The organism is Aeromonas sp. MTB (assembly GCF_056632455.1).
The window spans coordinates 731,804-788,412 of record NZ_CP147026.1 but is presented as its reverse complement, the minus strand read 5'-3'; the positions used below and the strand labels follow the sequence as shown (position 1 = coordinate 788,412).

Genomic DNA, 56,609 nt, shown 5'->3' with positions numbered 1-56,609 from the left:
CCGGTTCAAATCACATTGCAGATCGGCGGCCAGCACGGCGCACATGGCGTCGATATGGGGCGCCATTTTGGGGGCCTGGGCGATGATGGTCACATCCAGGTTGCCGATGGCATACCCCGCCTTCTGTACCCGGGCAAAGACATCCCGCAGCAGGATGCGACTGTCGATCCCCTTGAACTCGGCAGCGGTATCGGGGAAGTGGCGACCGATGTCACCGGCACCGATGGCCCCCAGCAGGGCATCGCTCACCGCGTGCAGCACCACATCGCCATCGGAGTGGGCGATTAGTCCCTGCTCGTAGGGAACCGGCACGCCACCCAGCATGCAGGGGCCAACACCACCAAATTTATGGACATCAAAACCATGACCAATGCGCATCATCAGCGGCAACCTCCCAACATGCTGAAACCAACCCCATCAATTTTGTGTACGTCCACACCATGTCCAATCCGGATCATGCTAACTCCTTGTTCGGGCCTGTTTGTTCGAGACGCTCTGCTCTGAACGGTCTGTTCTGACTGAGGGGCTTATGCCTGCTGGCTTAAAAACAGCCCCGCCAGCGACAAGTCTTCCGGCCGGGTCACTTTGATATTGTCGGCGCGCCCCTCCACCATCCGCACCGTGAATCCGGCCCGCTCCATGGCGGAGGCCTCGTCGGTGATGGTGGCGCCCAGCAGCAGCCCCTCTTCCAGCGCCCGTTTCAGGGTAGGGGTCGGGAACATCTGCGGCGTCAGGGCATGCCAGAGCTGCTCGCGCTCGACGGTGGCGATGATATTGCCCTCGCCATCGGAGCGCTTCATGGTATCGCGCACCCGACTGCCGAGAATGGCACCGCCGCAGTTCATGGCTGCGGCAATCAGCGCATCGAGATCGCCGTGAGTCAGGCAGGGGCGGGCCGCATCGTGCACCAGCACCCACTCCCCTTGCGCCACATGGAGGCCATTGAGGACGGAAAAGGCGCGCTCGGCGCCTCCCTCTACCCGCACAATGCGCGGGTCGGCCGCCACGGGCAGGGCCTCGAACCAGCGATCATGGGGCGCCAGCGCCACGATCACCTGGGCGATGGCCGGGTGGGAGAGCAGCCGCTCCAGGGTATGTTCGAGAATGGTTTTACCCGCCAGTTGCAGGTACTGCTTGGGGCAATCGGCCCCCATTCGGCTGCCGATACCGGCGGCAGGGACGATCGCCGTCAGGCCGGATACCCGGCTGGCATCAGTCATCGTAGGGCTCATCGTCAGGCGCTGTCTCTTTGTCTTTCTCTTTGGGGATGATCCGGTAGAAGGTCTCCCCCTGCTTGATGTAACCCAGATCGTTGCGCGACAACTCCTCGATGGCCTCAAGGCCAGAGGTGAGATCATCTATCTCGCGGTAAATGAGGTCGTTACGATCCTTGAGAGTCTGGTTGTCCCGCTGTTGCTGCGAGATGGCCTCCGACAGGTTCTGATAATCGGATAGCCCGTTCTTCCCCAGCCAGAGGTCATATTGCAGTCCCCCCAGCAGGAGGATCAGGATCAGGGTGAATAGCCGCATGCACTAGGTCTCCTTCAGGCGGCCTAGTGTCCCATATTCGGTGCCAAGACAAAAGAAAGCGAGCACCCGGGAGCCACCGGCCGAACATAAAAAAGTGCCCAAGAGTGAATCAGATAGCACAAAGCCCCGCCAAACCGGTGCAAGGATGGCCAACCAGGGCGCTCCTTGTCCGGGGGCGGGGCTCTCAATCAGAAAGCGGTAAGGGGGATCAGTTCACCGCGACCGGCTCTCCCGCGCTCTCGGCCGGGGTGTTGTACTCCTCCTCGGCATCGCGGAAACGCTCCAGCATCGCTTTTGAGGGCGCTTCGCCCAGCAGACTGCCCACCACGATGGCCAGCAGCGCAAACAGGAAGCCCGGGATGATCTCATACAGCCCCAGCCAGCCGAACTGCTTCCAGACGATGACGGTGATGGCACCGACCAGCATGCCGGCCAGCGCGCCGTTGCGGGTCATCCGCGGCCACAGCACGGAGAGCAGCACCACGGGGCCAAAGGCGGCACCGAAACCGGCCCAGGCGTAGCTCACCAGCCCCAGCACCCGGTTTTCCGGATTCATGGCGACGGCGATGGCAATCACCGCGATCAGCAGCACCATCAGGCGACCCACCCACACCAGCTCACGCTGAGAGGCGTTCTTGCGCAGGAAGGGCTTGTAGAGATCCTCCGTGATGGCGCTGGAGCAGACCAGTAATTGACAACTTAGAGTGCTCATCACCGCCGCCAGAATGGCGGAGAGCAGTACACCGGCGATCCAGGGGTTGAACAGGATCTTGGAGAGCTCGATAAAGACCCGCTCCGGGTTGCCGGTCACCCCAGCCGCCACTTCCGGGAAGCGGGCGAAGTAGGCCAGCCCGAAGAAGCCGATGGCCACCGCGCCTGCGAGGCAGAACACCATCCAGGTCATGCTGATGCGACGGGCATTGGCCATGGAGTGGTGGGAATCCGCCGCCATGAAGCGGGCCAGAATGTGGGGCTGGCCGAAGTAACCAAGGCCCCAGGCCATCAGCGAGACAATGGCGATCACATCCAGATTCTTGAACATGTCGAGGTTGGTGGCGCTCTTGGCGGCCACCTCGATCATGGCGCTGTCCACCCCGCCGACGGCGATGATGACGAAGACCGGGGTCAGGATCAGGGCGAAGATCATCAGGGTCGCCTGCACCGTGTCGGTCCAGCTCACCGCGAGGAAGCCGCCGAAGAAGGTGTAGGTGATGGTGGCGGCGGCACCGACCCAGAGGGCGGTGTTGTAATCCATGCCGAAGGTGCTCTCAAACAGACGAGCACCGGCCACCACGCCGGAGGCGCAATAGATGGTGAAGAAGAGCAGGATCACCAGCGCCGAGAGAATGCGCAGCACCTTGCTGTGATCTTCAAAGCGGTAGGTGAAATAGTCCGGCAGGGTCAGGGCGTTGCGGTTCTTCTCGGTATGTACCCGCAGGCGGCCCGCTACCCAGCGCCAGTTGAGGTAGGCACCGATGACCAGACCGATAGCGATCCAGCTCTCGGAGATGCCGCTGACAAAGACGGCGCCGGGCAGGCCCATCAGCAACCAGCCGCTCATGTCGGAGGCGCCGGCAGAGAGAGCGGTCACCCAGCTCCCCATCCGGCGACCGCCCAGAATGTAGTCATCAAAGTTGCGGGTGGCGCGATAGGCGACGAAGCCGATCAACACCATTCCGAGGATATACACCAGGAAGGTGATTAACATGGGTGTGCTAGCTGTCATGCAAAACTCCGTTTTGTGTCATTTTCTGCCCGCTCTGGTGACGGGCTCATCCCTAAAAAACCGGCCTAGCTTAATCAGCCGTTCGCGCCAGCTCAACCACTTTTAACAAACACAAAACACAATAAAAACCTTTGCGCATCAAATCATCTGCCGCATCAAGAGGATGGCGCCAGATTTCCTGCCGTGGCCGTGACGGTCACCTCGCAGCGCCCGCCGCTACTGAGCGTTATGTTTTCACATTTTGTTACTATCCATTTTTTTACAAGCCGGCGCCCCGCTCCTACACTCCCCGCCCTGTCTCATCACACCAGTCAGAGGTCGGCACCATGTCATCTCATCTGTCACACCTGCGCACCCTCGCCCGCCGCCTTCATCCGGTGGAGGAGTCGGGTCATCTCATCCGACGGGCCAAGTATGTGGGGCGTCTCTGGCTCAATCCCGGCGCCCGCGCCCTCTATCGCCAGCAGCAGGAGCAGCCGCTGCTGGCGCAGGCGATCAGCCGCTTCCCCGATATTCTGGAAAAGCCAATCCACCCCTATCGCCACAAGGGGCTCCGCAAGCGCCTGCGAGCCGGGCTTATCAGCGGCCACTACCAGCAGCTGGCACGTCAGCTGCCCAAAGCGCAACAACTGGCAATCTACAGCGGGCGCGGCCTGCTGCTGGCACAGTGGCAGAGCGACAAGCTGACGGCCCCCCTCACCCTGCAACTGGATTACCAAACCCACATGGGCAAAGAGGGGGAGATGAGCCTGACCCTCAAGCTTGGTGACGCGGCGCTCTATTACATGGCCCTCAATCTGCGCCCCGCGCCGAACCCGACCCTCGAAATCTGCTCGCTGCAGGGCGGCAAGGGGCAGAGCGAGGAGATCAAGCTGGTCACCAAGGCGTGCGGCGGGCTGCGCCCCATGTCCCTGCTGGTCTATATGGCCGCCGAGCTGGCCCGGGGGCTGGCGTGCAAGAGCCTGCTCGGGATCCGTACCCAAAGCCACGTCTATCAGAGCAGCAAGCGCACCGCCGATCGGGTCAAGTTCGATCTCGACGGCTTGTGGCAGGAGCATCAGGGCTGCGTGCAAGATGAACTCTGGATGAGCCTGCCGCTGGAAGTGCCCCGCAAGACGCTGGAGGAGATCCCCTCCCGCAAGCGGGCCAGCTACAAGGCGCGCTATCAGCTGCTCGATCAGCTCGGCAGCGAGCTGCAGACAAATCTGCTGCGAAGCTGAGTCAGCGCAGCAGAAACGAAAAGGGCGAACAGCATGCTGTTCGCCCTTTGTCGTGACGGGGATTTGCCGTTAGCGGTTGATCGCCATCGGCATGCCGTTGCGCTGCTCCAGCGCCTGCTTCACCAGTTGGGAGTCGCTGTCGGCGTGGGCAATGAAGCGGGTCACCGCCGGAGTCATCGGCAGCGGTGCCGGCAGCTTGGAGTTGAACTCCTCTTCGCTGCGCGACAGCGGCTGATGCACTTCCAGATAGCGGACACCGTTGGGCTCGAGAGAGACCTTGATCGGCTGGTTGACGAACTGGACGCGAGTACCGACCGGTACCTGCTTGAACAGATAGGCGATGTCATCGTTGCGCAGGCGCACACAGCCGTGGCTCACCCGCAGGCCGATGCCGAAGTTGGCGTTGGTACCGTGGATGGCGTACATCTTGCCGATGTAGAGGGCAAACAGACCCATGGGGTTGTCCGGGCCGGCTGGCCATACCGCAGGCAGGCTCTCGCCACGGGCGGCATATTCGGCATGCATCTTGGCGGTTGGGGTCCAGGTCGGGCCCGCTTTCTTGCGCTGCACGCTGGTCACCCAGTTTTCCGGGGTGTCGGTGCCGAGCTGGCCGATGCCGATGGGCAGCACTTCCACCACTTTTTTACCCTTGGGGTAGTAGTAGAGGCGCATCTCGGCCACGTTCAGCACGATCCCTTCACGGGGTGCATCCGGCAGGATCAGCTGCTGGGGGATCACCAGCTTCTCGCCGGTCTGTACCAGCAGGGGATCCGCATCCGGGTTGGCTTCGGTCATGTTGGTGAGCCCCAGCTGGAATTTGGCCGCAATGGCCTCCAGCGGCTGGCCGTTCTCTTCGGCCGGAACCACATATTCCAGATTTTCCCCTACCAGACGGCTGTTGGCCGCAGGCAGAGCATATTCAACAGCGAAAACCGGCGCAGCGGTCAGCAGCAGGCTGTAGCAGAGTGTTGCCACACTATTGCGAAGGAGCTTCATAACTTTCCCATGATGATGACTTGAAGTGACGTCTCTGGGCTGGCAGCTGATCAAGAGGGGATCAGGGGCGCGAAGAGAAGGCCGCCATTTTTCTCCTCTGCACGGCAAATTTCAACTGACAAGTGGCGACGGGTCGATGATTAATATGCGGTTTTTTCCGCGTCCTCGACCCGCCCCATTTCCCTGTTTATCCCCGTTGCCAGGCACGCATATCGTAACCTGTGGGAGATTGATGCAACCGCAGATGAAATTGCTCAATGATGGCGAATATATGGTCGAAAATATCGGCCTGGATCCCTTCGTAATCGGCCCATGCGGTGGTCGCGGTAAAGCAGTAAATTTCCAGCGGCAGACCGTCTGACGTGGGTGCCAGCTGGCGCACCATCAGGGTCATGTCCTTGCGAATGCCGGGGTGGGCGCGCAGGTAGGCATCCAGATAGGCGCGCAGGGTGCCGAGGTTGGTGAGGTGACGACCATTGATGGGGCAGCTCAGGGCATCGCTCAGCTGCTGGTTGTAAGCGCTCAGCTCCTGCTCCTTGCGACTGAGATAGGGTGCCAGCAGCTGCGCCTGCTTGAGCTGCAACTGCTCATCGGCCGTCAGAAAGCGCACACTGGTCATGTCGATATTGACGCTGCGCTTGATGCGGCGGCCGCCCGACTCGGTCATCCCCTGCCAGTTCTTGAAAGAGTCGGAGATCAGGGCATAGGTGGGAATGGTGGTGATGGTCTTGTCCCAGTTCGACACCTTGACCGTGGTGAGGCCGATGTCGGTCACCTCGCCATCGGCGCCGTACTTGTCCATCTGCAGCCAGTCACCGACGCTCAGCATCCGGTTGGCGGAGAGCTGGATCCCCGCCACCAGCCCGAGGATAGGGTCCTTGAATACCAGCATCAGCACTGCGGTCATGGCACCCAGACCGCTGAACAGGAACAGCGGCGACTTGCCGAGCAGCAGGGCGATCATCAGGATGCCCACCAGAATGCTGCCTACCAGCTTGGCCCCCTGGAAGATGCCGCGCAGGGGCAAATCCCGACCAAGGCGGGTGTAACGGCTCACCGACAAAACGCAGTCGAGCAGGGCGAAGAAAGCCAGCAGCAGGAACAGCAAGATCCAGAGCTGGGCCACCATCTCGATAAGTTTGAGACTATCCGATTGACGGGGCAGCCAGATCTCCGCCTGACCAAGCAGCACGGCCCCTTGCAGCACAAAGGCGAGCCGGTTGAAGAGGCGCTGTTGCAGCTGGGGCGGCAGCCATACCTGCTTGGCCTTGCCGAGGATCCCCACCAGCCGGACCAGCAGCACCCGGTGCAGCGCCATATGCAGCAGCAACGAGGTGATGACGATAAAGCCCAGCGCGATCACCAGCGCCATCAGGCTGGTCACTTCCACCCCAAGGCCCGACAACCAGTTAAAAAACGCCTCTTTCATTGCTCTCTCCCGAACCGGGCAGCCCGCAGGCTGCAAAAACAGTGGTGGTCAGGGTACCGCTCCCCTCCCCCATGTCAAATCGGCGTACGCCAGAAATGACAACGCCCGGCACAGGCCGGGCGTTGTTTCAAAGCGAGGCTGACTTAGCAGACCAGGCTCAGGGCATCGCGAGCGATGACCAGCTCTTCGTTGGTCGGGATCACCATGGCGCAACGGCTGTCGGCGGTGGTGATGCGACCTTCGCCACCCAGTACCGCGGCGTTGTTGGCCTCTTTGTCCACCTTGAAGCCGAACAGAGCCAGACGGTTCAGCACCATCTCGCGCACCATCGCGGCGTTCTCACCGATACCACCGGTGAAGACCACGGCGTCCAGACGACCGTCCATCGCAGCGGCATAGGCGCCGACATACTTGGCCACACGGTAGGTGAAGACATCCAGCGCACGCTTGGCACCGGCGTCGGTGGCGTAGTTGGTGGTGACATAGCGGCAGTCGCTGCTCGCTTCTGTCATCCCCAGCAGACCGGACTCACGGGTCAGAGTGTGGTTGATCTGCTCCACGCTGTAACCGAGCTGGTCGTGCATGAAGAAGACCACGGCCGGATCGATATCACCGGAGCGGGTACCCATCGCCAGACCTTCCAGCGGAGTCAGCCCCATGGAGGTGTCAACGGATTCGCCGTTCTTGATGGCGCAGACAGAGGCACCGTTACCCAGGTGGCAGTTGATGATGTTCAGTTCATTCAACGGCTTGCCCAGCTCTTTCGCGGCTTCTTCCGCGATGTAGCGGTGAGAAGTACCGTGGGCACCGTAACGACGGATACCGTGTTCGCGGTAGAGCTTGTGCGGCAGCGCATAGAGGTAGGCCTCTTGCGGCAGAGTCTGGTGGAAAGCGGTGTCGAAGACGGCCACGTTCTTCTCGGACAGCTGCGGGAACACTTTCAGCGCGGCGCGAATACCGATGAGGTGCGCCGGGTTGTGCAGCGGGGCGAACGGAATGGCGGCTTCGATACCGGCGATCACGCCATCATCAATACGCACGGAACGGGAGAACTGCTCGCCACCGTGTACGATTCGGTGACCGATGGCCACCAGTTGCTCGGCAAGAGTCGGATCCTGCGGCAGGATGTGACCCACGATATGGTCGAGGGCCTCCTGGTGAGCGGCACCCGCTCCCAGCATGGCTTCGCCCTTGACCCCGTGGAGTTTCCATTTGATACGTGCATCATCCAGATTGAAGCATTCGGCCAGGCCGGACAGCATGTCCTCACCTGTTTCGGCGTCCATTACGGCAAATTTCAGGGAAGAGCTACCGCAGTTAAGGATCAATACCAACTTGCTCATTTTCTACATCTTCCTGTGCTTCGGCTTTATGCCGACAGTGTCGTGTCATCCAAAAGAGGATGGGATTCCCCTGCCGGGGGCTTATGGTCGCAGGAGGGTGCGTCCAATTTTTCAATTCTTGCTCTTGAAAGAGTCATCGCAACCTGTGGTGCGTATCACTGGTTTCAATTCTTGCTCTTGAAAGAGTGATCGCAACTTGTGGTGCGTATCACTGGTTTCAATGCTTGCGAGCCTCAACGCATCAGCAGCATAGGGCTCGCCTCATGGGAGTGCTCAGGCGATAGCCAGCAGATCCTTGTGTACCTTGACCACCAGCTTCTTCACCTTGGCGGGCTGGTTGAAGGTACAGAGCGGGCGGTGCAGCTCGCCCGGCCAGAAGATGGCGAAATCGCCCGGTTGCAGCGCCAGGTAGCTGGTCTGCTCGTCATCGACAAACCAGAGGTCGGGATGGGGATGGTCGGCGCCGTCGCTCACGTAGTCGTGGGGGCCCACACCTATCCACTCTTCACCGCGCAGTAGCAACTGGATATCGAGATACTGCTGATGGAATTCGCCACGGCGATCCGCGGCTGGCTCGGTCAGATCCTCGCTCACCAGACAGAACAGATTGAGGCCATCGATCTCGGTCTTGCCGAGCGGAGCGTTACCCCAGTGCGCCACGCTCTTCACCACCTCGGCCATAATGCGGGCCAGCGGGGCGGGCAGCGGCGTTCGCTGCAGGGTGTTCAGGCTACCGGTGATCATGGCGTCTGTTTCCTGTTAGGTATATCTGGGCGGCATCTTTGCCAGCCAATGAAAAAGGACCTGTGACAGGTCCTTCAATAATGCCGTCTGCAATCCGTGCAAACCGGTTTAGAGCTTTTGCTCATGTTCAGCTATATGGGCACTGTTACACACTCGTCAGCACCTTGCCAAGAGACATAATCCCATTTTCATAGTGATCGTACCAGCTGAAACCATATTATTCACCACCCTTTCCCCCTCGACTTTGACCAGACGCAAAAACGGGCGCATCAGCGCCCGTTTTTTTCGCAAAACCGTTTAACAACCGGTTTCATTCAAGCCTTTTGGGCATTTTCCACCGGTTTGGCGTACATGGCTCGCCAGATCGCCTTGTGCTCTTCCGGCACCTCTGACTGACGGGTCAGGAAGGCCGCCTGTTCGATGGTGTTGGCCTTGCCGGAGACATCGGCCGCCAGATAGTTGCTGGGGAAGAGGTGGTAGCTGCTCCAGATCGCCTTGTCGATCAGCGCGGCCAGTTCGTCCGGATCGCTGAATCCCTCGGTGATCGGCGCGCCGAAGGAGACGTGTACCCGCCCCTTCATGCCGACGATACCGGCGACGATACTCTCGATATCCTCGAACTCGCCCTTCTCGTAGCTGCCGTTGACCGACTTCTCGTAGAGCTCGCGCGCCTTCGCCTTGTCGGTCGGGTCCAGCTCGTAGCTGATGCTGACCGGCACGATATTGAGGCTGCGCATATAGTCGACGAAGTCGATCTTCTGCTTCTTGCCATCGACATAGAACATCTTGAGGATGGCCGGATCTGTCTTGTCATCGCCGTTCTTGGCGCGCCCTTCCTTCTGGGCAATCCAGATGGAGTGACCTTCGTGAACCGAATTGCCAATATAGGCAGACAGCTCGCCGAGCGCCTTCATCATCTCCCGCGGCCCCTTGGCGGAGCGTTTGACGATAAAGCTCTTGTTGAGCTTCATCAGCTCGGTGGCACAGGGTTTTCGCAGCAGGTTGTCACCGATGGCGATGCGCACGGTATCGAAACCGTGGGTGTGCAGCCCCCAGTTGACGAACGCCGGGTCCATTGCGATGTCTCTGTGGTTGGAGACAAACAGATAGCCCTGCTCTTTCTTCAGATGCTCGATCCCGGAGAAGGTCACCCCCTTGGTAGAGGTGGCGATCATGCGGGACATGTACCGGGTGACCCCCATCTGGACCTGATGCACTGTGGTCACTTTTGACCATTTGCGGCGCAGGAACAGGCGGATCAGCGGGCGGATGGCCCAACCCAGCCAGCTCATCAGGGAACCGAAACGATACTTGGCGATGGCGCCGATAAATTCATCATCCTGGATCAGCCGTTCGATGGCTGCCGGCACTTCTTCATCGCGGTAGGGGCGAATATCCGCGAATCTATCTACTTCAGTCACAATGTCAGCCTTGCATGCTAGGAAACCGCAGCCAACCCGCGTTGGCCGGGGAAAATTCAGGGCGCAATTTTACACGCTTTTATGGCAAGGGGTATGAGACAAGCATGAATAGTGAGATCTGACCAGTTTATTAATCGGATGCCAGTGCCAGCGCGACCGCCGCTTCGGCATGGATGGCAGTGGTATCGTAGAGCGGCACTGCCGCCCGGGCATCCCCCACCAGCAGGGCAATCTCGGTACAGCCGAGGATCACCGCCTCGGCACCCGCGGCCGCCAGCCCCTCGATAATGGCCAGATACTCGGCCCGCGATGATTCGCGGATCTCCCCCAGACAGAGCTCGTCATAGATGATCCTGTGTACCCGCTCCCGCCCAGCCTCATCGGGTACCAGCACCGCCAACCCGAAGCGCTCCTGCAAGCGCCCCTTGTAAAAATCCTGCTCCATGGTGAAGCGGGTGCCGAGCAGGCCGACCCGGGTTATCCCGTCAGCCCGCAATTTGGCCGCGGTGGCATCGGCGATATGGAGCAGCGGGATATCGATAGCCGCCTCAATCTCGGGCGCCACCTTGTGCATGGTGTTGGTGCCGATCAGCAAGAAATCGGCGCCGCCATCCTGCAACTTGCGCGCCTCCGCCGCCAGCAGGCGGGCGGTAGCGGGCCAGTCACCGGCATGCTGCAACCGCTCGATACCGGCAAAATCGACGCTATTGAGCAGCACCCGCGCCGAGTGCAAACCGCCGAGCTGTGCGCGCACCCCGCGGTTGAGCGCCTGATAGTAACTGACGGTGGACTCCCAGCTCATGCCACCCAGCAGACCGATACATTTCATATGAACTCCTTTCATCCCAAGGGAGGGCAGAACCACGCCACCTTGCAGGCAAGGCCACGCGGACGAGATAAAAAAGGCCCCGCAGGGCCAACAAGACAGCCGGTAAAGGCCCGGGTTAACCCCGGGCTAAATCCAGATCATCCCGACACAGGCGGCCGTCGCCAGCCCCATGCCGAGATTGAAACGCCGCCAGCCTCGGGCGGTGCGAATGATTTGCCGCACCTGGGCACCAAAAAGCACCCAGAACGCCCCGGTATAGAGGCCGGTAATAAAGAAGATCACCAGCACCCAGAGCGCGGAGGGCCAGTAAGCCTCCCCCGCTAGGGTGAAACCGCTGATGGCGGAGAGCGCCATCATCCATGCCTTGGGATTGAGCAGTTGCAGCATGGCCCCCTGATGAGCGGGAATAAGCGGCCGGTTGCCCTCGGCCGGGCCGCTGGCGGTCGCCACCTTCCACGCCAGCCAGAGCAGATACGCCGAGCCGATAATCTTGAGGCCATCGTGCAGCAGCGGCACCTTCTCGAACACCACGCCAAGCCCCAGCGCGGTGGCGAGGATCATCAGATTGATCCCCCCCACCACCCCCACCAGCAGAGGAATCGTGCGGCGAAACCCCTGCGCCGCCCCGGCGCTGGTGAGCAACATATTGTTGGGCCCCGGCGTGCCGCAGGTAACCAGGGCAAACCCCGCCAGGGGCAGTAACCAGTTCAGATCCATCTCAACCTCTTGTCGATGCCACGCCCCCGTTATGGGGAAAGCCTTCTAATATGCAGAGCCAACCCCGTGGCGACAAGTCAGAAATGCCTCTTTCTCGGCCACCTCCCCTATCAGCGCAACACGACTCAATACCAGAGCATCACCACGCAGAGCGCCGTCAGCAGACCGAGGGAGCCGTTGAGTCGCCGCCAGCCCCGATCCGAGCTGATCCAGTTGCTCAGCTGATGGCCGAACAGTACCCAGACAAAGCAGACCGGCAGGGCCACCAGCACAAACATGACCATCACCGCCAGCTGACTCGACCAGTAACTGGCGCCGGGCAGGCTGAACAGACTGATGGCGGAGATCCCCATCATCCACGCCTTGGGATTGAGGAACTGAAAGCCCAGCCCCTCCAGCATGGTCAGCGGACGTGCCCTCCGGGCCGGATCCCCCGGCGCCCCGGCCACCGCGATACGCCACGCCAGCCACAGCAGATAGAGGCTGCCGAAGATCTGCAAACCGAGGCGTAATAAAGGCCAGCGCTCGAACAGCGGATAAAGCCCCAGCGCCAGCACCAGTTGCAGCACCGGCTGCCCCAATCCGACCCCAAGCAGATGTGGCAGGGTGCGACGCACCCCGAAGTTGGCACCGGAGGCCGTCAACATCAGGTTGTTGGGCCCCGGCGTACCGCAGGTGAGTACGGCAAAACCGAACAGGGTGACATACCACTCCATCGTCATATTGTGACTCCTTGCTTGCCACATTGTATCGATACAATGTGTGCTATTTGGTTGTTATCAGGTTGAAATTCACGCTATATTGACAGCAAATTTTGATCAATGGATTTATTGTCACCATGACAATCTGGACGCCCGACCTTACGGCCTTCGATGGCCCCCTCTACCTCAAGCTGGTCAAAGCGATCGAACAGGGGATCGTGAATGGCGAGCTGCCACCGCAGACCCGATTGCCTACCCACCGATCCCTGGCGGATCGTCTGGGTGTCACCGTCGGCACCGTCACCCGCGCCTACAGCGAGGCGGAGCGGCGTGGCCTGCTGGCCGCCCGGGTGGGACACGGCACCTGGGTCAAGGGAGCGAACACGGATCCCGCCAATGAGTGGGTGATCCGCCAGGAGGAGGGGCACCGCATCGAGCTGTGGCAGAACCTGCCGGTGCAGCTGGATCGGGCGGCCATCATTCGCCCCATGCTGGGGGAAGTGGCGGACGGGGATCTCAACGCCCTGCTCGGCTACGACAAGGAGGCGGGACGACCGGATCAGCGCCAGCAGTTCGTCAACTGGCTGGCGGAGCAAGGGGTGGCCTGCAGTGAGGATCGCCTGCTGTTCAGCCACGGCGCCCAGCACGGCATCATGCTGGCGCTGCTGGCGACCAATTGCGTGGGGGAGACCATCCTGTGCGAGGGGCTGAGCTACCCTGGCATGCTGGGCAACGCTCGCCAACTGAAGAATCAGGTGGTGGGACTGGCGATGGACGAGGAGGGGCTGCTGCCCGAGGCGCTGGACGCCGCCTGCCGCACCCGCCGGGCCAAGCTGCTCTACCTCACCCCGACCCTGCAAAACCCCACCACCGCCATCATGAGTCTGGCGCGGCGGGAGGCCATCGTCGCCATCGCCCGTAGCCACGATCTGCTGATCATCGAGGATGACGTCAACGGCCTGCTGCCCCAGCAACCTGTGATCCCTCTGGTCAATCTGGCGCCGGAGCGGGTCATCTATCTGGGCAGTCTGGCCAAGATCGCTTGCGGCGGCCTGCGGGTCGGCTTCGTGCTCACGCCTCCAGCCCTGCGCAGCGCCTTCGCCCAGACCATGCGGCTGTCGAGCTGGATGGTGAGCCCGCTGCTGATCGAGCTCGCCTGCAAAATGGTCAGTCAGCGCCAGATCATGCCGCTGGTCGAGCAGCAGCGGGAGATCCTCAAACGCCGTGGCGAACTGCTGCGCCACCTGCTGCCTGCCGCCCGCTGGCAGCCGGGCAGCATGCACGCCTGGCTGCCGCTGCCTGAGCCCTGGCGCAGCCAGCAGTTTGCCGCCGCCGCCGACGCCCTTGACGTTGGCGTGGCGAGCGGGGAACACTTCGCCGCCGGTCAGTTTGCCGCTCCGCAAGGGGTGCGCCTGAGCCTGAGCCAACCCGCCACCGACGCCCGGGTCGGCGAAGGGCTGGCCCGTCTGGCCCAACTGCTGCAGGGGACGCCCCCCAGCAATCCCCTGCTATAGTCAGGGCCAGCCGACCTGACCTTCACGCTTCATCGTCATTGCCAAGGAGATGCCGTGCCCCCCATCAGAGCCGCCCTGCTGCTTGCCACCCTGTTGCTGGGTGGCTGCGCCTCGTCAACGACCCACCAACAGCTGGGGGCCGCGCTCAATGGACTGGAAGGGGAGTTGCAACGACTGGAAGAGGAGCTGGCGGCGATGAACGGCCTGCACTATCAAAAGGCGATCGATGCCCCGCTCAGTTTGCGCCGCGCACTCGGGGCGCCGCAGCCCACCCCAGAGGGGCTGGTGCCGGTGACCAGCAAGCTGGAAGATGGGCCACTCCTTCGCTATCAATACCGACTGCCAGCGGGGATGGCGAGCCTGCCCCAGGACAACCTCTGCCAGCGCTACGAGTTCGAGCTGCGCCATCTGGGCCGCCTCGGCAAACTGGAATTAAGCTGGCTGGGGGAACAGGGCAAGGGGTCGCGGCTGATCCGCCAGAGCGACTGCCCCTTCGGGACGGAGGTCCGCCCTCGGCAATAACAGGTTGCCGCCCTGAGAGGTGGCATAACCGATTGAAATAACAGCCCATAGTGCGTCCTCCAGCACCCTGCTGGCTACTGTCAGCTTTTCACTCAGCGAGTGCTGTGCCTATGTTCCTCTTGGGTCTACCATAATCAACCTAATGGTTTGCTCACAGGAAGTACCTGCATGACGATACTGCTGCTCGAAGAGGATCCCCTGCTCCGTAGCGCCATCACCCGGGAACTGACCGAACAGGGGGTGCCCGCCGACCGGATCCACTACCACAGCCATCCAAACCACGAGCGCAGTGGCCTGCTGACGCTGCTGCAACAGCAAACCTTCGACGCCATCATCTGTCAGCAGGACAAGCAGCAGGATCTTGACGGAGCCCGGCTGCTGCACGAAGCGCACTATCTCGGCCTGCTGCAACCCGGTTGCGTATTGCTGCTGCTCGATGCAGATCAGAGCGAGCAGGAGTTTCTCCCCTCGGATCTCTACTTCTCCCTCTATCTGCCCCTCCCCTTCATGACCCAGCAGCTCACCGCGGTGCTCGGCCAGCTGGTGAAGTTAAGCAACCTGACCCGTACGCTGGCCGCCCCCATTCTGCTGCGGGAGTGGCAACTGGCTACCGCCCTCTGTGAAGACCTGCTGTTTCAACGGGAGAATCGCTCGCTGACCCCCTGGCTGGATCGACTCAAGGGCTACCTGCTGCTGCAATCAGCCGAGCGGATCACGGCCGCCCAGCACTATGCCCTCTGTGCCAACGAGTATCAGGCGAGCTGGCCAAGGGCCGGGCTCTTCTACGCCATGCTGGGGCTCGGCAAATTGCAGAGCGCCCGGACCGACTTGCAGCGCCATCAGGCCAGTGTCTCGATGGCCACCCGGCTGGAGCTGCAACTCGCCAGCCAGCTGCATCAGCATCACTGGCTGGCGGCATGGGAGACCATGGGAGAGCTGCTGCAGATCCGCCCCCATCAGCCACGCTGGCATCAACTGGCGATGTTGCTCGGGCTGGTGCTGCAAGATGAGGAGAAGGTGCTGGAGCAGGCCAACAGCCTGACCCTGCGCCACTTCAGCGAGCAGCGCATCCGGCTCGCCATCGACAGCTTCATGCTCAATGCCAGTCTGGCGGTGCTGTGGCACGCCCCCTCCAGCAACCGGATCCGCTCCCTGCAACAGGAGTGGGAGCACCTCAAGCGCACCGTCCACCTGCAACCCCACGAATATGAGCTGCTGCAGGCGTTGATGCTGGGGCTGGATTACCGCTTCGACGAGGCGCTGATCCTGATTGCCCACCACCAGCCGGATGAGGGGAGCGACAACCACCTCACCCTGCTGCTCGGCTTTGCGGTCAGCCAGTTCTGCGGTTTGCCCCACCACGCCCAGCGCTACCTGATCCAGCTGACCCAATACCGCGTCAGGGTTGCGCCCCACCCGCTCACCCGCCAGCTGTTCCACCATCTGGTGGCCGAGCTGGGCCAGCGCCTGACGGCGAGAGAACAACGGCTGAGCGAACTGCGCCAGCTGCGCCACAAGGCGATGCAGGCCAGCCAATATCAGACAGCCCTGCAAGCGGGCTTGCAGCTGCTGGAGGAGTTCCCCGCCCTGCCGGGCGATGCCTGGCAACTACTGGAGCTGCTGCAACACTGCTGGCCTGCGGGTATGGCCGCCCCCAGGGTGGCACTGCTGGTCGATACCCTGGAGCGGCGCCTCAAGCACAGCCCCGCGTTTCTCGATCAACATGCCCAGCAGTACCAGCGCACCCTGCAAGAGATCCGCACCCATCTGCAGCCGCACCTCTCCGGCTGCGGCCCCTCCTGTCTTGTCGCAGGGCAGCCCGAGCCATGATGATGCAGGCAGCGTGCAAACCGGCATTGTCGGCAAAGCCAATATAGAGAGAGGGGAGCCTTGGCTCCCCTCTCTCTATTTGTTCTCTGTCAGCTGATGGTGCTTAGTGCCAGACTCAAACCAGCGCGTCACTCTCCAGCGCCGCCTTGAGAAAATCTTTCCAGCTGATGATGCCGACCAATGCGCCATTCTCCAGCACCGGTAGGCAGGAGACTCCCTTCTCCAACATCAGCTTGACGCCGTCGCGCACGGTGAGATGGGGAGCGATGGTAACGGGGTGACGGCTCATGATCTGATGGGCCCGCTTGGTGAGGGTTTCGGTATCACGGCTCATCTCGGCTTCGGAGTCGAGATAGGGGCTGATGGCACGGAACAGATCCCGATCCGAGATGACCCCCACCAGATCACCCTCTTCCAGTACCAGCAGGTGGCGAAAGTGAGCCTGCTCGAAGATATCCTTGATGACACTGAGTCGATCATCCATTGAAACGGTGGCGACCCGGGTCGTCATAATATCCCTGATATGCATGCTAACCTCCCGTAACCAAACTGGTTTCTCTGTTATGGCATGTTTTTGCAGCGCCAGCCAGTGGCCAGCCCTTCGCTACAGTGCAAATCAGCGTCATTTCACGTAAGATCCGCGCCAGTTTTTCTCCTCCATTTTGAGCAAGCAGATCCCACCCATGATAGTTGCCAGTCAAATCGAACTGATCCGCGGCGGCCGCAAGCTGCTGGACAACGCCTCCGCCACCATTCACCCCGGCCACAAAGTGGGTCTGGTGGGCAAAAACGGCTGTGGCAAGTCCACCTTTTTTGCACTGGTACGGGGCGAGCTGGCCATCGACAGCGGCACCTTCAGCCTGCCCGCTGGCTGGCAGATTGCAGGCGTCGCGCAGGAGACCCCGGCGCTCGACTGCTCCGCGCTCGAGTACGTGATCGACGGCGACAAGGAGTTCCGCTCGCTGGAAGCTCAGCTGGTGCAGGCCGAGCAGGATGACAATGGCTTGTTGGTGGCCGAGCTGCACGGTCGCCTCGATACCATCGGCGCCTACAGCATTCGCGCCCGCGCCGCCGAACTGTTGCACGGCCTCGGTTTCAGCGACGAGCAGCTCGGCTCGCCGGTGCGCAGCTTCTCCGGTGGCTGGCGCATGCGCCTGAACCTCGCTCAGGCGCTGCTCTGCCGCTCCGATCTGCTGCTGCTGGATGAACCGACCAACCACCTGGATCTCGATGCGGTGATCTGGCTGGAGAAGTGGCTCAAGGGCTATCAGGGCACGCTGGTGCTCATCTCTCACGACCGCGATTTCCTCGATTCGGTCATCAGCCGCATCATCCATATCGAGAACGGCAAGCTCAACGAATACACCGGCGGCTACTCCGACTTCGAACTGCAGCGCGCCGAACAGCTGGCCCAGCAGCAGTCGATGTACGAGAAACAGCAGCGGGAGATGTCCCACATGCAGGCGTATGTGGATCGCTTCCGCTACAAGGCCTCCAAGGCCCGTCAGGCACAGAGCCGCCTGAAAGCGATGGAGCGGATGGAGAAGATCCTGCCCGCCCACGCCGACTCGGAATTCAGCTTCGAGTTTCGCGAGCCCTCGGCCCTGCCGACCCCGCTCATCGCCATGGAGAACCTCAGTGCCGGTTACGGCGACAAGGTGATCCTGGAGAAGATCAAACTCAATCTGGTACCGGGTTCGCGCATCGGTCTGCTCGGTCGCAACGGCGCCGGTAAGTCCACCTTTATCAAGATGCTGTCGGGCTCCAACCCGCCGCTGTCGGGCAAGCTCGAAGTGAGCGCCGGGGTGAGCATCGGCTACTTCGCCCAGCATCAGCTGGAGACCCTGCGTCTCGATGATTCCCCGCTCGATCATCTGGCCCGCCTCGCGCCGGACAAGACCGAGCAGGAGCTGCGCAACTATCTGGGCAGCTTCGGTTTTCACGGTGACAAGGCGCTCGACAAGGTGGCCCCCTTCTCCGGCGGCGAAAAAGCGCGGCTGGTGCTGGCGCTGATCACCTGGCAAAAGCCGAACCTCCTGCTGCTCGATGAACCGACCAACCACCTGGACCTGGAGATGCGCCACGCCCTCACCATGGCGCTGCAAGGCTTCGAAGGGGCCATGGTAGTGGTCTCCCACGACCGTCACCTGCTGCGTACCACCACAGATGACTTCTATCTGGTGCACGGTGGCCGGGTCGAGCCGTTCGACGGCGATCTGGACGACTACCACAAGTGGCTCGGCGAGCAGGAGAAAGAGGCCAACGCCAAACCGGCGGATGGCCCCGTCTCTGCCAACTCGGCAGTGGCGCGCAAGGATCAGAAGCGGCGCGAGGCGGAGTTCCGGCAAGCGACCCGCCCCCTGCGCCAGAAGCTGGAAAAGCTCGAAGCGAGCATGGAGAAGCTGCAAGGCAAGCTTGGCGACATCGAGAGCCAGCTGGCCGACCCCGCCATCTACGAAGAGAGCGCTAAAACCAAGCTCTCCGAGCTGCTCAAATCCCAGGGCCCCCTCAAGGAGCAGCTGGAAGAGGTGGAGCTGGAGTGGATGAGCCTCAGTGAGGAGCTGGAAACCATGGAGCAGGCCTTCTTTGCGTGACGAACAGCTGATGGCCAGCGAGCGGGTCGCAGTCCACGAGTTGCCGACGCCGATCGGCTTCTGGCACTGGAGCGGCAAGGTCTATGGTGAGCGCAGCCAGGATTGGCTCACCGTGCAGGAGCAGGGGGGCAACGTCAATCTGGCGCTGCTGCTGCACCGGCTCGATCAGCTCGGCATAGTGGTCGATCTCACCGACCTGCAACCGGCGCTGGTGCAGACCGAAGCGGTGCTGACCCCGTGGCGCGCCCTGCGCCAGAGCGCCAAGACGCGACTCGACGAACAGCAGTATCAGTCGATGCTGGCCCACGAACTGGAGCTGGAGCGGCTGCAACAGGGCGTCCTGTTGCAGACCCTGCGCAGCCTCTCCCTGTTTCGCGGCAACAGCCGCAATTTGTTGAACTATCTATCGTTACTGGGTGCCCAGCAGGGCCCCCTCAGAGATCTAATATGCTGAGCTACCGCCACGCCTTTCACGCCGGCAACCATGCCGACGTGCTGAAACACGCCGTTCAGGCCCTGATCATCGAGTCCCTCAAGAAGAAGGAGAAACCCTTCATCGTGCTGGACACCCATGCCGGTGGCGGTCTCTACGACCTGCGCGGCGACTGGTCCCAGAAAAAGGCCGAGTATGCCGACGGCATCGGCCGCCTGTGGGACGAGCGGGCCCAGTGGTCTGCCATGGCCCCCTATCTGGGTGTTATCGAGGAGATGAACAGCGATGGTCAGCTGCACTACTACCCCGGCTCGCCGGAGCTCTCCCGTCGCCTCACCCGCGAGCAGGACAAGCTGGCGCTGATGGAGCTGCACAACAACGAGGTCGAAGACCTGCGCGCCAACATGGGTTATGACCCTCGCGTCGCCGTACACCACCGTGACGGCTTCGAGGGGCTGATCGCCCTGCTGCCGCCCACCCCGCGCCGCGGGCTGGTGCTGATCGACCCGCCTTATGAGCTCAAAGAAGATTACTTCGCCGTGGTCGATACCCTGAAAAAGGCGCAGAAACGCTGGGCGACCGGCATCTACGCCCTCTGGTATCCGATCCTCGGGCAAGAGGCGGACAAATCCCGCGACATGCTGCGCGCCATCAAGCGGGAAAACTTCGGCAACGTGCTGGTGGCCGAGCTTGAAGTGGCCGGTCAGACTGCCGACTGGGGCATGAACGGTTCAGGCATGCTGATCATCAGCCCGCCCTGGATGCTGGACGAGCAGATTGAAGCGTTCCTGAAACCGCTGTGTGCCAAGCTGGCGCAGGGTGCCGGCGCCCAATACAAGGTCGAGTGGCTCAACAAGGCCGAGGGTTGATCCCCCGCCCCTACGGCGCTCACCGAGTTAAAAAGCAAAAGCCCCATCACGGGGCTTTTGCTATTGGTGTGGCCGGTGTGTGCGGCAGCCTGAACCTGCGCGCCCTATGAACGAGCGGGCAGATCCTGTTTCAGCGCAACCAGCAACAGGGCCAGCAGGCCAAAGGGCGGAAACAGACAGAGCAGGGAGCAGATAAGGGTGATCAGCGCCGGATGCTCGCTCTTGCGGCGCGCCAGTCGCCAGGCGATGACGCCGACGATGACCATCAGCAACGCAATGAACTGGCCAAGCAGGGTGGCATTGATATTCATGAAAGATCCTTTTTCATGGGCAAGTGTGAAGAACCTGTACTTTATCGCCTTGGTTGCGATTGGCAACCGCTGAACCGCACCGGCCACTCGCCCGTTGATAGGTTCTCTCTATTCTGGCAATAGATGAGAATGGTTTTCATTTAATCTCATTTCGGCAGATACTCTCATCATCAACAGAGGGAGCCGCCATCATGAAAAAGACCATCAGCTTTGCCATCCTGCACTTCGGTGTCGCCTTTACCGTGGCCTACCTGCTGACCGGTGAACTGCTGACCGCCAGCCTGATCGCCCTGATCGAGCCTGCCGTCAACACGGTCGCCTTCTACTTTCATGACCTTGGCTGGCACAAGCTCAAGCCAAATCACAGCCTGCAGGCCAAGACCAGCAGCTTCGCGGTGGTCCACTTCTCGGTGGCCTTCGGGGTTGCCTTCCTGCTGAGCGGCGAGCTGCTCACCGGCGGCGTGATGGCGATGATCGAACCGGCCATCAATACCGTGGTGTTCTTCTTCCACGAGCGACTGTGGCGTGCCCGCAGTCAGCAACTGGCGCTAGCCTGATCAACCGGGCAACCCGCCTCCCCCCTTTATCGCGGCCACAAAAAACCCGACATTCCGGCCAGGAGTGTCGGGTTTTTCCGTTTGGCAGCCATTCAGCAGTGCAAGTGCGCTCGGCTCCCCTGCTGCATTGCCCTGTAGAGTGTGCTGTAGTAGGCAGATATGCCCTCCTCATTGCTGGAATCTATCGATGAACAAGACCTTGCTTGCCACCCTGCTGTTTGCCCCTCTGCTGGCCAGTGCCGCAACCCCCTCCTTTGATTGCACCAAAGCCTCCGGGTCGGTCGAAACCCTGATTTGCAAGGATGCCGGACTGGCCGCCCTTGATAACGAACTGGCGGCCCTCTACCCCAAGGCGATTGCAGCGCTCTCTCCCGAACAGCTCAAGACCGAGCGCGCCATGCAGCGCGGCTGGATCAAGGGGCGTAACGACTGCTGGAAGGGGCAGGATCTGCGCCAGTGTGTGGAGGATAACTACCTGCTGCGGATCACCGAACTGCAGATCAGCGGCGGCCAGCTGATGGTGCCGGCACCGGTCAACTACAAGTGCGGCAAGAGCGTTATGCTCTCTACCTACTTCTATAACGATGCCAAGCTGCCCGCCGCGGTGATCAACCTGAGCGAGGGCGACAAGCAGCAACAAGTGCTCGCCTATGAAGCCCCCAGCGCCAGCGGCGCCCGTTATGAAGGGCAAAACCTCACCTTCTTCACCAAGGGGGATGAAGCCACGCTGGAGCGTTACGGCCAGCCAACCCTCACCTGCATGGAAAATCCAACCAAGGGCTGAGGCTCATGGGGGCGGCTCGTCTTGCCGCCCCCACCTTGACTAGATGGCGATATCCAGCGGTTTTCCTTCCCGCACAATCCGCAACTTGAGCGACCCCGGCTTGCCGGTGCTGAGCAGCTCACGCACCTTGTCGATCTCGAGGGGACGATAAGCCACCCCGTTGATCTGCTCCAGAATGTCGCCGTTGGCCAGACCATAGGGGGCAAGATCCCGTTCGTCGCTGTAGTAGACCTGCAGATGCTCGCCATCAAAACGCACCCCGATATTGCGCAGGATTGGCGGCACTTTGCGCGCCAGGCTTTCGGCGTCGTAGCAGAGCATCATCCGCCCGGGTATGATCGCAAAGCGATTGAAGCGGTTAACAAAATCCAGCCCCAGACCATACTGCTCATTGCTGTTTTCCGACACGCGCAACTCACCGAGCTGGCGCTCATCAAAGTGCAGACCGGCGAGGATATGTTCACGCCCCTCCACCATACCGCTGGCGTCCACCCCTTTGCGTGGCATCGCATCTTCGCCAGAGATTGCCTTCTGACTCGCCATAAAGTCGATAAAGGCATGGTCGGCATAGCTCTGATCGGCCCCGGTATCCAGATACATGCGCACACTGCTCTCGCCGTGGGTCAGATAGACTGCCGGGGAGCGGTTGTAGCTATCTTCATAGCCGATGCAACGCTCGAAGGTGGCTGCCGACGGTGCCGTCAGCGAAGCCGTGAGCTGATGCTTGTCGCGATCAAACACCCAGTTGAAACGGCGGATGGTGTCGATCCCGAGGATGCCATCAATACGGCTGCCAAGAGACTGGGAGAAGAGATCGAAATCAATAGTTGCCCACAGATCGCTGTCATCAATGGTGACCGACCCCACCGAGAAGGGTTGCGGCTCAACAAAGCCAAGCTGCTCGCTGCCCAGTTGGCTCGACACGCTGCTCACACTGGCAAAATCAGCCTGATAGGCCCTGGGCAATTCGCTTAAGGTCAGCGCCTTGAAGCGGCTGGCCAGACGACGATCGATAAAGGTGATACTGGCCCCGGTATCCAGCAAAAACTGGTACTGCTCACCGGCGATGGTGACGGGGATCAGGGGGGCGCTTTCGTAATGCACTGTCAGCACCGGGCCGGGTGCATTGTGCTTGGTGGATGAATCCGGGGCTGTGCAGCCTTGGACGACGAACAGGGCCAACATGGCCAGCGCCACTTTTAACTGCGACTTCATAACTCTCCTTCCCGATAGCTGATGCCCCCGCGACGCCACCGCATAATGCTATCTTGTTGATTTATAGATAAATAAGCTGTTTCAGCGGGGAGTGCGGACAATAACAAAGAGTTTTATGCTGGTTCAAGCCAGATATGACCATGAATATTCTATGGGGATTGATAAAGAATGGCTGTTCACGCTATCTCGGCACGTCATCAATCGTAGGCGACATTTGATTAATTTATTGATCTTGCACAGAAAATCTCAATATTGAGCTTTCTCTCCACAGCGCCATGGTTAATATTGCCATTTGGCAACACTTGCCTCGTCGGAGTCTCCCATAAGCCATGCCAACCCCATCCCGTTGGTTAAAGGCAGCAGGTTGAAGGCTTCATTGTTGTTCATGCACGAAACTCATCGCCAGAAGCGTACGAGTCACCAAGCATTTTCACTGCGGCTGTTATTAAGAAACTCATACGAAATCTTTGCAGTGTGTACGTAATAAAAAACGTTACTACACGACAACTTTCCGTATAATGTGCTGCTAGAACACGTGGAGGATTTAAGTGAATCAACAAATCACAACTATCAAGAACCCTCTAACAATAATTGCAATATTTGCTGGCATAGTTGAAATAAGTGCAACGTTGGTTTTGCCATTTATTGGAGCAGATATTCAAGCAATTTATATTTGGTTCTTAATAGGTTTTCCATCATGCTTAGTTGTGATGTTTTTCTTAACATTGAATTTCAACAACTCAGTTTTGTATGCACCTAGCGACTTTACTAATGATGAAGGTTTCCTTGCCTCAAATAATAAAAGTAAAGTGAAAGAAGTAACCGTTGAATCTACGCTGGCACAACAAGGCTTTAGGTTTACCAATGACTAAATTTAATAATTGCACATTTGACAATACTACAGTTCGCTTAGACAACATCGAATATAAAGGTTGTGTGTTTAAAAGCTGTATTATTGAATATGCGGGACAAGGACCAATCTCATTAGACTCCTGTGATTTTAATAACTGCCAGTGGACATTGGTTGGTTCAGCACAAAATACAATGCAATTTTTGTCAGCCATGTATCATGGCATGGGCGAATTTGGGCAACAAATGGTCGAAGCCACTTTCAATCAAATAAGGCAAGAGAATTCCAAACACTCAGATCAATAAAACATAATGAAATTGGCACAGCCTACATTAATTTTTATTGATAGAATTCCCACACAAGGCCATCTGATAAATTAACACTCGGCCATGATATAAACAAAGATCAGAAGATCCCCTTGCGGGGTGTATATCGGCCACCTTGGGGCGACACAAGGCTCGCTGGTGCCACTATAAGCTGGATTTATGGGTTTCCCGACAATGACCCAACTTTTTCTTATAGTGGCCATCGCCAGCCCACTCGCGCCTGAAATAGCTCTATTACGAGCCACAGGACGCTTGTCATATACTCTTGTGCTCTTATGACACGCCGGGGAGGCGTTGATATGCAATCACAGACTCACACCTTTATCGTCAATGACAGCCCGCTGCCCTGCCTGCAGGTCGGTTCGGGCGAGCCGCTGTTGCTGATCCATGGCGCGCTGGCAAACCATACCCTCTGGCTCGAACATATCGAGCAGCTCTCACATCACTACACCGTCTATGCTCCCACCCTGCGCCACTTTGGCAAGGCGGGCAAAAACGGGCCATTTGGTCTGGAGACCCACGCCAGCGATCTGCTTGCCCTGCTGGAACAATTGCCGTGCGGGCCAGTGCATCTGGCGGGCTGGTCATACGGGGCGGATGTTGCCCTGACCGCCGCCCTGATGGCTCCGGAGCAATTCATAAGCCTCTATCTGGTGGAGCCGGGCTGCCCGGGAGTCCTCGACGAACAGGGGATCGCTGCCTTTATGGCCGATGCCGGAGCCATGTTTGGCCCCGTGTTTGGCCAGGTTGCGGAAGGCTTGCTGCAAGAGGCCGTGGCGACCCTGATCGATGGTTCGGGTGGTCATGCAGGCTATTTTGCTGCACAACCGCTCAAGTGGCAGCAGGCACAGTTGGCAGAAGCCGATAGCCTGCCCAAGCAGTTGAGCCAGAGCGAGCGACCAGATTGGTCACCCGGGCGCCTTGCCATGCTCAACATGCCCACCTGCATCGTGCAGGGCGCAGATACCAGAGCGCTGTTTGCGCTGGTCTGTGAGGCTATTGGCAACGCCATTCCCGTCTGCGAGCGCTTGCAGGTGCAACACGCCGGGCACCTCTACCCCATCGAGCAGCCCGCGCTGTTTGCGCAGCATCTGCAACGCTGGCTTGAACAGCAGGCATAAAAAAACCGGAACCCAAGGGTTCCGGTTTTTTTCATTCCAGCCGAGGCTGGCAAACCAGCAAATTAAGCCTGGTTTTTAACTTCTTTCAGACCGCGGAAAGGAGCTTTGGCACCCAGAGCTTCTTCGATACGGATCAGCTGGTTGTACTTGGCAACACGGTCAGAACGGCTCATGGAACCGGTCTTGATCTGGCCAGCAGCGGTACCAACAGCCAGGTCGGCGATGGTCGCGTCTTCGGTCTCACCGGAGCGGTGGGAGATGACGGCAGTGTAGCCAGCGTCTTTGGCCATCTTGATGGCAGCCAGAGTTTCGGTCAGGGAACCGATCTGGTTGAACTTGATCAGGATGGAGTTGGCGATGCCGTTGTCGATACCGCGCTTCAGGATCTTGGTGTTGGTTACGAACAGGTCGTCACCCACGATCTGGATTTTCTTGCCCAGTTCAGCAGTCTGGTAGGCGAAGCCTTCCCAGTCAGATTCGTCCAGGCCATCTTCGATGGAGACGATCGGGAACTTGGTGGTCAGGTCAGCCAGGAAGTCGGAGAAACCGTTGGAGGTGAAGACACGACCTTCGCCTTTCAGGTTGTACTCTTTCTTCTCTGCGTCGTAGAACTCGGAAGCAGCGCAGTCCATAGCCAGGGTGATGTCGGTGCCCAGTTTGTAACCGGCAGCGGCAACGGCTTCAGCGATAACTTCCAGCGCTTCGGCGTTGGATTTCAGGTTCGGAGCGAAACCACCTTCGTCACCAACTGCAGTGTTGTAGCCCTTGGACTTCAGCACTTTGGCCAGGTTGTGGAACACTTCTGCGCCCATGCGAACGGCTTCTTTCAGGGTCTTGGCGCCAACCGGCTGGATCATGAACTCCTGGATGTCGACGTTGTTGTCGGCGTGCTCACCACCGTTGATGATGTTCATCATCGGCAGCGGCATGGAGTAAACACCCGGGGTGCCGTTCAGCTCGGCGATGTGGGCGTACAGCGGCATGCCTTTGGCAGCAGCGGCAGCTTTGGCGTTAGCCAGGGAAACAGCCAGGATGGCGTTGGCGCCGAACTTGGATTTGTTCTCGGTACCGTCGAGGTCGATCATGATCTGGTCGACAGTGGCCTGGTCCTTGGCATCTTTACCCAGCAGAGCTTGAGCGATCGGGCCGTTTACGGCTTCGATGGCTTTCAGCACGCCTTTACCCAGGAAACGGCTCTTGTCGCCGTCACGCAGTTCCAGCGCTTCGCGGGAACCGGTGGACGCGCCAGACGGAGCGGCTGCCATACCAACAAAACCACCTTCCAGGTGAACTTCGGCCTCAACGGTCGGGTTACCACGGGAGTCGATGATTTCACGACCGATCACTTTAACGATCTTGGACATGTGTATTTCCTCAGGTTTCGTAAAAAAACAACAAAAATATGCCAAAAAAAGCGGCTGTGGCACAGTGCCCCAACCGCATTTATTTTCAATTACTTCAAATTACGCTTCTGATACTCGCCTGCCGCCTTCACAAAACCGGCGAACAGAGCGTGGCCATCACGAGGAGTAGAGGTGAACTCCGGGTGGAACTGCGCAGCCACGAACCAGGGGTGATCCGGGATCTCGATGATTTCCACCAACTTCTTGTCGGCGGAGAGACCGGTCACTTTCAGACCTGCCGCTTCAATCTGCGGCAGCAGCTTGTTGTTGACTTCGTAACGGTGACGGTGACGCTCGTAAATGGTCGGGCTGCCGTACATCTGACGCACCTTGGAATCTTCGACCAGGTGGCAGAGCTGGGAACCCAGACGCATGGTACCACCCAAATCGGACTTCTCGGTACGGGTCTCGACGTTGCCCTCTTCATCCACCCACTCGGTGATGAGGCCGACGACCGGGTATGCGCAATCTTTCTTGAATTCGGAGGAGTGAGCCCCTTCCATGCCCGCCACGTTGCGAGCGAATTCGATCATGGCAACCTGCATGCCGAGGCAGATACCCAGGTAGGGGATCTTGTTCTCGCGGGCATACTGGGCCGCCAGAATTTTGCCTTCCACACCGCGCTCACCAAAGCCACCCGGCACCAGGATCGCATCCAGCCCTTCCAGCAGCTCGGCGCCACGGGTCTCGATATCCTGTGAGTCGATGTACTTGATGTTGACGGAGAGGCGGGTCTTGAGACCACCGTGCTTGAGCGCCTCGTTGACGGACTTGTACGCGTCCGGCAGGGAGACGTACTTGCCAACCATACCGATGGTCACTTCGCCGGTCGGGTTGGCCTCTTCGTAGATAACCTGTTCCCACTCGGAGAGATCAGCCTCTTTGCACTCCAGACCGAAACGCTCGGTGAAGTAGGAGTCCAGATTCTGGGATTTCAGCAGTGCCGGGATCTTGTAGATGGAGTCGACGTCTTTCATGGAGATGACGGCGCGCTCCGGCACGTTGCAGAACAGGGCGATCTTGGCGCGCTCGTTGGCCGGAATGGCACGGTCAGAGCGGCAGATCAGCACATCCGGCTGGATACCGATGGAGAGCAGCTCTTTCACGGAGTGCTGGGTCGGCTTGGTCTTCACTTCACCGGCAGCGGCCAGGTAAGGAACCAGCGTCAGGTGCATGAACATGGCGTTGTTGCGGCCCACTTCGGCAGCCAACTGACGAATGGCTTCGAGGAACGGCAGGGACTCGATGTCACCTACGGTACCGCCCACTTCGACGATGGCAACCTGATGGCCTTCGGCACCGGCAATCACCCGCTCTTTGATGGCGTTGGTGATGTGCGGGATAACCTGAATGGTGGCGCCCAGATAGTCACCACGACGCTCTTTACGCAGTACGTCGGCGTAGATACGGCCGGTGGTAAAGTTGTTGCGACGGGTCATCTTGGTGCGGATGAAACGCTCGTAGTGGCCCAAATCCAGATCGGTTTCGGCCCCGTCCTCGGTTACGAACACTTCACCATGCTGGGTCGGGCTCATGGTGCCCGGATCCACGTTGATGTACGGGTCCAGTTTCATGATGGTCACATCCAGACCACGGGCTTCCAGAATGGCTGCCAGAGAAGCTGCGGCAATGCCTTTGCCGAGGGATGAAACAACGCCACCAGTAACAAAAATATATTTGGTCGTCATGCTGAACCTGAAAGAAGTTTAGGGAATTTTAAGGGGTGCTTCGGGGATGAAGCAGGACGGGGAAACAGTATACCAAAAACCCCTCTCCCAAACAATGAGCAAAAATCTATCAGGCTCACCGCCCCCCCATCTTGCGCCAAATCAACTTTGCTCGGTTTCCTTCGCCTTATCCCAGGCGGCATCGAGCTTTTCTAGGGTGCAATCGGTCATTTTCAAGCCTTCTGCGGCGATTATCTGCTCAACCTGACGAAAACGACGTTCGAACTTGGCGTTGGCACCTCGCAGTACCTGCTCCGGATCCTTGCCCAGATGACGCACCAGATTGACGGTGGCGAACAACAGGTCGCCGAGCTCGTCGCTCACCCGCGCCTCGTCCACATCGGCCATCAATACCTCTTCCATCACCTCGTCGATCTCTTCGTGGATCTTGTCCACCACAGGCCCCAACGTCTTCCAGTCAAAACCGACGGTGGCGCAGCGTTTCTGGATCTTGGCGGCGCGAGTCAAGGCAGGCAGCGCCTGCGGGATATCGTCCAGCACGCTTTCTTTGTCGAGGGCCGCTCGCTCTTTGGCCTTTTCCGCCTCCCAGTTCGCTTTTACCGCCTGCTCGTTGGAGAAATCTGCATCGGAAAAAACGTGGGGGTGACGACGAATGAGCTTTTCACTCACCGTATCCACGATATCGGCGAAGTCGAACAAGCCCCGCTCTTTACCCAGCTGGGCGTAAAACACCACCTGAAACAGCAGGTCGCCCAGCTCCCCTTTCAGCCCCTGCCAATCTTCGGTCTCGATGGCATCGGCCACCTCGTAGGCCTCTTCCAGGGTGTGCGGCACTATGGTCTGGAAGTCCTGTTTCAGATCCCAGGGACAGCCGTTTTGCGGATCGCGCAGACGAGCCATGATGTCGAGCAGTTGGGGCAGATCGTAACGTTGGGACATGGGCTACTCACTTTCGATTCGTTAAATGGGGATGAAGCGACATCAGGCCGCGCAGTCGAGCAATCTCATGTCGAGCAGTTGGGAGAGGTCATAACGTTGGGACATGGGATATTCGCTTTCAATTCGTTCAAAAAGGGTCGTAAATGCAGACCGGCCACTGGGGCCGGTCGGTTCGCTATCAAAGCCGCTTGGCGCTGATCACATCGTTGAGCTGACTGAGCTTGGCCAACGCCCGGTTGAAGGCGTTGATGTTGTAAATCTCCAGCTCCATGTCGATCTCGGCGGTCTGCTCGCGCACGTTGGAGCGGGAGCGCACCCCCATCACATTGATCTTCTCGTTGGCCAGCACTGTGGTGATATCGCGCAGCAAGCCGGAGCGATCGTTGGAGATGATCCGGATGGTGAGGCCATAGCCGCCGGAGTAGTTCTCCCCCCACACCGCATCGATCAGCCGCTCCGGGTTGCGCCGTGACAGCTCCTTGAGCTGCTCGCAATCTTCCCGGTGAATGGATACGCCGCGCCCCATGGTGATAAAGCCCTGAATGGAGTCCCCCGGAATGGGCTGGCAGCAGCGGGCAATATGGGTCATCAGGTTGCCGACCCCTTCCACCACTATGTGGTCTTTTGGCTTGTGGCGCATCGGCGCATTGGCCTTCTGCTCCAGCTTCTCCAGCAGGCGGCGATCTTCCTCTTCCGCCGTCGGCTTGTTGTAGCAGGTGTCGAGATAGTTGAGCACCTGGTTGATTCGGATGTCGCCGCTGCCGATACCGGCCAGCAGATCGTCAGTGCTCTCCAGATTGAAACGCCGCAGCATGTTGCCCTTGTCGATCTTGGACATGCTGAGGTTGTGGCGATCCAGCTCCTTCTCAAACAGCTCGCGACCGGCCACGATATTCTTGTCCCGATCCAGCTTTCTGAACCAGGTTGCTACCTTGGCCCGCGCCCGGCTGGAGCGCAGGAAGCCGGCGTTGGGGTTCATCCAGTCGCGGCTCGGGTTCGGCTCTTTCTGGGTGATCACCTCCACCTGATCGCCGGTCTGCAGCGCGTAGGTGAACGGCACGATGCGGCCGTCAATCTTGGCGCCGATGCAGCGGTGGCCGATCATGCTGTGGACGTGATAGGCAAAATCGAGCGGGGTGGCGCCTGCCGGCAGGTCGATGACATCCCCTTTCGGGGTGAAAACGTAGACCCTGTCCTCGAACACCTGACTGCGCAGATCTTCGAGCAGGGAGCCGCTCTCGGAGAGATCTTCCTGCCAGGCGAGCAGCTTGCGCAGCCACTCGATCTTGTCTTCGAAGGTGTTGGCCTTGCCGCCAGCCTGTGCCCCTTCCTTGTAGCGCCAGTGCGCCGCGACGCCGAGCTCGGCATCCTGATGCATCTGGTCGGTACGGATCTGGATCTCGACCGTCTTGCCCTCCGGCCCCACCACGACGGTGTGGATCGACTGATAGCCGTTGGGTTTGGGGTTGGCGACATAGTCGTCAAACTCGCGGGGAATGTGGTGGAACTGGGTATGCACGATACCGAGCGCCGCATAGCAATCCTGCAGCCGCTTGGTCACTACCCGCACCGCGCGCACGTCGAACAACTCGTTGAATTCGAGGTGCTTCTTCTGCATCTTGCGCCAGATGCTGTAGATATGTTTCGGCCGACCGTAAACCTCGGCATCAACTCCTGCCTCTTTCAACCCATTACGCAGGGATTGCACAAACTCGCGGATGTAGCGCTCGCGGTCGAGCCGCTTCTCGTCGAGCTGCTTGGCGATCTGTTTGTAGGTATCCGGGTGCAGGTAACGGAAGGCAAGATCTTCCAGCTCCCACTTGAGCTGGCCGATGCCCAGACGGTTGGCGAGCGGCGCATAGATGTTGGTGATCTCCTGGGCCATCAGCACCCGGGTCTCTTCATCTGCCGTCTTCGCTTCCCGCAGGCAGGCGATCCGCTCCGCCAGCTTGATCACCACGGCGCGTACATCCTCGACCATGGCGAGCAACATGCGACGCACGTTGTCGACCTGCTCCGGCGAGGTTTCGCTGCGATGGAGGGTCTGCAGGGAGCGGATGGCCTCCATCTCCAGCACCCCTTCCACCAGCTTGGCGATCTTGGAGCCGAAGTCCTCGTCCATCCGCTCCTGGCTGATGAGACCGGCTTCGACGAAGGGGTAGATGATAGCCGCTTTGAGGGTGCCGATATCCATGCTGAGCATCTGCAGGATGCCCACCATTTCGATGCCGCGTACCAGCAGCTTGCTGGTCAGCGCCTCGTCACCGAGCGTCAGACAATACTGGTAGACGGTTCGCAGCTGATCCTTTTCACTGTCACTCAAGGAGAGCGAGCTGACCCACTCTTCCAGGGTGAAGTTGTCTTTCAAATGAATATCGCGAACCGCAACCATGGTATCAATCCTTTAAATTATCGGGCCGAAAGCTGTCACTTTCCCCCCTCATGAGATTGCCTCAAATGGGGATATCCGGCGCACTTTTCAAGGCATATTGTCCAGAAAGACAATAGAGCGCGCCAACAGGCCCTGCCGAACGACGAGGGTCTAGATTACCCCAATCACATCAGCTCAAACAGCCGCAGACACGCCAGATTACATATCCGCATCGCCGAACTGATGAGCAGGATTACTTCATATACACACCAGCTCAAACAGCCGCAGACACGCCAGATTGCATATCTGCATCGCCGTACCGATGAGCAGGATTACTTCATATACACACCTGCTCAAACAGTAACAAACATGCCGGATTGCACATCCGCATCGCCGAACTGATGAGTCATTTACTCCCGTTCAAACAGCGCCATGGACTCCAGATGACCGGTGTGAGGGAACATGTCGAGCATGCCTAGGCGCACCAGACGGTAACCCCCTTTCACCAGCACCTGACTGTCCCGCGCCAGGGTGACCGGGTTACAGGAGACGTAGACCACCCGCTTGGGTGAAAGTTTCACGACGTGTCCCATCACTTCCAGCGCGCCGGGACGAGCCGGATCCAGCAGCACCAGATCAAACCCTTCCCGCGCCCAGGACATGCCGACGATGTCATCGCTCAGGTCGGCCTTGTAGAAACGGGCATTGGTGATGCCGTTGCGACGAGCGTTCTCTTCGGCCCGCTGCACCATGGCCAGTTCACCTTCGACACCCACCACTTCGCGAGCCTGACGGGCCAGCGGCAGGGTGAAGTTGCCGATACCGCAGAAGAGATCGAGCACCTTGTCATCCTTGCTCGCCCCGAGCCATGTCAGCGCCTGCTCAACCATGCTCTGGTTGATGGGGCCGTTGACCTGAATGAAATCACCGGGGGCAAATGCAAGAGACAGGCCATCCAGCGAGTAGGATGGGGAAAATTGTTGCTGCAGCGCTTCGATGCGATCATCGGCAGCCTGCAGATAGAGCTCTATTCCCTGCGCTTTGGCAAACTCCACCAGCAGGGCGCGATCCGCCTCATTGGGGCGGCCGGTGTGGCGCAGCAGCATCATGATCCCCTGCTCGGCCTGGATAAGCTCCGCATGGCCCAGCTCGCGCTGGCTCTTGAGGCGATTGAGGCACTCACGCAGCGGGGCAATCAGCGCAGAGAGCGGCTCGGCCAGTACAGGGCAACTGTCGATCTCCACCAGATCGTTGCTGTTGCGGCGGCGGAAACCAACCCGGGTGCAGCGACCGTTCTTGTCAAATTTGATGGCCAGACGACAGACCCGGCGATAGGCACGATCTTCACCGGTCAGTACCGGCTCCAGCGCTGGCGCCTTGATGTTGCCCAACCGCTCGAACAGGCTGACCAGTCCCGCCGCCTTGGCGGCTTGCTGATCGGCAACCGACATGTGCTGGGCACTGCAACCGCCGCACTCGCGATAGTGGCTGCAGAAGGGGGCGATACGATTGGCAGCCGGGGTCACCACCTGTTGCAAGGCGGCGTGACCGTACTGCTTTTTCTCTTCGGTGATGCGTGCCTTGACGGTCTCGCCGGGCAGCGCCCCTTCGACGAAGATCGCCTTGCCCTGATGGCGACCGATACCGACGCAGTGGTGATCGAGGGTGTCTATCGTAAATTCAATGCGTTGGAGCTGGGTGGACTTCTTTTGGGGCTTGAAAAACTGGGCCATAAAACTTGGTGCCTATAGGTGGCTATGTCATGATTGTGGAATCTGCTGCCGGGTATTGTCCCACAAGAATAATAGTATGACCAAATACGGCCACAGAGCCCGTGTATTGCCATCAACCCTATCGCCAACCCTGTTCACTGGTGGCCTGTTCGTATGACCAAATATGGCCTGAGAGCACGCGTTCTCGCCTTCACCATCCTGCCGACCCTGATCATCGGTGGCCTGATGGCCGGTTACTTCACCTTCCACCGCTACCAGCAGCTGGAAAACAACCTCATTGATCAGGGGATCAACATCATCGAACCGCTGGCGATCGCCAGTGAATACGGGATGACCCAGCACAGTCGCGAATCCCTCAAGCGGCTGATTGGCCTGACCCATCGCAAGAACTCCCCCTTCATCAAATCCATCGCAGTCTTCACCCAGGACAACCAGCTGTTCGTCACCTCGAACTACCACCGGGATTTCACCCGGCTCAGGCTGCCCGATGGCGAGCCCATTCCGGATCTGACCAGCGTGACGTTTCAGGGGGACGACATCATTTTGCGCACCCCGATCCAGGCTGAAACCAGTCTGGATGGCTTCCCGCTGCCCAGCGATGTGGAGCCGCCGATGATCGGCTACATCTCGATGCAGATGGCGACCGATAGGGCCATGCTGCTGCAGTACCGCGACACCTTCTTTGCGGTGATCATGGTGCTCATCGGGGTCGCCTTCAGTACCCTGTTTGGCTTCCGGCTGGTCAAGAGCGTGACCCAGCCCATCACCAACATGGTGCAGGCGGTGCACAAGATCAGGGAGGGGCGGCTCGATACCCGGGTCAGCGGCCAGCTCACCGGCGAGCTGGATATGCTGAAAAACGGCATCAACGCCATGGCCAAGGCGCTCTCCGAATATCACGAAGAGATGCAGCAGAATATCGATCAGGCAACCTCTGACCTGCGCGAAACCCTGGAGCAGATCGAGATCCAGAACGTCGAACTCGACATGGCCAAGAAACGGGCGCAGGAGGCGGCGAGGGTCAAGTCGGAGTTTCTGGCCAACATGTCCCACGAATTGCGTACCCCGCTCAACGGGGTCATCGGTTTTACGCGCCAGTTGCTGAAAACCAGCCTGACCCCGAGCCAGACCGACTACATGCAGACCATCGAGAAATCGGCGCGCAACCTGCTTGGCATCATCAACGACATCCTCGACTTCTCGAAGCTGGAAGCGGGCAAGCTGCAGCTGGAGCATATCCCCTTCAGCCTGCGCGACACCCTCAACGAGACCATGCACCTGCTCGGCCCCAGCGCCCACGACAAGCAGCTGGAGCTCTCCCTGCGGGTAGATGCCGATGTGCCGGACTACCTCACCGGCGACCCCATGCGTCTGCAACAGGTGCTGACCAACCTCACCGGCAACGCCATCAAGTTCACCGAACAGGGCAACGTGGATGTCCATATCGAGCAGACCGGCAGTGGCAACCACAAGGTGAGGCTCAACGTCCAGATCCGTGATACCGGCATCGGCATCTCCCAAGAGCAGCAACATCAGCTGTTCCAGGCCTTCAATCAGGCCGACTCCTCTATCTCCCGTCGTTATGGCGGCACGGGCCTGGGCCTCGTCATTACCCAGAAGCTGGTGCAGCAGATGGGCGGCCAGATCCGCTTCGAATCGGAGCTAGGCAAGGGCTCCATCTTCTCCTTCAGTCTGGATGTGGAGGTTTCCCCCCTGCCCCAGACCGATCAACTGCCGCTGGATCGGATCCGTGGCAAACGGCTCTGGCTGCTGGAGCTGGATCCCTTCGCGCAAGCCTCTCTGCTCGCCCTGCTGGCGGAGTGGCACCTCGACGTACACCCACTGACCAGCGATGATCCCTGGCCCGAGATGAGCGAGCAGGAGATGGTGATCATCGGCAGCAGCACCCTGCATACGCCGCAGCAGGTGCTCGGCCGTCTCGACAAACTGAACGGCCAGCAGCAGAACACCATAGTGCTGCTCAGCAGCCACGAGCCGGCGCTCTATGAAGCTATGCTGGCCCATGGCGCCCAGCACTGTCTCTCCAAACCGGTCAACCACCGCAAGCTGCTGCACGCCCTGCTATCGCCGGAATCGAGCCGCCAGAAGCTGCCTGCTCAGCCTGCGCCGCGCCAGTTGCAGCCAATCAAGGTGCTGGCGGTGGATGACAACGCCGCCAACCTCAAGCTGATCGCCGCCATGCTCAAGGAGATGGTGAGTCAGGTGGTGGTGTGCAAAAACGGCAAGGAGGCGGTCAAGCAGGCACAAAGCCAGCCGTTCGACATCATCTTCATGGATATCCAGATGCCGATCATGGATGGCATCAGCGCTACCCAGGCGATCCGCAACCAGTCCCTCAACACCACCACCCCGATCGTGGCGGTGACCGCCCACGCCATTCCCGGCGAACGGGAGCGGCTGATCCGGCAGGGGATGGACGACTATCTGGCCAAGCCCATCGACGAGAGCATGCTGGCCCAGCTCATCACCGACTTTGCCCATCGCCGTCACCAGAATAATGGTGCCCAACAGATCGACTGGGCACTGGCGGTACGGCAGGCGGCGGGGAAAGAGCATCTCGCCAGAGAGATGCTGACCATGCTGCTGGCCAGTTTCGAGGAGGTGGAACCTGTGCTGGATAGCGCGCTGGCGGGCGAAATTGAAGATAGCGAGGTGCTGGCCCAGCTCCATCGCCTCAACGGTGGCTGTGCCTATTCCGGGGTGCCGGGGCTGCAACGGCTGCTCTCCCAGCTTGAACAACAGCTGCGTGACGGCGTGCCGGTCAGCGAGCTGGAACCCGAGCTGCTGGAGCTGCAAGATGCGCTGGAACTGGTGCGCCAGGAGGCGCCCCGTTATCTCGGCAAAGCTTGATGAGCTTGACCTGAACTGTATCGGCCCCCGCTTTTTCTGACGCGAGGGCCGCCAGATGGTAAAGTTGCGCCGTTTACACAGGAGTCAGCATGACCAACAACGATATTCTGCGCCGTCTGCGCTACGCCCTCACCATCAGCAACGACCAGATGGTCGAGATGTTTGCCAAGGGCAACCTGACGGTCACTCACGCCCAGCTGCACAGCTGGTTGATGAAAGAGGCGGCGGAAGGTGAAGAGCAAGAGGCAGGCTATGTTGCCTGTCCCGACTCGGCCCTGAGCCAGTTCCTCGACGGTTTCATCATCGCCCGCCGTGGCGTGCGGGAAGATGCCCCGGCCCAGGTGATCCCGAACCGGATCAACAACAACATGATCCTGCGCAAGCTGCGCATCGGTCTCAACTTCAAGGAAGAGGATATGCTCGGCACCCTCAAGCTCGCCGACTTCAACCTCTCCAAGTCCGAGCTCAGTGCCCTGTTCCGCTCCAAGGATCACAAGCACTATCAGGATTGCGGGGATCAGATCCTGCGCAACTTCCTGATCGGTCTCACGGCCAAATACCGCGGCTGACCAGACAGGGCCTTCGACATGTGCCAGCGACTCACTCCTCCCACGCTCAGCAGACTGGCTGTGGCAGGGGGATGGCGCTGGCTCTGTCTTCTTCCCCTCTTCTTTCTGCAACTGGTTCTGCTGCTGGGTGGTTGTACTCCGTCCGAATACCAGCTCTCAACCCGCTATCAGAGCGCCAACCAGAACGAGCGGATCGCCTTTCTGATCCTCCACTACACCGACGAAGATGATGCCAATTCCCTGCGCCTGCTGACCGAGCCGGAGCACAAGGTGAGCGCCCACTACCTGATCCCCCGCGACAGCCACGAGACCCCGCTACCGGTCTATCAGCTGGTGCCGGACAGCGCGCGCGCCTGGCATGCGGGACGCAGCCGCTGGCACCAATATGCCGGGCTCAATGCCAGCTCCCTTGGCATCGAGATCGTCAACCTCGGCTATCCAGCAGAAGATGAGCCGCTGGCCCCCGATGCCCGCCGCTGGCAACCCTATACCCCGCAGCAGATAGCTGCCGTCGGCGCCCTCAGCCGGGAGCTGGTCGCCCGCTACCAGATTCCACCGACCCAGGTGCTGGGCCACAGCGATGTCGCCCCCGAGCGCAAGCAGGATCCCGGCCCTCACTTCCCCTGGCGCCAGCTCTATCTGACGTACGGAGTCGGTGCCTGGCCCGATGAAGATCGGGTGGCCGAGCTACTGGCCAGCCCTTTGCCCGACTGGGATGCAGCCATGTGGCAGCAGCAGTTGGCCCGCTATGGCTATGGCCTACCCCGGAGCGGCCAGTGGGATGAGCAGAGCCGCGCCGTCATGGGCGCCTTTCAGCTCCACTTTCGCGCCAGCAAGGTCGATAGCAAACCGGACCACGAGTGTCAGGCCATCCTGATGGCACTACTCGAAAAATACTTCCCCTAATCCTCATCCATTGCCCCCGTTGCTGCGTACTGTTTGATAGCCGTTAGCTATCAAACAGTTAGGCACAAGCAATTGTCCCTGCATTTTGCAAGGCGTTATTCTGACTGCGTTCCGAAAGAGAATTTAAAACCGATTTCCAAATCTGGAGGTGAATGATGAAAAGCCCGATTGGTCTTGATACTGCTCAATCACAAGCCCTGGCAGCCGAGTTGAACAAATTGCTGGCCAGCTACCAGATCCTCTACATGAACGTGCGCGGCTTCCACTGGAATATCCGTGGCAACCAGTTCTTCGAACTGCACCTGAAATTTGAAGAGATTTACAACGACCTGCTGCTGAAAGTCGATGCGCTGGCCGAGCGGATCCTGACCCTGGATGGCGTGCCGATGCACAGCTTCAGCGACTATCTGAAAGTCTCTGCCATCCCCGAGCAAAAAGGGCTGCACGATGGCCGCGCCTGTGTCGAATCCCTGCTGGATAGCTTCCGTGAACTGCTGGTCGCCCAGCGCCGCATTCTGGGTCAGGCCGCCGAAGCCGGTGATGAGGGCACAGCCTCCATCCTCTCCGACTATGTGCAGCAGCAGGAAAAACTGGTCTGGATGCTGCGCGCTTATCTGGCCTGATAGTGAACCAAGCCAGCTACAGCGTACGTATGTGGGCTTGAGTAAGTACCGGGCAGGAAGCACCTGACCAGACCACGGCCCAATCCGTCTGATTGTTATGTTCTGTTGCAAACCTGAGTTGTCTCTCCTTTTATCCACCCGCTTGCCGCCCTGTTTGGGCGGCTTTTTTTGTTTTTGATCTGCATCAAGGGAATCTTAATTGGCAAATTGAATGCCTATTAAGTTTTTCGCGAGAGGAATAGAATCGCTGCAAAACAGACAACTGAAATGTCCAATTGGGAGAGACATGATGTTTTGTGTGCAATGTGAACAGACAATTCGTACCCCGGCAGGCAACGGCTGTGCCTACGCACAAGGTATGTGCGGCAAGACGGCGGAAACCTCGGATCTGCAGGATGTGCTGATCTACACCCTGCAGGGGCTCAGCGCCTGGGCGCTGGCCGCCCGCGAGCAGGGCATCATGGATCGCGAGGTCGATGCTTTCGTGCCCAAGGCCTTCTTCGCCACCCTCACCAACGTCAACTTCGACTCGAATCGCATCGTGGCCTACGTCAATCAGGCCCTCGCCTATCGCCAGCAGTTAGCCGATCGTCTGACCGCCATGGCGGTGCAGGTCAACGACTTGCCACACTCCGCTTACTTCGAACCCGGTGCCGAACTGCTGGAACAACTTGCCCATGCCGCACCAGCCGCCCCCAATCGGGGCAAGAGCGAGGTGAACGAGGACATCATGGGGCTGCGTCTGCTCTGCCTTTACGGCCTCAAGGGAGCCGCCGCCTATATGGAGCACGCCCGGGTGCTGGATCAGCAGAGTGACGAGGTGGCCGCCGAATTCCACCGCATCATGAGCTGGCTCAGCACAGACCCGAGCGAAATGGGTCGGCTGTTCAGCTGTGCCATGGAGATCGGTCAGCTCAACTTCAAAATCATGGAGATGCTGGATCTCGGTGAAACCAGCGCCTTCGGTCACCCGGAACCCACCCAGGTGCGCGTCACCCCAATTCCCGGCAAGTGCATTCTGGTCTCCGGCCACGACATGATGGATCTCAAGCTCATTCTGGAGCAGACCAAGGGGACCGGCATTCATGTCTACACCCACGGCGAGATGCTGCCCGCGCTGGCCTACCCCTTCTTCAAGCAGTACCCCCATCTGGTGGGTAACTACGGCTCCGCCTGGCAGAACCAGCAGAAGGAGTTTGCCAACTTCCCGGGCGCAGTGGTAATGACCTCCAACTGCATCATCGACCCGAATGTGGGCAACTACTCGGATCGCATCTTCACCCGCTCCATCGTCGGCTGGCCGGGCGTCACCCATCTGGAGGGGGATGATTTCTCCGCCGTGATCGCCAGGGCCCAAGCGCTGGAAGGCTTCAAACACACAGAGCTCGAGCACTTCATCACCATCGGCTTTGCCCGCAACGCCCTGATGCAGGCTGCGCCCGCAGTGATTGAGAAGGTCAAAGCCGGGGAGATCAGCCACTTCTTCCTGGTGGGTGGCTGTGACGGCGACAAGGCCGAGCGCACCTACTTCACCGAGTTTGCCAAGGCGGCGCCGCGCGACAGCCTGCTGCTCACCCTGGGCTGCGGCAAGTACAAGTTCAACAAGCTCGACTTTGGCGATATCGGCGGCATTCCGCGTCTGCTGGACGTGGGTCAGTGCAACGATGCCTACTCCGCCATCCAGCTGGCGCTGGCACTCTCCGAGGCGTTCGAGTGTGGGGTCAACGATCTGCCGCTGACGCTGGTGCTCTCCTGGTTCGAGCAAAAAGCCATCGTCATTCTGCTCACCCTGCTCTCCCTCGGGGTGAAGGATATTCGTACCGGCCCGACCGCCCCCGCCTTCCTCACCCCGGCCCTGCTCAAGGTGCTGGAAGAGCAGTTCGGTCTGAAAGGGACCACCACGGCCGAGGCTGACTTGGCCGAGCTCCTGGCGGCCTGATCGGCATCTCATGTTGTAAGCGTTTGGCGAGCCGCCCGGCTCGCCTTTTTTCTGGACCCGGCTTTTTCACCAGACGTTTTTCGAACCGTTTCAAACCTAAGGAGCCTTGTGATGACCTCTCTCACGCTCACCTGCATTGGCCGCCAACAGAACACCCACGACGTAGTGAGCTGGCAGCTGGTGCCGTTTTCCGGCAGCCTCCCTCCCGTGCTGGCAGGCCAGTGCATCACCCTGCACACCGAGATCGACGGCCAGCCGGAGTGCCGCGCCTATACCCTCTCCTCCAGCCCGCAGGATTCATGCTGGCAGGTCACCATCAAGGATGTGGGACGGGTATCTCGCCATCTGCACCAGACCCTGCAAGTGGGCGACGAGATCCGGGTGGATGGTCCCTTTGGCGACTTCAACCTGACCGCCTTGCCCTGCGAACGACCACTGCTCTTGAGCGCCGGTTCCGGCATCACCCCCATGTGGGCCATGCTGCGAGACGAGCTCGCCAAACGGCCGGATGCCGATATCCGCTTTATCCATAGCGCCCGCTCGCCAGCAGATGTGATCTTCGCAGATGACTTGGCTGCATTGGCCGAAGCTCATCCCGGTGTACGCCATGCCCTGATACTGGAAGAGGCGCCAACGGCTCATCCCTGGGTGGGCCGACTCACCCCCGCCATGCTGGCCGAGCTGGCCCCGGATCTGCGCGAACGCCATGTCTATCTCTGCGGCCCGGCACCCTATATGGCGGCGGTCAGCACCATGCTGGCAGAGCTGGGATTGCCACCGGAGCAACTGCATCAGGAGTCCTTTGGTCTTCCCCCCGCAAAGCCCGCCACGACCACCAGCGATCACTTCTGGCTAACCCTGAAAAAGAGCGGAAAAAAGGTGAAAATCCTGCCGGGTCAGACCCTGCTGGCGGCGCTGGAAGCTGCAGGCGAAACCATGATGGCGGCTTGTCGCTCCGGGGTATGTGGCAGCTGTCGTTGCACCACCACAGGTGACATCGAGCGCCAGAGCGTGATGACCTTGAGTGCGCAGGATCTGGAGAGCGGCGTTGCTCTGGCCTGCTCCTGCACCGCGAAAGGGGATATCAGTCTCGATTATTGAGATACACAAAGGGCTTCATTGGCATCTCAACCTTTTCCCGAGCGGGCAGGACGGGTAGACTCTGCCCCAGTTTCACCAGAACACGGGATAAAAAATGACAATACTGGTCACAGGGGGCGCTGGCTATATCGGCTCCCACACCCTGGTTGAGCTGCTGGGCGCGGGGCAGCAGGTCGTGGTACTCGACAACCTCTCCAACTCCTCACCGGAGTCACTCAAGCGGGTCGAGCAGATCACCGGCAAACCGGTCACCTTCGTCGAAGGGGATGTGCTGGACAGAGCCTGCCTGCAGCAGCTGTTCGCCAACCACCAGATCGAATCGGTCATCCACTTCGCCGGCCTCAAGGCGGTCGGGGAGTCGAGCCAGATCCCGCTCACCTACTACCAGAACAACATCAGCGGCACTCTGGTGCTGTGCGAAGAGATGGCCAAAGCTGGCGTTTTCCGGCTGGTATTCAGCTCCTCGGCCACCGTCTATGGCGATCCCGCCTCGGTACCGCTGCGGGAAGATTTCCCCACCAGCGCCACCAACCCCTATGGTCGCTCCAAGCTGATGGTGGAGGAGATCCTGCGCGATCTCGCCAAATCCGATCCCCGCTGGGCTATCGTACTGCTGCGTTACTTCAACCCGGTCGGCGCCCACGAGAGCGGCCTGATTGGTGAAGATCCCAACGGCATCCCCAACAACCTGCTGCCCTATATCAGCCAGGTGGGTGTCGGCAAGCTCAAGGAGCTGGGGGTATTTGGCAACGACTACCCGACCCCGGATGGCACCGGCGTGCGCGACTACATCCATGTGGTGGATCTCGCCATCGGTCACCTGAAAGCACTGGCACGCATCAAGAGCGACACCGGCGTCTTCACCTACAACCTGGGCACAGGTCAAGGCTACTCGGTACTGGAGATGGTCAAGGCGTTTGAAGCGGCCAGCGGCCGCCCCATTCCCTACCAGATCAAACCCCGTCGCCCAGGCGACATCGCCGAGTGCTGGGCAGAGCCGACGCTGGCCCGTGCCGAGCTGGGCTGGCAGGCAGAGCGCGGTCTGGAGCAGATGATGGTCGATACCTGGCGCTGGCAAAGCAACAACCCGAACGGCTATCAAGGCTGATCTCTCGCGGGTGGATAACAGAACGCCCCGACATTTTAATGTCGGGGCGTTTTATTTTGCGACGTTCAATCAGTGGGTCTGACTGCGCAACAGTGGCAATCTGGCCAATCGGGGGGCGATGCGCTCTATCAGCCGATCAGCCAGCGGGGTCAGCAGCAACCAGGGCAGACAGAGGGTCGCCAGTCCCAGCGCGCCGACATAGACATCAGTAAACCAATGGGCGCCAGCCAGAATGCGCGGTGCGGAAAAGATCGGCACCATCAGCAATGCGGTGACTCCCGCCCAGCGCGGCAGATAACGCAAGGCGTAGCCGGCGAAGATCATCAGAAACAGGGCGTGATCCCCGGGGAAGCTATCACCGGAAGAGTCCTTGGTCGGAATACCGCTGATCTGGGTCACCCGCAGCGCATCAGCCACCATCAGGGTCGGGCTGGGTCGCTCCACCGGCAATCGGTGACCAAGCTGGTTGATCACCAGTGCACTTAGCAGCATCACTATGCCCATCGCCACCAGCTGGCGACGACCCGCCAGATCCCGTGCAAAGAAGCAGCGGACCAGAATCAGCCCCATACAGGCCAACACCGCCAGATCGAACAGCCGGTTATTGGTGATGGCCACCAGATCGGCCCACAGAGCCGATTGGCCGAGCCAGCCGTTGACGGTATGAAAAATCGCGAGGTCCCACTGATCCCAGGGACCGTGAGCGGGCAGCGCAGCCCAACTGATGGCCACCAGACCACCGACCAGATAGCAAAGCAGGAACTTGCCCATGGGGACTCTCCTTTAGAAAAGGGCGATATCGTAAAACTGTAGCGTGCGTCACAAAACCGAAGAATTGTAAGAAAGTGCGACACAATATCAAGCCTCAAATAAAGCCCACCAGCCCATTCCAATCTCGCATATCCCAACAGCGCCAAGATTTCTGCCTCCGGTGCTGCATCTGTGGGCCTCTCACCATGAGTGCGGCTTGTGCCACCACCGCAACACCCCCTAGAATGCGCACTTCCCTTTACTGCGAAAGGAAGCGGTATGCATATTCACATTCTCGGGATCTGCGGCACCTTTATGGGTGGTCTGGCGGTGTTGGCAAAACAGCTTGGTTACCGGGTGACCGGTTCGGATGCCAACGTCTATCCCCCCATGAGTACCCAGCTCGAGCAACAGGGCATTGAACTGACCGAAGGCTATGACCCCTCCCAACTCGATCCGGCGCCGGATCTGGTGGTGATCGGCAACGCTATGAGCCGCGGCAACCCCTGTGTTGAATATGTGCTGGACCGCAATCTGCCCTACATCTCCGGCCCCCAGTGGCTGCTGGAGCACGTGCTGCAGGATCGCTGGGTGCTGGCCGTTGCCGGCACCCACGGCAAGACCACCACCGCCAGCATGCTGGCCTGGGTGCTGGAGTACGCCAAACTGGAACCCGGTTTCCTTATTGGCGGCGTGCCGGGCAACTTCCCGGTCTCCGCCCGTCTCGGCTCTGCCCCCTTCTTCGTCATCGAAGCGGACGAGTATGACTGCGCCTTCTTCGACAAACGCTCCAAGTTCGTCCACTACCACCCGCGCACCCTGGTGATGAACAACCTGGAGTTCGACCACGCGGACATCTTCCCGGATCTCGCCGCGATCCAGCGCCAGTTCCACCACCTGATGCGCACCGTGCCGAGCAACGGCCGGGTGCTGTTCCCGCAAGCCGATGACAACCTCACCGCCGTGCGCAAGATGGGCTGCTGGAGCGAAGTGGAGCAGGTGGGTCAGAACGACGCCAAGTGGAAGGCGGTCAAGCTGGCCGATGACGGCTCCGCCTTCGAGGTGTGGCTGGATGGCGAGAAACAGGGCGAAGTGCACTGGGAGTGCATCGGCGAACACAACGTCAACAACGGCCTGATGGCCATTGCCGCCGCCCGTCATGCTGGCGTGATGGTGGAGCACGGCATCGCGGCGCTCTGCCAGTTCAAGTCCCCCAAGCGGCGGATGGAGCTCAAGGGCGAGGTGGCGGGCATCAGCGTCTATGACGACTTCGCCCACCACCCCACCGCCATCGAGACCACCCTCGGCGGCCTGCGCGCCAAGGTGGGTAAGGCCCGTATTCTGGCGGTACTGGAGCCACGCTCCAACACCATGAAGCTGGGGGTGCACAAGGAGGAGCTGGCAGGTTGCTTCGATGGCGCCGACGAGGTGTTCTTCTTCCAACCCCCCAACATCGGCTGGGATCTCGGCGAGGTGACGGCCCATATGACCCGACCCGCCAAGGTATTCAACGATCTGGAGACCTTGATCAACCGGTTGGTGGCCGAGAGCCGCGATGGCGACCATATTCTGATCATGAGCAACGGCGGCTTCGGCGGCATTCATGACAAGCTGATCACCCGCCTCAAGGATTACCACGGCGAACTATGAACAAAGCGATCACCCTGGCGCTGACCGGCGCCTCCGGCGCACCCTACGCCCTGCGCCTGCTCCAGTGTCTGGTGCAGGCGGACTGTCGGGTCTATCTACTCGCCTCATCGGCAGCTCGTGTGGTACTCAAGACCGAGCAGCAGCAGGATTGGCCCGGCTCGCCGAAAGAGCTCTCTGCTTATCTCTGTCGCCAATATGGCGCCAAGGAGGGACAGATTGTCGCCTGCGGCAAGGAGGAGTGGTTCTCGCCGGTGGCCTCCGGCTCGGCCGCCCCCAAACAGATGGTGGTCTGCCCCTGCTCCATGGGCACCATCTCGGCCATTGCCAACGGCACCTCGGACAACCTGCTGGAGCGGGCGGCGGATGTGGTGATCAAGGAGCGCGGCCAGCTGATCCTGGTGCCCCGCGAAACCCCCTTCTCGGCGATCCATCTGGAGAACATGCTGAAACTGGCACGGCTCGGGGTGACCATCATGCCCGCGGCCCCCGGTTTCTATCATGAGCCGAAAAGCATCGCCGATCTGGTGGACTTTATGGTCGCCCGCATCCTCGATCATCTGGGTGTCGAGCATGAGCTGACCCACCGCTGGGGCTATGGCCACCATTGAGGTGACCGCCACATTCGGCCATAAAAAAACGGCGCCACTCAATGAGTGACGCCATTTTTTCGTTAAGCCGTGTTAGCGAGCCTGAATTGGCGCCGTCACGTACTTGAACAGGAAATCAGTCACCTCTTGGCGCGCCGGGCGCTGAGGTTGATTGATCATCTGCATCATCACATAGCCAAAACCGGTCAAAGAGCGGGCCAGATCCTGTGCTGACAGCACGCTGGTGATCTCCCCTGCATCCATGGCGGTTTGCAGCTCGCTGGCGATCAGCTCAAGGCAGTGATCGAGCAGCCGGGTATAGCGGGGCCATACCTCTTCCCGAACCGATGAGCTCCACTCCAGCCAGATACCGGCATAATCCGGTTGATCGTAGGCGGCATCGACAGAGAGGCGTACATGACGCTGGATCTTGTCGAAAATGGAGCCCTGGTCACCGTATGCCTGCGACAGCATTTGGTTCACAAAGCGTTCGATCTCGGCCAGCACCTCATCTACCAACTCCTCGCGGGTGTTGAAATAGTTGAAGACGGTAGCCACAGAGACCTTGGCCTGTTCGGCTATCTCGGCGTGACCTGCACGGCCAATGCCGCGACGGGAGAACACCTCGATGGCACATTCCATCAATTGGGAGCGACGAGCTTCCGGCGACAGCCGGGTACGACGTCTTATTTCTGCGCGTGGTTCCATAGTTTTTATCATCTAATAGTTATTGATTATGGTGTTTATAGTATTTTAACTAATCATGCCTGAGTGCCTGCTAACTCTATCAATTAAAATAAGCCGATAAAAGCACCACGTATCTCTAGCACCCTTCAACATGAGTGGTAGAATCATCGGTTTTGATATTCATGAACGGCCAAATCCCCTTTGGCCTTATGGGAGTAAGTGATGAAACACACCGTCGAGGTGATGATCTCCGAGGCTGAAGTAGCCGCCCGGATCGCCAAATTGGGTGAAGAGATCACCGCCCGCTATCAGGGTTCTGACGAAGTCGTGATGATTGCGCTGCTGCGCGGTTCCTGCATCTTCCTGGCCGACCTCTGCCGCCAGTGCCAGCTGCCCATCACCCTGGACTTCATGACCGCCTCCAGCTACGGCTCCGGCATGCACAGCACCCGTGACGTCCGCATCCTCAAAGATCTGGACGACGACATCAAGGGCAAGGATGTGGTGATCGTGGAAGACATCATCGACACCGGTTACACCCTCAACAAGGTGCGCGAGATCCTCTCCCTGCGCGAGCCGAAATCCCTGGCCATCTGCACCCTGCTGGACAAACCCTCCCGCCGCGAAGTGCAGGTGCCGGTCGACTGGATTGGCTTCGCCATTCCGGACGAATTCGTGGTCGGCTGTGGCATCGACTACGCCCAGAAGTACCGCAACCTGCCGTTTATCGGCAAAGTGGTACCCCAGGAGTAAGCCAGGTTCAGGAATATCACGGGTGAAGCGGCCTTGCGCCCTTTACTCTGTGCAGGCGGCCTTGGCCGCCTTTTCTGTATCGAGCCGGATTCAACCATCACAGAGGTTGCAATGAACGCACTGGAAATCAGCGGCCTGAAAAAGACCTATCAGGGGGGCGTCGAAGCCCTTAAAGGCATCGATCTTACCGTCAGGCAGGGGGATTTCTTCGCCCTGCTCGGCCCGAACGGCGCGGGCAAATCCACCACCATCGGCGTCATCAGCTCGCTGGTGAACAAGAGCGCCGGCAAGGTGAAGGTGTTTGGCTACGACATCGACAGCGATCTGGAACAGGCCAAGGCCCAGCTCGGACTGGTGCCGCAGGAGTTCAACTTCAGCCAGTTCGAGAAGGTGATCCAGATTGTCACCCATCAGGCCGGTTTCTACGGCGTACCCAAGGCGGAAGCCAAGATCCGCGCCGAGAAGTACCTTCGTCAGCTCGATCTGTGGGAGAAGCGTGACATGCCTGCCCGCACCCTCTCCGGCGGTATGAAGCGCCGCCTGATGATCGCCCGCGCCCTGATGCACGAGCCCAAGCTGCTGATCCTCGATGAACCGACCGCCGGGGTCGATATCGAGATCCGACGCTCCATGTGGACCTTCCTCAAGGATCTCAACGAGCAGGGCGTCACCATCATCCTCACCACCCACTATCTGGAAGAGGCCGAGATGCTCTGCCGCAACATCGGCATCATCGACAAGGGTCGGCTGATCGAGAACACCAGCATGAAGAATCTGCTGGGCAAGCTGGGTCGCGAGACCTTCCTGCTCGACCTTGCGCCAGGTTCTGCCGTACCCGAGGTACCAGAGTTCAACGGCCGCATGCCGGATGAGCGCACTCTTGAGGTGGATCTCGACAAGAGCCAGTCACTCAACAGCCTGTTCGAGCAGTTGTCGAACCAGCAAGTGCAGGTCGTGAGCATGCGCAACAAGGCCAACCGGCTGGAAGAGCTGTTCGTCAATCTGGTCGAAGAGGGGAGAAAAGCATGAATCTGGCCATCTACTACATCGCCTTCAAGAGCATTCTGGCCAAAGAGGTGAGCCGCTTTACCCGGATCTGGATCCAGACCCTGGTGCCACCGGCCATCACCATGAGCCTCTACTTCGTCATCTTCGGCAACCTGATCGGTTCGCGCATCGGTGACATGGGCGGTTTCACCTACATGGAGTTCATCGTGCCCGGCCTCATCATGATGTCGGTGATCACCAACTCCTACTCCAACGTCGCCTCCTCCTTCTTCAGCGCCAAGTTCCAGCGCAATATCGAGGAGATGCTGGTGGCACCGGTGCCCAACTACGTCATCATCGCCGGTTACGTGGGCGGTGGCGTGGCACGCGGCCTCTGTGTCGGCCTTATCGTCACCCTGGTGTCGCTGTTCTTCGTGCCGCTGCAGATCCACCATCTGTTCAGCGTCTGCGTGACCGTGCTGCTCACCGCGATCCTCTTCTCGCTGGGGGGACTCATCAACGCGGTGTTTGCCAAGACCTTCGACGACATCAGCATCATCCCCACCTTCGTGCTGACGCCGCTCACCTATCTGGGTGGAGTGTTCTACTCCATCAGCCTGCTGCCCCCCTTCTGGCAGGGGGTCTCCCAGGTGAACCCCATCATCTACATGGTGAACGCGTTCCGTTACGGTTTCCTCGGTATCTCCGACGTGCCGCTCGGCACCGCCTACCTCATCATCATCGGCTTTATCGTGGCCCTCTACGGCATCGCCTGGTGGCTTATCTCCCGCGGCACCGGCCTTCGCCACTAATGACCAAAACGGGCACCTCGCGGTGCCCGTTTTTTATTCCCCCTCTAGCCCCTTCAACCTGCCAGCCCCCTTCTCAATAACCTGCCTGTCATTAAGGATTTACCTGACACCTTGTGATCCACCGCAATTTTCGAATTACCCCCAAAGGTATAATTCTCGCGGTTGGATGTGCCGTCATGGATGGCTCGTCCGTCTCTTCATTTCTCTCATCAGGGCAGGATCGCCTATGTCACTTATCACCGAGTTGCCAGCCATATTCGATAGTTTTTCAGATGCCCGTCGGCAGGGCTTTCTGGCTGTAATGGCACTCAAGGAGCGACAGATCCCCCTGATCGGTACCTACTGCACCTTTATGCCGCAGGAGGTGGCGATAGCCGCCGGCGCCGTGGTGGTATCGCTCTGCTCCACCAGCGACGAGACCATCGAGGAGGCCGAAAAGGATCTGCCCCGCAACCTCTGCCCGCTCATCAAGAGCAGCTACGGGTTCGGCAAGACCGACAAGTGCCCCTACTTCTACTTCTCCGATCTGGTGGTGGGGGAAACCACCTGCGACGGCAAGAAGAAGATGTACGAGTACATGGCAGAGTTCAAACCGGTGCATGTGATGCAGTTGCCCAACCGCGCCGATGACGAGGCCTCCCGCACCCTGTGGCGCAGCGAAATCGTCCGCTTCAAGGAGTTGCTGGAGCAGCAGTTCGGCAAGCCCATCAGCGAGCAGGCATTGCGAGACGCCATCGTGCTGAAAAACCGCGAGCGCCGCGCGCTGGCCGATTTCTACCGGCTGGGCCAGCTCAATCCGCCGGCACTCAGCGGTACCGACCTGCTCAAGGTGGTCTATGGTGCCATCTTCCGCTTCGACAAGGAGCAGCTCATCAGCGAGCTGCAGGAGATGACCCGCCGCATCAAGGTAGAGTATGCCGAGGGCAAGCGGCTCGATGCCCGCCCGCGCATCCTCATCACCGGCTGCCCCATCGGCGGCGCGGCCGACAAGGTGGTGCGCCTCATCGAGGAGCACGGCGGCTGGGTGGTGGGTTACGAGAACTGCACCGGCGCCAAGGCAACCGAGCAGTGCGTCAGCGAAGAGGGCGACCCGTTCGATGCGCTGACCGACAAGTATCTGGCCATCGGCTGCTCCTGCATCTCCCCCAACCACCAGCGCATGAATCTGCTGAGCCAGATGGTGGAGGAGTATCAGCCAGACGGAGTGATCGATGTGATCCTGCAGGCTTGCCACACCTATGCGGTGGAGTCGCTCGCCATCAAGCGCCATGTGCGCGAACGCCACGGTATCCCCTACATGGCAGTCGAGACCGACTACTCCAGCGCCGACAAGGGACAACTGGCCACCCGGCTGGCCGCCTTTATCGAGATGCTGTAAGGAGGCGTAGTGTCACTCTCCATCGGGATTGACTCGGGCTCCACCGCGACCAAGGGGATCCTGTTCGACAGCCGGGATGGCGGGCGTATCGTCTGCCGTTTTCTGGTGCCGACCCCCTTTCGTCCGCTGGCTGCCATCGAGCAAGGCTGGGAGGAGCTCTCGGCCGATTTGCCAGAGCGCCCCCACCTGACCCTGACCGGCTATGGCCGCGATCTGGCGTCGTTCGCCGATCGCCGGGTTACCGAGATCTCCTGCCATGGGCTGGGGGCTCGCCTGCTCTGCCCGTCGGTACACACCGTCATCGACATCGGCGGGCAGGACAGCAAGGTGATCCAGCTCGATAGCGACGGCAACCTCACCGATTTTCTGATGAACGACAAGTGCGCCGCCGGCACCGGTCGCTTTCTCGAGGTGATCACCCGCACTCTGGGAGCTCGGGTCGAGCTGCTTGACGAATTGCTGCAAGGGGCCGAGCCCCACGACATCAGCAGCATGTGTACCGTGTTTGCCGAATCGGAGGCGATCAGCCTGCGCTCGGCGGGCATTCCGGCCGAGTCAATCCTGGCCGGTATCGTCCGCTCCATGGCCCGGCGCAGTGCCAACTTTATCGGCCGCCTCGGCGCCCGACCGAGCGTACTCTTTACCGGCGGCGTCAGCCACTGCGCCACCTTCCGCCACTATCTGGCCGAAGGATTGGGCTGCGAAGTGACCACCCACCCGGATGCCCAGTTTGCCGGTGCGCTGGGGGCCGCCCTGTTCGGCGCGCGCGCCAGCACGGGAGGCAAATCATGAATCAGGAGTTTCTCTACCTGTTCCACTCCACCCTCGGCACGGTCAGGATGCGCAAGCGGCTGGAGCAACACGACCAGTCGTTTCGGGTCTGCGACGTGCCGCGCCTGCTCAGCGCCGGCTGTGGCCTCGCCATTCGCCTCCACTGCCCGCCAGATGAGTGGCAGCAGTGGTGCCAGCGCGGTGAAACCGCTGCCGTCTTTCGCTGCGAAGCGGACGGCGACTATCAGGAGCTGGCCCGCTATCCGGCCGATAGCCCGGACATGGCGAAGCAAACGCCTGTGGCTGGCAGTCGGAGTCATGGATGATAAAGATCTATCCCATGGCCGTTTATCTGCGCATGCTGGCCAATCTGGCGCTGGGGGGATTCTTTCTCGCCTCCGCTGGGTTCAAGCTGGTCTCCCCCGCCCTGTTTGTCGAACAGATCGCGGCCTTCGGGCTGATCTGGCCGTCACTGATCCCGCCGGTGGCCTGGGGGCTGGTCGCCCTTGAGCTCTGCGCCGGGCTTGCAGTCATCGCCAACCGGCGCTGGGGACTCTGGCTGGTGATCGGGCTGCTCACCCTGTTTATTCCGGTGTTGGGCTATGGCGTTGCCATCGGGCTCGACATCTCTTGCGGCTGTCTGGGCAGGGCTGATCTCGGCTCGTTGCCGGAGGCCATTGTGCGGGATCTGCTGCTACTGACGCTTGCGGGCGCCCTGCTGCGAACTTCCCGCCCCGTTTTTCCCATTCTAAAGGAGTAGTGACATGATGACATTGCGATCCCGCACCCTGCTGGCCTCGCTGATCGCCGCCAGCTTTGCCCTCGCGGGCTGTGGCGATAACCAGTTCGAGCAGGAGGTGAAGCTGGAGCAGTCGGCGGTGCAGCTGGCACAGGAGGCGCAGCAGGGGGGCTATCAGCTGCTGGCCGTGGCCGAGCTGAAGACCCGGATGGACAAGGGTGAGGAGCTGGTGATCATCGACACCATGCCCTATGAGGACTCCTACAAGAAAGAGCACATCCCGGGCGCCAAGAACTTTGTCTTCGTGAAGGAGGCCAAGTCCGGCGACAACTGGAGCGAAATAGTCGAGGGGAGCGGCACGGCGGAGCAGTTCCAGGCGCTGCTGGGTGAAGACAAGTCCCGCCCGGTGGTGATCTACTGCGGCTTCGTCAAGTGCGGCCGCAGCCACAATGCCGCCGCCTGGGCGGTGACTCAGGGCTATCAACAGGTCTATCGGGTGCCGGGCGGCATCTTCGCCTGGAAAGGAGCCGGTTACCCCGTCTCTGCCGAGTAACCGCGTTTGCTCACAAGGCAATACAGTCGACATAAAGAAGCCCGCAACTGCGGGCTTCTTTCATATTGGACAACTCTCGGGGTTAGCTGGCGGCCTGCGTCTGCACCGTCTCCACGTTGGCCAGCTGCTGCTTGCCCAGCAACCGCTTGGTGATCATGGCCGCCATGATGGAGCCGTTGACGTTGAGAGCAGTGCGGCCCATATCCACCAGTGGCTCGATGGCGATCATCACCCCCACCAGCGCGATGGGGAAGTTGAGGGTGGAGAGCACGATCAGCGCGGCGAAGGTGCCTCCACCGCCAACGCCGGCCACCCCGATGGAGCCCAGTGCAATCACTGGCAGCAAAGTCAGCAGGAACAGGGGATCAAACGGGTTAATGCCGAGCATGGGGGCGATCATCGCCACCATCATGGCCGGATAGATGCCGGCACAGCCGTTCTGGCCGAGGTTGGCACCGAACGAGGCGGCAAAGTTGGCGATGCTGGCGGGCACCCCAAGGCGCTGCTGGGTCTCGATGCTGAGCGGGATGGAAGCCGCGCTGCTGCGGGAGACAAAAGCGAAGGTAAGCACGCCCCATACTTCCCGCAAATAGTGCAGCGGGTTCTGGCCGATCAGCAACAGGATCACCATGTGCACTGCAAACATCGCCAGAATGGCGACGTAGCAGACCAGAATAAAACCGAGCAGGCTGAGGATCTCGCTCAGCGGATAGTGGGCCACCACCCGGGCAATCAGCGCCATCACCCCATAGGGGGTGAGCGCAATCACCACCCGCACCATCTTCATTACCCACAGTTGCAGAGTGTCGATGGCGACAGCGGCGCGGGCACCCGCCTCCGGGTGCTCCGCCTTCATCTGGAGCAGAGCAACCCCGGCCAACACGGTGAAGATCACCACCCCGATCACCGAGAGGCTACGGCTACCCGCCATATCGGCGGCGAAGTTGGTGGGCACCAGCGAGAGCAGCAGGGCAGGCAGGGGCTGGGCACTGTCGATGGTGCTCATGCTCTGTTGCAGGGTGGCGCTGTCGCTACCGTGACTCAACAACCCGGCTGCCGTGAGACCGCTCAGGTGGGTGATGGTCATCCCCACCACACCGGCGATCATCACTAGGGTCAGCATGGAACCGATCAGCACGGCGCTGATCTTGCCGAGAGACTGGGCCTGCTCCAGCTTGTTGATAGCGGAGAGGATGGAGGCAAACACCAGCGGCATCATCACCACCTTGAGCAGGCTGACATAGCCACCGCCGACGATATTGACCCACTCCAGGGTCTGCTGAACGCCGGCATCATCGGCGCCCCAACCCAGTTGCAGCGCCAGCCCGAACAGGGCGCCAAGCAGCAGACCTGCAAGTACCTTGCGCGAGAGCGGCACCGAAGCGGGTAGCCGGGTCAGGGCAAAACAGAGCAGACAGAAGAGCAACGAAGCAAACAAGGTAAACATAAATAAACACCTGTAGCGGCCATCAGGGCCGATTGTGGAGAGAGAAAACAGCGGGTGCGAGCAGAGTCGCGAGGGAAAACGCCAAATGGCAGGCGTGAAAAAGCAGCGGACGCCCGGGAAGGCGTCCGCTGACAATCGGGGGAATTACTTCTTTACGGTGACGACGCGGTTGTCGATAAGGCGGGCCTTGCCCAGATAGGCAGCCATCAGGATCACCAGCTGCGCGCTCTCGTCTGTGGCGGATTCGAGGGTGGCGGCATCGACGATGTCGATGGCATCGGTACGAAAACCGGCATTGTCGAGGCGCTGGCTGGCCTGAGCCACCAAGGAGGGCAGGTGGTGGTCACCCGCTTCAATCTGCTCGGCGATCCAGTTCATGGTGCGCGCCAGCTCGGGGGCAATGGCACGCTCGGCGGCAGTCAGGTAGCCGTTGCGCGAAGAGAGCGCCAGCCCGTCTTCGGCCCGCACGGTCGGCACGCCGACGATCTCGATGGGCATCGCCATGTCGGCCACCATCTTTCGAATAAGCGCCAGCTGCTGGTAATCCTTCTGGCCAAAGCAGGCCACATCCGGCTGTACCAGATTGAACAGCTTGGTAACGACGGTACTGACACCACGGAAGTGACCCGGGCGCAGCGCCCCCTCCAGCAGATTGGAGAGACCCGGCACCTCGACGAAGGTCTGGCTGGCCAGCCCCTGCGGATACATGATCTCCGGGGTCGGGGTGAATACCATGTCGACGCCGGCGGCTTCCAGCGCAGCGCAATCCTGCTCCAGAGTGCGCGGATAGTTGGCAAGATCCTCGGCCTTATCGAACTGCATCGGGTTGACGAAGATGCTGACCACCACCTTCTCGGCGTGGCTGTGCGCCTCCTTCACCAGCGTCAGGTGGCCCTGATGCAGATTGCCCATGGTGGGCACGAATGCGATGGCACGCCCTTCACGGCGCCATTGGCTTATCTGCTCACGCAGAACGACGGGATTATTTACGACCAACATCAGCAGTTCACCTTCCGATAAATCAAAAAGAGAGACGGGTTGCATCCACAGATAGCGCTCGGGCGGGATGGGGCACGAACATAGCTATCAGCAGTTCACCTTTAGATGAATCAATAAGATACGGATTAGCTATACAGATTAACTGTGCGAGGCTGAGAAGCAGAGACGGGGGCCGCAGCCCCCATCATGCAACTGCCAGGATCAGTTGAAGCAGTGCTCCGGGCCGGGGAAGCTCCCCTCGCTCACCTGCTGGACATAGAGGCGGATGGCGGCACGCACATCGCCGGTCTCGGCCAAGAAGTTCTTGGTGAACTTGGGCACATAGCCGGAGGTGACGCCAAAAGCATCGTGCATCACCAAAATCTGACCATCGGTCGCGGGGCCGGCACCAATGCCGATCACCGGGATGCGAAGCGCCTTGGTGATGCGCTCGGCCAGCGCAGTGGGCACACACTCGAGCACCAGCAGCTGGATACCGGCCGCTTGCAGTTCGAGGGCCTGACGGTAGATCTCCTGCGCCTGAAACTCATCGCGCCCCTGCACCTTGAAGCCACCAAAGACATGAACGGATTGCGGAGTGAGGCCGAGGTGACCGCACACCGGCACCCCGTTGCGGGTAAGGTGGCGGATGGAATCACAGAGCCAGTCGCCCCCTTCCATCTTCACCATGCGGGCACCGGCCGCCATCAGGCGGGCAGCGTTCTGGTAAGTCTGCTCGGGAGTGGCGTAGCTCATGAACGGCATGTCGGCGACCACCAGTGCCTTGCTGGCACCACGTGCCACACAGCGGGTGTGATAGACCATCTCATCCATGTTGACCGCCAGGGTATCCTGACCCCCTTGCAGCACCATGCCCAGTGAATCGCCGATAAGCAGCACGTGGGCACCCTCGTCGTCGAACAGCTTGGCAAAGGTGGCATCATAGGCGGTGATGGCGGTGAACTTTTGACCCTCCTGCTTCATCTTCAGCAGGCTGGCGGTGGTGATCTTGCTCATAGAGGCTCCTGTACGTCTGCACGCGGGGCAATGATGGCCAAATCATTGTGCGGGCAGCGGGCAACCAGTCGGGCGAGCGGGGTGCCGCAGGGCAGCACCAGAGCAGGCGCAATTTCGGCAAGGGGCAGCAGCACGAACTCCCGCTCCTTCATGCCGTAGTGGGGTACGATCAGGCGCTCATGGTTGATCACCTGATCCCCATAGAGCAGCAGATCGAGATCCAGAGTTCTCGGCCCCCACCGCTCATCTTTGCGCACACGTCCCTGTTCCAGCTCGATTTTTTGTAATTGATCCAGCAGCGCAAGGGGCGCGAGCCGGGTATTGAGCCGGGCCACGGCATTGACGTAGTCCGGCTGGTCAGCAGGCCCCATGGGGCGGCTGCTGTAAAACGACGAGGCCTCCACCAGCACAGATTCCGGCAACCTTGCCAAGGCAGCAACGGCGCGACGAGCCTGACCCAGCGGATCAGACAGGTTGGAACCAATGGCGATGAAGACCTCGGTCATCACGTCTGTTGTCACTCGGCCACTTTCGGTTTGCGGCGACGGGGGCGACGACGGTTGCGGCTGTTGCTGCTGCGCTTCTCGCCATCGTGGCTGCGAGCCTCGCCGCGCTCACCGCTGGCCGGGCGACGGGTCGCTTCACGCTGCAGTTGCGGGCGCACATC

The 56,609-nt window shown here is 60.0% G+C and carries 56 protein-coding genes (2 of these 56 running past the window's edge); 29 read left to right on the top strand and 27 right to left on the bottom strand.

Features of this window, described 5'->3' with window-relative positions:
* The 4 genes from ispF to putP all read right to left on the bottom strand — a co-directional run.
* Positions 1-381, bottom strand: partial view of a 2-C-methyl-D-erythritol 2,4-cyclodiphosphate synthase gene (ispF, locus tag WBR25_RS03790; RefSeq protein ID WP_216979435.1) — the 5' portion only. Its footprint begins 96 nt before the window's first position; 381 of the gene's 477 nt are visible here — the first part of the coding sequence; it begins with the start codon at positions 379-381; its stop codon lies beyond the left edge, outside the window.
* Between the two features lie 146 nt (positions 382-527).
* Positions 528-1,220 (bottom strand): 2-C-methyl-D-erythritol 4-phosphate cytidylyltransferase, encoded by a 693-nt coding sequence (gene ispD / locus WBR25_RS03785; protein WP_479749427.1) that lies wholly within the window; start codon positions 1,218-1,220, stop codon positions 528-530.
* Positions 1,213-1,530, bottom strand: coding sequence for a cell division protein FtsB (ftsB, locus tag WBR25_RS03780; RefSeq protein ID WP_005335520.1), 318 nt, complete (start codon positions 1,528-1,530; stop codon positions 1,213-1,215). The genes ispD and ftsB overlap by 8 nt, the downstream gene beginning before the upstream one ends.
* 208 nt (positions 1,531-1,738) lie before the next feature.
* Positions 1,739-3,256: a sodium/proline symporter PutP gene (gene putP / locus WBR25_RS03775; RefSeq protein WP_005354514.1), complete on the bottom strand. Its 1,518-nt coding sequence runs from the start codon at positions 3,254-3,256 to the stop codon at positions 1,739-1,741.
* Between the two features lie 326 nt (positions 3,257-3,582).
* Here putP and WBR25_RS03770 point away from each other — a divergent pair, with 326 nt between their 5' ends.
* A complete protein-coding gene (locus WBR25_RS03770) occupies positions 3,583-4,476 on the top strand; it encodes a VirK/YbjX family protein (protein WP_042059106.1) in 894 nt (297 codons plus the stop codon).
* Between the two features lie 69 nt (positions 4,477-4,545).
* On the opposite strand, the gene WBR25_RS03765 is transcribed toward WBR25_RS03770, so the two are convergent.
* The 8 genes from WBR25_RS03765 to WBR25_RS03730 form a co-directional block, all read right to left on the bottom strand.
* Entirely contained in the window at positions 4,546-5,472 is a 927-nt protein-coding gene (locus WBR25_RS03765; protein ID WP_167574124.1) for a L,D-transpeptidase family protein, read from the bottom strand.
* Between the two features lie 187 nt (positions 5,473-5,659).
* On the bottom strand, positions 5,660-6,901 hold the full coding sequence (locus WBR25_RS03760; protein WP_213388028.1) for a mechanosensitive ion channel family protein: 1,242 nt from the start codon (positions 6,899-6,901) through the stop codon (positions 5,660-5,662).
* A gap of 143 nt (positions 6,902-7,044) precedes the next feature.
* Positions 7,045-8,244, bottom strand: a complete 1,200-nt coding sequence (locus WBR25_RS03755; protein ID WP_005354534.1) for an acetate kinase — start codon at positions 8,242-8,244, stop codon at positions 7,045-7,047.
* 273 nt (positions 8,245-8,517) lie between these two features.
* Entirely contained in the window at positions 8,518-8,988 is a 471-nt protein-coding gene (locus tag WBR25_RS03750) for a NanQ anomerase/TabA/YiaL family protein (protein ID WP_040068361.1), read from the bottom strand.
* A 314-nt stretch (positions 8,989-9,302) separates the two neighbouring features.
* Positions 9,303-10,409, bottom strand: a complete 1,107-nt coding sequence (locus tag WBR25_RS03745; protein ID WP_139432270.1) for a 1-acyl-sn-glycerol-3-phosphate acyltransferase — start codon at positions 10,407-10,409, stop codon at positions 9,303-9,305.
* A 130-nt stretch (positions 10,410-10,539) separates the two neighbouring features.
* Positions 10,540-11,238 carry an aspartate/glutamate racemase family protein gene (locus WBR25_RS03740; protein ID WP_042084525.1) on the bottom strand — a complete coding sequence of 233 codons (699 nt, stop codon included), beginning with the start codon at positions 11,236-11,238 and terminating at the stop codon, positions 10,540-10,542.
* Positions 11,239-11,364: 126 nt separating this feature from the next.
* A complete protein-coding gene (locus tag WBR25_RS03735) occupies positions 11,365-11,955 on the bottom strand; it encodes a LysE family translocator (protein ID WP_040068358.1) in 591 nt (196 codons plus the stop codon).
* Positions 11,956-12,080: 125 nt separating this feature from the next.
* Positions 12,081-12,677, bottom strand: coding sequence for a LysE family translocator (locus tag WBR25_RS03730; protein WP_005335536.1), 597 nt, complete (start codon positions 12,675-12,677; stop codon positions 12,081-12,083).
* Between the two features lie 116 nt (positions 12,678-12,793).
* Here WBR25_RS03730 and WBR25_RS03725 point away from each other — a divergent pair, with 116 nt between their 5' ends.
* The 3 genes from WBR25_RS03725 to WBR25_RS03715 all read left to right on the top strand — a co-directional run bounded on the left by WBR25_RS03725 (position 12,794) and on the right by WBR25_RS03715 (position 16,522).
* Positions 12,794-14,170 carry an aminotransferase-like domain-containing protein gene (locus WBR25_RS03725; protein ID WP_479749426.1) on the top strand — a complete coding sequence of 459 codons (1,377 nt, stop codon included), beginning with the start codon at positions 12,794-12,796 and terminating at the stop codon, positions 14,168-14,170.
* A gap of 54 nt (positions 14,171-14,224) precedes the next feature.
* Positions 14,225-14,692: a hypothetical protein gene (locus WBR25_RS03720; protein ID WP_479749425.1), complete on the top strand. Its 468-nt coding sequence runs from the start codon at positions 14,225-14,227 to the stop codon at positions 14,690-14,692.
* 168 nt (positions 14,693-14,860) lie between these two features.
* Positions 14,861-16,522 carry a response regulator gene (locus tag WBR25_RS03715; protein ID WP_479749424.1) on the top strand — a complete coding sequence of 554 codons (1,662 nt, stop codon included), beginning with the start codon at positions 14,861-14,863 and terminating at the stop codon, positions 16,520-16,522.
* 115 nt (positions 16,523-16,637) lie between these two features.
* Here the strand turns inward: WBR25_RS03715 and WBR25_RS03710 are convergent, their stop codons facing one another.
* The gene (locus WBR25_RS03710) at positions 16,638-17,051 is read right to left on the bottom strand and encodes a CBS domain-containing protein (protein WP_167565381.1); all 414 of its coding nucleotides are present in this window, start codon (positions 17,049-17,051) and stop codon (positions 16,638-16,640) included.
* Between the two features lie 154 nt (positions 17,052-17,205).
* Between WBR25_RS03710 and WBR25_RS03705 the strand changes: the two genes are divergently transcribed.
* From WBR25_RS03705 to WBR25_RS03695, 3 genes are read left to right on the top strand one after another with little or no spacing between them, the layout of a single operon-like run.
* Positions 17,206-19,116 carry an ABC transporter ATP-binding protein gene (locus WBR25_RS03705; RefSeq protein ID WP_139748249.1) on the top strand — a complete coding sequence of 637 codons (1,911 nt, stop codon included), beginning with the start codon at positions 17,206-17,208 and terminating at the stop codon, positions 19,114-19,116.
* The gene (locus tag WBR25_RS03700) at positions 19,109-19,570 is read left to right on the top strand and encodes a DUF2390 domain-containing protein (RefSeq protein WP_005343337.1); all 462 of its coding nucleotides are present in this window, start codon (positions 19,109-19,111) and stop codon (positions 19,568-19,570) included. The genes WBR25_RS03705 and WBR25_RS03700 overlap by 8 nt, the downstream gene beginning before the upstream one ends.
* Positions 19,564-20,418, top strand: coding sequence for a 23S rRNA (adenine(2030)-N(6))-methyltransferase RlmJ (locus WBR25_RS03695; protein WP_204478190.1), 855 nt, complete (start codon positions 19,564-19,566; stop codon positions 20,416-20,418). The genes WBR25_RS03700 and WBR25_RS03695 overlap by 7 nt, the downstream gene beginning before the upstream one ends.
* 104 nt (positions 20,419-20,522) lie before the next feature.
* Here WBR25_RS03695 and WBR25_RS03690 read toward each other — a convergent pair whose 3' ends face one another.
* On the bottom strand, positions 20,523-20,729 hold the full coding sequence (locus WBR25_RS03690; RefSeq protein WP_005354562.1) for a hypothetical protein: 207 nt from the start codon (positions 20,727-20,729) through the stop codon (positions 20,523-20,525).
* Positions 20,730-20,920: 191 nt separating this feature from the next.
* On the opposite strand from WBR25_RS03690, the gene WBR25_RS03685 reads away from it, so the two are divergent.
* Together WBR25_RS03685 and WBR25_RS03680 are read left to right on the top strand one after the other, a co-directional pair.
* A complete protein-coding gene (locus WBR25_RS03685) occupies positions 20,921-21,286 on the top strand; it encodes a DUF2061 domain-containing protein (RefSeq protein WP_042084552.1) in 366 nt (121 codons plus the stop codon).
* Between the two features lie 187 nt (positions 21,287-21,473).
* Positions 21,474-22,070 carry an MliC family protein gene (locus WBR25_RS03680; RefSeq protein ID WP_201904504.1) on the top strand — a complete coding sequence of 199 codons (597 nt, stop codon included), beginning with the start codon at positions 21,474-21,476 and terminating at the stop codon, positions 22,068-22,070.
* 39 nt (positions 22,071-22,109) lie between these two features.
* Here the strand turns inward: WBR25_RS03680 and WBR25_RS03675 are convergent, their stop codons facing one another.
* Positions 22,110-23,285, bottom strand: coding sequence for a retropepsin-like aspartic protease (locus WBR25_RS03675; protein ID WP_429208566.1), 1,176 nt, complete (start codon positions 23,283-23,285; stop codon positions 22,110-22,112).
* Between the two features lie 548 nt (positions 23,286-23,833).
* On the opposite strand from WBR25_RS03675, the gene WBR25_RS03670 reads away from it, so the two are divergent.
* The 3 genes from WBR25_RS03670 (at position 23,834) to WBR25_RS03660 (ending at position 25,582) form a co-directional block, all read left to right on the top strand.
* A complete protein-coding gene (locus tag WBR25_RS03670) occupies positions 23,834-24,157 on the top strand; it encodes a hypothetical protein (protein ID WP_371154600.1) in 324 nt (107 codons plus the stop codon).
* Positions 24,150-24,440, top strand: coding sequence for a hypothetical protein (locus WBR25_RS03665; RefSeq protein WP_371154598.1), 291 nt, complete (start codon positions 24,150-24,152; stop codon positions 24,438-24,440). The genes WBR25_RS03670 and WBR25_RS03665 overlap by 8 nt, the downstream gene beginning before the upstream one ends.
* A 320-nt stretch (positions 24,441-24,760) precedes the next feature.
* Entirely contained in the window at positions 24,761-25,582 is an 822-nt protein-coding gene (locus tag WBR25_RS03660) for an alpha/beta fold hydrolase (RefSeq protein ID WP_429208563.1), read from the top strand.
* Between the two features lie 62 nt (positions 25,583-25,644).
* On the opposite strand, the gene eno is transcribed toward WBR25_RS03660, so the two are convergent.
* From eno to rlmD, 5 genes are all read right to left on the bottom strand, one after another.
* Positions 25,645-26,946, bottom strand: coding sequence for a phosphopyruvate hydratase (eno, locus tag WBR25_RS03655; protein ID WP_005335583.1), 1,302 nt, complete (start codon positions 26,944-26,946; stop codon positions 25,645-25,647).
* A gap of 89 nt (positions 26,947-27,035) precedes the next feature.
* Positions 27,036-28,673, bottom strand: coding sequence for a glutamine hydrolyzing CTP synthase (pyrG, locus tag WBR25_RS03650; protein ID WP_043821667.1), 1,638 nt, complete (start codon positions 28,671-28,673; stop codon positions 27,036-27,038).
* A gap of 141 nt (positions 28,674-28,814) precedes the next feature.
* Positions 28,815-29,612 carry a nucleoside triphosphate pyrophosphohydrolase gene (mazG, locus tag WBR25_RS03645; RefSeq protein ID WP_201973528.1) on the bottom strand — a complete coding sequence of 266 codons (798 nt, stop codon included), beginning with the start codon at positions 29,610-29,612 and terminating at the stop codon, positions 28,815-28,817.
* Positions 29,613-29,790: 178 nt separating this feature from the next.
* Positions 29,791-32,004: a GTP diphosphokinase gene (gene relA / locus WBR25_RS03640; RefSeq protein WP_005335588.1), complete on the bottom strand. Its 2,214-nt coding sequence runs from the start codon at positions 32,002-32,004 to the stop codon at positions 29,791-29,793.
* 389 nt (positions 32,005-32,393) lie between these two features.
* Positions 32,394-33,716, bottom strand: a complete 1,323-nt coding sequence (rlmD, locus tag WBR25_RS03635) for a 23S rRNA (uracil(1939)-C(5))-methyltransferase RlmD (RefSeq protein ID WP_479749423.1) — start codon at positions 33,714-33,716, stop codon at positions 32,394-32,396.
* A 153-nt stretch (positions 33,717-33,869) separates the two neighbouring features.
* Between rlmD and barA the strand changes: the two genes are divergently transcribed.
* The 7 genes from barA to galE all read left to right on the top strand — a co-directional run bounded on the left by barA (position 33,870) and on the right by galE (position 42,833).
* A complete protein-coding gene (gene barA, locus WBR25_RS03630) occupies positions 33,870-36,587 on the top strand; it encodes a two-component sensor histidine kinase BarA (protein ID WP_479749422.1) in 2,718 nt (905 codons plus the stop codon).
* 89 nt (positions 36,588-36,676) lie between these two features.
* Complete coding sequence (locus WBR25_RS03625) at positions 36,677-37,156, top strand: YehS family protein (protein ID WP_005335594.1); 480 nt, start codon at positions 36,677-36,679, stop codon at positions 37,154-37,156.
* A gap of 18 nt (positions 37,157-37,174) precedes the next feature.
* A complete protein-coding gene (locus WBR25_RS03620; RefSeq protein WP_479749421.1) occupies positions 37,175-38,062 on the top strand; it encodes an N-acetylmuramoyl-L-alanine amidase in 888 nt (295 codons plus the stop codon).
* A gap of 155 nt (positions 38,063-38,217) precedes the next feature.
* Positions 38,218-38,685, top strand: coding sequence for a Dps family protein (locus WBR25_RS03615; protein WP_005362843.1), 468 nt, complete (start codon positions 38,218-38,220; stop codon positions 38,683-38,685).
* A gap of 289 nt (positions 38,686-38,974) precedes the next feature.
* On the top strand, positions 38,975-40,624 hold the full coding sequence (hcp, locus tag WBR25_RS03610) for a hydroxylamine reductase (RefSeq protein WP_479749870.1): 1,650 nt from the start codon (positions 38,975-38,977) through the stop codon (positions 40,622-40,624).
* 111 nt (positions 40,625-40,735) lie between these two features.
* Positions 40,736-41,725, top strand: a complete 990-nt coding sequence (locus tag WBR25_RS03605) for an FAD-binding oxidoreductase (RefSeq protein ID WP_479749420.1) — start codon at positions 40,736-40,738, stop codon at positions 41,723-41,725.
* 94 nt (positions 41,726-41,819) lie between these two features.
* Positions 41,820-42,833, top strand: a complete 1,014-nt coding sequence (gene galE / locus WBR25_RS03600; protein WP_005335608.1) for a UDP-glucose 4-epimerase GalE — start codon at positions 41,820-41,822, stop codon at positions 42,831-42,833.
* 69 nt (positions 42,834-42,902) lie between these two features.
* Here the strand turns inward: galE and WBR25_RS03595 are convergent, their stop codons facing one another.
* Positions 42,903-43,604 (bottom strand): phosphatase PAP2 family protein, encoded by a 702-nt coding sequence (locus tag WBR25_RS03595; protein ID WP_201973532.1) that lies wholly within the window; start codon positions 43,602-43,604, stop codon positions 42,903-42,905.
* A gap of 258 nt (positions 43,605-43,862) precedes the next feature.
* On the opposite strand from WBR25_RS03595, the gene mpl reads away from it, so the two are divergent.
* Together mpl and WBR25_RS03585 are read left to right on the top strand one after the other, a co-directional pair.
* Positions 43,863-45,233 carry a UDP-N-acetylmuramate:L-alanyl-gamma-D-glutamyl-meso-diaminopimelate ligase gene (gene mpl, locus WBR25_RS03590; RefSeq protein WP_201973534.1) on the top strand — a complete coding sequence of 457 codons (1,371 nt, stop codon included), beginning with the start codon at positions 43,863-43,865 and terminating at the stop codon, positions 45,231-45,233.
* Positions 45,230-45,841 (top strand): flavin prenyltransferase UbiX, encoded by a 612-nt coding sequence (locus tag WBR25_RS03585; RefSeq protein WP_201973536.1) that lies wholly within the window; start codon positions 45,230-45,232, stop codon positions 45,839-45,841. The genes mpl and WBR25_RS03585 overlap by 4 nt, the downstream gene beginning before the upstream one ends.
* Positions 45,842-45,913: 72 nt before the next feature.
* Here the strand turns inward: WBR25_RS03585 and WBR25_RS03580 are convergent, their stop codons facing one another.
* Entirely contained in the window at positions 45,914-46,528 is a 615-nt protein-coding gene (locus tag WBR25_RS03580) for a TetR/AcrR family transcriptional regulator (RefSeq protein WP_042079938.1), read from the bottom strand.
* Positions 46,529-46,729: 201 nt separating this feature from the next.
* Between WBR25_RS03580 and hpt the strand changes: the two genes are divergently transcribed.
* The 8 genes from hpt (at position 46,730) to WBR25_RS03540 (ending at position 52,500) form a co-directional block, all read left to right on the top strand.
* Entirely contained in the window at positions 46,730-47,260 is a 531-nt protein-coding gene (gene hpt, locus WBR25_RS03575) for a hypoxanthine phosphoribosyltransferase (RefSeq protein ID WP_005335618.1), read from the top strand.
* Between the two features lie 111 nt (positions 47,261-47,371).
* Entirely contained in the window at positions 47,372-48,289 is a 918-nt protein-coding gene (locus WBR25_RS03570) for an ABC transporter ATP-binding protein (protein WP_005354634.1), read from the top strand.
* Entirely contained in the window at positions 48,286-49,059 is a 774-nt protein-coding gene (locus WBR25_RS03565; protein WP_005362866.1) for an ABC transporter permease, read from the top strand. The genes WBR25_RS03570 and WBR25_RS03565 overlap by 4 nt, the downstream gene beginning before the upstream one ends.
* Positions 49,060-49,285: 226 nt before the next feature.
* Positions 49,286-50,437 (top strand): double-cubane-cluster-containing anaerobic reductase, encoded by a 1,152-nt coding sequence (locus tag WBR25_RS03560; protein ID WP_479749419.1) that lies wholly within the window; start codon positions 49,286-49,288, stop codon positions 50,435-50,437.
* A gap of 9 nt (positions 50,438-50,446) precedes the next feature.
* Positions 50,447-51,229, top strand: a complete 783-nt coding sequence (locus WBR25_RS03555; protein WP_479749418.1) for an acyl-CoA dehydratase activase — start codon at positions 50,447-50,449, stop codon at positions 51,227-51,229.
* Entirely contained in the window at positions 51,226-51,534 is a 309-nt protein-coding gene (locus tag WBR25_RS03550; RefSeq protein ID WP_479749417.1) for a putative Se/S carrier protein, read from the top strand. Before WBR25_RS03555 ends, WBR25_RS03550 begins: the two co-directional genes overlap by 4 nt.
* The gene (locus WBR25_RS03545) at positions 51,531-51,968 is read left to right on the top strand and encodes a MauE/DoxX family redox-associated membrane protein (RefSeq protein ID WP_479749416.1); all 438 of its coding nucleotides are present in this window, start codon (positions 51,531-51,533) and stop codon (positions 51,966-51,968) included. Before WBR25_RS03550 ends, WBR25_RS03545 begins: the two co-directional genes overlap by 4 nt.
* Before the next feature lie 4 nt (positions 51,969-51,972).
* Positions 51,973-52,500: a rhodanese-like domain-containing protein gene (locus WBR25_RS03540; protein WP_479749415.1), complete on the top strand. Its 528-nt coding sequence runs from the start codon at positions 51,973-51,975 to the stop codon at positions 52,498-52,500.
* Between the two features lie 82 nt (positions 52,501-52,582).
* Here WBR25_RS03540 and WBR25_RS03535 read toward each other — a convergent pair whose 3' ends face one another.
* From WBR25_RS03535 to pcnB, 5 genes are all read right to left on the bottom strand, one after another.
* The gene (locus WBR25_RS03535) at positions 52,583-53,947 is read right to left on the bottom strand and encodes a cation:dicarboxylate symporter family transporter (RefSeq protein WP_479749414.1); all 1,365 of its coding nucleotides are present in this window, start codon (positions 53,945-53,947) and stop codon (positions 52,583-52,585) included.
* 144 nt (positions 53,948-54,091) lie between these two features.
* Positions 54,092-54,946: a pantoate--beta-alanine ligase gene (gene panC / locus WBR25_RS03530; protein WP_019445357.1), complete on the bottom strand. Its 855-nt coding sequence runs from the start codon at positions 54,944-54,946 to the stop codon at positions 54,092-54,094.
* Positions 54,947-55,147: 201 nt separating this feature from the next.
* Positions 55,148-55,942, bottom strand: coding sequence for a 3-methyl-2-oxobutanoate hydroxymethyltransferase (gene panB / locus WBR25_RS03525; protein WP_005335640.1), 795 nt, complete (start codon positions 55,940-55,942; stop codon positions 55,148-55,150).
* Positions 55,939-56,448, bottom strand: coding sequence for a 2-amino-4-hydroxy-6-hydroxymethyldihydropteridine diphosphokinase (gene folK, locus WBR25_RS03520; protein ID WP_005354659.1), 510 nt, complete (start codon positions 56,446-56,448; stop codon positions 55,939-55,941). The genes panB and folK overlap by 4 nt, the downstream gene beginning before the upstream one ends.
* A gap of 11 nt (positions 56,449-56,459) precedes the next feature.
* Positions 56,460-56,609, bottom strand: the 3' portion of a protein-coding gene (gene pcnB, locus WBR25_RS03515) for a polynucleotide adenylyltransferase PcnB (RefSeq protein ID WP_005335642.1). It continues 1,317 nt past the right edge of the window; only the last 150 of its 1,467 coding nucleotides appear in the window; the start codon falls outside the window, past its right edge; the stop codon is at positions 56,460-56,462.

Coding starts and splice junctions, on each gene's coding strand:
- WBR25_RS03750 (WP_040068361.1), bottom strand. CDS start 8,988: ATGATCACCGGTAGCCTGAACACCCTGCAGCGAACGCCGCTGCCCGCC.
- WBR25_RS03730 (WP_005335536.1), bottom strand. CDS start 12,677: ATGACGATGGAGTGGTATGTCACCCTGTTCGGTTTTGCCGTACTCACC.
- WBR25_RS03545 (WP_479749416.1), top strand. CDS start 51,531: ATGATAAAGATCTATCCCATGGCCGTTTATCTGCGCATGCTGGCCAAT.
- ftsB (WP_005335520.1), bottom strand. CDS start 1,530: ATGCGGCTATTCACCCTGATCCTGATCCTCCTGCTGGGGGGACTGCAA.
- WBR25_RS03765 (WP_167574124.1), bottom strand. CDS start 5,472: ATGAAGCTCCTTCGCAATAGTGTGGCAACACTCTGCTACAGCCTGCTG.
- WBR25_RS03690 (WP_005354562.1), bottom strand. CDS start 20,729: ATGAATATCAATGCCACCCTGCTTGGCCAGTTCATTGCGTTGCTGATG.
- mpl (WP_201973534.1), top strand. CDS start 43,863: ATGCATATTCACATTCTCGGGATCTGCGGCACCTTTATGGGTGGTCTG.
- WBR25_RS03675 (WP_429208566.1), bottom strand. CDS start 23,285: ATGAAGTCGCAGTTAAAAGTGGCGCTGGCCATGTTGGCCCTGTTCGTC.
- WBR25_RS03770 (WP_042059106.1), top strand. CDS start 3,583: ATGTCATCTCATCTGTCACACCTGCGCACCCTCGCCCGCCGCCTTCAT.
- rlmD (WP_479749423.1), bottom strand. CDS start 33,716: ATGGCCCAGTTTTTCAAGCCCCAAAAGAAGTCCACCCAGCTCCAACGC.
- relA (WP_005335588.1), bottom strand. CDS start 32,004: ATGGTTGCGGTTCGCGATATTCATTTGAAAGACAACTTCACCCTGGAA.
- folK (WP_005354659.1), bottom strand. CDS start 56,448: ATGACCGAGGTCTTCATCGCCATTGGTTCCAACCTGTCTGATCCGCTG.
- WBR25_RS03535 (WP_479749414.1), bottom strand. CDS start 53,947: ATGTTTACCTTGTTTGCTTCGTTGCTCTTCTGTCTGCTCTGTTTTGCC.
- WBR25_RS03620 (WP_479749421.1), top strand. CDS start 37,175: ATGTGCCAGCGACTCACTCCTCCCACGCTCAGCAGACTGGCTGTGGCA.
- galE (WP_005335608.1), top strand. CDS start 41,820: ATGACAATACTGGTCACAGGGGGCGCTGGCTATATCGGCTCCCACACC.
- WBR25_RS03585 (WP_201973536.1), top strand. CDS start 45,230: ATGAACAAAGCGATCACCCTGGCGCTGACCGGCGCCTCCGGCGCACCC.
- WBR25_RS03595 (WP_201973532.1), bottom strand. CDS start 43,604: ATGGGCAAGTTCCTGCTTTGCTATCTGGTCGGTGGTCTGGTGGCCATC.
- hpt (WP_005335618.1), top strand. CDS start 46,730: ATGAAACACACCGTCGAGGTGATGATCTCCGAGGCTGAAGTAGCCGCC.
- WBR25_RS03625 (WP_005335594.1), top strand. CDS start 36,677: ATGACCAACAACGATATTCTGCGCCGTCTGCGCTACGCCCTCACCATC.
- WBR25_RS03725 (WP_479749426.1), top strand. CDS start 12,794: ATGACAATCTGGACGCCCGACCTTACGGCCTTCGATGGCCCCCTCTAC.
- WBR25_RS03755 (WP_005354534.1), bottom strand. CDS start 8,244: ATGAGCAAGTTGGTATTGATCCTTAACTGCGGTAGCTCTTCCCTGAAA.
- WBR25_RS03580 (WP_042079938.1), bottom strand. CDS start 46,528: ATGGAACCACGCGCAGAAATAAGACGTCGTACCCGGCTGTCGCCGGAA.
- ispD (WP_479749427.1), bottom strand. CDS start 1,220: ATGACTGATGCCAGCCGGGTATCCGGCCTGACGGCGATCGTCCCTGCC.
- WBR25_RS03660 (WP_429208563.1), top strand. CDS start 24,761: ATGCAATCACAGACTCACACCTTTATCGTCAATGACAGCCCGCTGCCC.
- WBR25_RS03695 (WP_204478190.1), top strand. CDS start 19,564: ATGCTGAGCTACCGCCACGCCTTTCACGCCGGCAACCATGCCGACGTG.
- WBR25_RS03740 (WP_042084525.1), bottom strand. CDS start 11,238: ATGAAATGTATCGGTCTGCTGGGTGGCATGAGCTGGGAGTCCACCGTC.
- WBR25_RS03710 (WP_167565381.1), bottom strand. CDS start 17,051: ATGCATATCAGGGATATTATGACGACCCGGGTCGCCACCGTTTCAATG.
- panB (WP_005335640.1), bottom strand. CDS start 55,942: ATGAGCAAGATCACCACCGCCAGCCTGCTGAAGATGAAGCAGGAGGGT.
- WBR25_RS03705 (WP_139748249.1), top strand. CDS start 17,206: ATGATAGTTGCCAGTCAAATCGAACTGATCCGCGGCGGCCGCAAGCTG.
- WBR25_RS03680 (WP_201904504.1), top strand. CDS start 21,474: ATGAACAAGACCTTGCTTGCCACCCTGCTGTTTGCCCCTCTGCTGGCC.
- panC (WP_019445357.1), bottom strand. CDS start 54,946: ATGTTGGTCGTAAATAATCCCGTCGTTCTGCGTGAGCAGATAAGCCAA.
- mazG (WP_201973528.1), bottom strand. CDS start 29,612: ATGTCCCAACGTTACGATCTGCCCCAACTGCTCGACATCATGGCTCGT.
- WBR25_RS03760 (WP_213388028.1), bottom strand. CDS start 6,901: ATGAAAGAGGCGTTTTTTAACTGGTTGTCGGGCCTTGGGGTGGAAGTG.
- hcp (WP_479749870.1), top strand. CDS start 38,975: ATGTTTTGTGTGCAATGTGAACAGACAATTCGTACCCCGGCAGGCAAC.
- eno (WP_005335583.1), bottom strand. CDS start 26,946: ATGTCCAAGATCGTTAAAGTGATCGGTCGTGAAATCATCGACTCCCGT.
- WBR25_RS03685 (WP_042084552.1), top strand. CDS start 20,921: ATGAAAAAGACCATCAGCTTTGCCATCCTGCACTTCGGTGTCGCCTTT.
- WBR25_RS03550 (WP_479749417.1), top strand. CDS start 51,226: ATGAATCAGGAGTTTCTCTACCTGTTCCACTCCACCCTCGGCACGGTC.
- WBR25_RS03565 (WP_005362866.1), top strand. CDS start 48,286: ATGAATCTGGCCATCTACTACATCGCCTTCAAGAGCATTCTGGCCAAA.
- WBR25_RS03665 (WP_371154598.1), top strand. CDS start 24,150: ATGACTAAATTTAATAATTGCACATTTGACAATACTACAGTTCGCTTA.
- WBR25_RS03735 (WP_040068358.1), bottom strand. CDS start 11,955: ATGGATCTGAACTGGTTACTGCCCCTGGCGGGGTTTGCCCTGGTTACC.
- putP (WP_005354514.1), bottom strand. CDS start 3,256: ATGACAGCTAGCACACCCATGTTAATCACCTTCCTGGTGTATATCCTC.
- WBR25_RS03715 (WP_479749424.1), top strand. CDS start 14,861: ATGACGATACTGCTGCTCGAAGAGGATCCCCTGCTCCGTAGCGCCATC.
- WBR25_RS03615 (WP_005362843.1), top strand. CDS start 38,218: ATGAAAAGCCCGATTGGTCTTGATACTGCTCAATCACAAGCCCTGGCA.
- barA (WP_479749422.1), top strand. CDS start 33,870: ATGACCAAATATGGCCTGAGAGCACGCGTTCTCGCCTTCACCATCCTG.
- WBR25_RS03540 (WP_479749415.1), top strand. CDS start 51,973: ATGATGACATTGCGATCCCGCACCCTGCTGGCCTCGCTGATCGCCGCC.
- WBR25_RS03605 (WP_479749420.1), top strand. CDS start 40,736: ATGACCTCTCTCACGCTCACCTGCATTGGCCGCCAACAGAACACCCAC.
- pyrG (WP_043821667.1), bottom strand. CDS start 28,673: ATGACGACCAAATATATTTTTGTTACTGGTGGCGTTGTTTCATCCCTC.
- WBR25_RS03570 (WP_005354634.1), top strand. CDS start 47,372: ATGAACGCACTGGAAATCAGCGGCCTGAAAAAGACCTATCAGGGGGGC.
- WBR25_RS03560 (WP_479749419.1), top strand. CDS start 49,286: ATGTCACTTATCACCGAGTTGCCAGCCATATTCGATAGTTTTTCAGAT.